We start from the raw sequence: 54,244 nt of genomic DNA, 5'->3' as shown, positions 1-54,244 counted from the left end.
GAGCCCGAAGAGGAATTCGAAGGCGAGTACGAGGAAGAAGTGCCCGAACCGCGGCGTGAGCGCGAACCCGCCCAAGCCGGGGCCAGGGAAGGAGAAAGCCGATGACCACCGCGATCCAGCCGGCCGGCGGTGGCGCGCTGGGCAGGCCGAGCGCGAGCGGCCTGGCCGACGTGATCGACACCATCCTGGACAAGGGCCTCGTGATCGACGCCTATGTCCGCGTTTCACTGGTCGGCATCGAGTTGCTGACGATCGACGCCCGCGTGGTGGTCGCCAGCGTCGACACCTACCTGCGGTTCGCCGAGGCCGCGAACCGGCTCGAAATCTCGCAGACCGAGCCCAAGGGGCTGCCCGGCCTGATCGAGGACGTGCAGCGGGGTGGCGCCCGGCACAAGGCCAAGGGCGCGCTGGAGGCCGCCGGCGACAAGCTGCGCGACTTCCTCGGCGAGACCCTGACCGAGGGCGAGCAGGCCCGGCGCCGGCGACAGGGAGGCGACTGAAGATGCCGGAGACCGCTGTCTACGTGTACGGCATTGTGCCCGCCGACGTGGAAACCGACCCCGATGCGCGTGGCGTACGGGACGCCGGGGTGCACGTCGTCCGGCAGGGCGAGATCGCCGCGCTCGTCAGCCCCCTCACGGGCGAGGGGCCGCTGGGCAGGCCCGAGGACCTCACCGCGCACGCGGCACTGCTGGACGGGGCCGCGGCCGAGGTACCGGTGCTGCCCCTGCGATTCGGCGCGGCGCTGGCCGACGAGCAGGCCGTGGTCGACGAACTGCTGTCCGCGCACCACGACGAGTTCGCCGCCGCGATCGCCGAACTGGAGGGCAAGGCGCAATACGTGATCAAAGGCCGGTATGACGAAGCCGCGATCCTGAGCGAAATCCTCGCCGAGAACGAGCAGGTGGTCCAACTGCGGCAGGCGATCCAGGGCAAGCCCGATGACGCCACCCGCAACGAGCGGATCGCGCTGGGCGAGCAGATCAACAACGCGATCGAGGCGAAACGGCAGGCCGACACCCAGGCCGTGGCCGACGTGCTCACCCGCCACGGCGTGCTGCTGAATGTGCGGGAACCCACGCACGAGGAGGACGCCGTGCACATCGCGTGCCTGTCCGAGACCGCGAAGCAGGCCGACCTCGAGAGCTCGGTCGGTGAGCTGGCGCGGGCCTGGGAAGGCCGGGTGAAGCTGCGGCTGCTCGGCCCGCTGGCGCCCTACGACTTCGTCGTCGGTCAGAGCGGGGAGCAATGAAATGGGACTGGTCACCGCCGTACTCGGGCTTCCGTTCGCGCCCGTGAAGCTGGTCGTCTCGCTCGGCGAACTGATCCAGCGGCGGGTGGAGGAGGAACTGCACGACCCGGCCTCCGCCCGGCGCCGGCTGGAGGCGATCGAGCGGGCACGGGAGGCCGGGGAGATCACCGCCGAGGAGGAAGCCGAAGCACAGCAACAGGTTCTTGACCGCATGATCGGGTCCACGGCGGGCCTGTGAGCACCAAGGAAGGATGATCGCCTGTGGCCGCGGCCAAATCCCGGCGCGACGTCGAGCCGTCGGCACCGGACGGCGAGGAGGAGCTTTCGGCGGTCTCCATCGCGTCCAAGGCGCTGGACGTCCTGTCCGGGCTGACCACGAAGCCGCTCAACGGTGTCACCTCGGTGGAACCGATCGAGGACGGCTGGCTGGTCGAAATCGAAGTGCTCGAAGAACGGCGGATCCCGTCCTCATCGGACATGCTGGCGCTGTACGAGGTGGAGTTGGGTTTCGACGGCACCTTGCTCGCCTATCGCCGGACACGACGGTACGGACGTGGAGCGCGGTGAGATGACCAGCTCTTCACGCCCCGTCGTGGTCGGGCAGGGCAGCTCGTTGAACACCGGCGGCGACCACCAGCCGGCCAACCTCGGCGACATCCTCGAGCGCGTGCTGGACAAGGGCATCGTGATCGCCGGGGACATCAGGGTGAATCTGCTCGACATCGAACTGCTGACCATCAAGCTGCGTCTGGTCATCGCCTCGCTGGAGACCGCGCGGGAGGTCGGGATCGACTGGTGGACCCGCGATCCCTGGCTGACCGGCCGCGATATCGAGGGCGACAACCAGTTGGAGATCGAGAACCGGGAGCTGCGGGCTCGCGTCGCCGAGCTGGAAGGGCGCGGCGCGGCGCAGCGCGAACTCGGGGAAGGCCCCCATGACTGAGCACTACGGCAGCTGGCTCTACGCCGTCACCCGCCAAGCGGGTGCGACCTTTTCCGAGCGCCTGACGGGAGTCGCCGGCGAGCCACTGCATGCGATCGAGGAGTCCGGGCTGGTCGCCGTCGCCGGTTCGGTGCCGCTGAGCTCGTTCGGCGACGAGGCGCTGCGCCGGAATTTCGAAGACCTCGACTGGCTCGGCGCGGTGGCGCGGGCCCACGACGCGGTGGTGGACGCCGTGTCACGGGCAGGACCCGCCGTGCCGCTGCGCCTGGCCACGGTCTACCTCGACGACGAGCGCGTCCGGCTCGTCCTCCAACACCGGAAAGACGACTTCGCGCGGGTGCTGGACCGGGTGGCCGGGCGGACGGAGTGGGGGGTCAAGGTGGTTTTCGATCCCGCGCGCCTGCGCGAACCGGAAGTCGCCGCGGCCGGCGGTGGCACCCGGCCGGGTGCGGCCTACCTGCAACGGCGGCGGACCGAACTCGCCGCCCGCGACCGGGAAGAACGGTTCGCCGTCGAACAGGCCGAAAAGATCCACTCGGCGCTGTCCGCGCTCGCCGTCGAGGCGCGGCGGCACCGGCCGCAGAGCCCGCGGCTGTCCGGGAACGCCAAGCCGATGATCCTCAACGCCGCCTACCTGGTCGACGACGAGGCGACCCGCGAATTCACCCGCGCGGTCGCGGAACAGGACGGCGGGCACGCGGCCATCCAGCTGCAACTCACCGGCCCGTGGCCGCCGTATTCGTTCTCCTCACTGGAGGAACCGGCACCATGAGCGAACCGGTGCCACTGTCCGAACCGGTGCCACTATCCGAACCGGACCGGCCGATCGCGCTGGTCGACCTGCTCGACCGGGTGCTCGGCGGCGGGGTCGTGATCACCGGTGAGATCACGCTGTCGATCGCCGACGTCGACCTGGTGCGTATCTCCCTGCGCTCGCTGCTGGCCTCGGTCACCGCGCTGGAGCCAAGATCATGACAGAGAACCCGCGTATCAACGCCGACCCGGAAACCGCGGAACGCAGCCTGGTGAGCCTGGTGCTGACCATTGTGGAACTGCTGCGCCAGCTCATGGAGAAACAGGCACTGCGCCGGGTGGAGCACGGCGACCTCACCGACGAACAGATCGAGGCCATCGGCCTGACCCTCATGCGCCTCGAGGAGCGGATGCGGGAGCTGTGCGACCATTTCGGCCTGACGCCGGAGGATCTCAACATCGACCTCGGCCCGCTCGGCACCCTGCTCCCGGAGCGGTGACCGGCCACGGCTACAGATAGGGCCTGGTGATCATCTCGATCGCGTGACCGGACGGATCCTTGAAATAGACGCCACGGCCACCGTGTTCGGTGTTCGTCTCGCCGGGACGTTTCATCCGCGGGTCGGCCCAGTGCTCGATACCCGCTCCGCGGATCCGGGCATACGCGCGGTCGAAGAGCTCGTCGTCCACCAGGAACGCGTAGTGCTGCATCTGGATCTCGACCGGGGGCTCCGCGAACTGCAGGAGCACGCCGTCATCGAGCTGGAGGTTGGTGAACACTCCCCACGACGGCGCTTCGGCGAGCTCGAAAAGCTCACGGAAGAACTCCGCCGATTCGTGCCGGTTCTTCGACGCGATGATGGTGTGGTTGAACGTGACGGTCATGATTTTCTCCTTGGTCAGGGGAAAGAAGGCGCGACGGAAGGCCGCAGGTCCGGGGTGGAAGGAGGACGCGGGTCCATGACCCGCCCGAGAGCTCAACGCTCTACCGGGTGACCGATCCGTGCGTGGCTGTGCGCCGTCCCGGTAATCACGCGATCAATCTAGCCCATCACGCGGCGGTCAGCGGGCTCACCGTCCGCCGCCGCGAGCCGGGCCAGCTGCTGCTCGCCGATCTGCGCCGGTTACACCGCAGGGCCGCGGGGGTTTCGGTCGACTGGGAACTGCTCGCCCCGGGCGCCCAGGCCGCGAAAGACGCCGGTCTGGGCGCGCTCGCGCAACGCTGCCATCCGCGGACCCCGCGGCAGCCGAAATGGACCAACGCGGTGCTCAAGACGCTGTCGCCGCGGATACTGGTCTCCTGATCATCGCCGTGGAAGGGAGACCGAATGCCCGAGGCGACCTACGAGCTGCGTCCGGTCGGTTGGGTGACGTCGCCGCTGACCGACCGTGAGACCGCCCCGAAGCAGGGCGACGAAGGGGCGCCGCCCGCGCGCGTCGTCTTCCGGCCCGATCTCCGCGAGGCGGCGGCCGACCTGCGGACCGGGGACGAAGTGCTGGTGCTGACCTGGCTGCACCAGGGCCGCCGCGACGTGCTTTCGGTCCACCCGCGCGGGGACACGAACCGGCCGAGGCAGGGCGTGTTCTCGACCCGGTCGCCGGACCGCCCGAACCCGATCGGCCTGCACGCGGTCACCATCACGGCCGTCGAAGAGGGCGCGATCGTCGTCCGCGATCTCGAGGCGATCGACGGCACGCCCATCCTCGACGTGAAACCGGTCCTGGGCGCGGTCCACGAACGGTGACGGTTCCGGCAAGGCCGGCCTCACCCGGTGACCTCGCCCGCCACCGGGACGGGCAAAGCCTCGAGGTAGGCGGGAAACCGGTTGCGCCACAGCCACGAGACGTCGCGGCCGAAGGACCAGACGAGCGAACCCAGCGCCAGCACGGTCAATGCGGCCGCGGCCGGCCGCGGCACGGCGTCGAGTCCGGCGACGACCAGGACGATGCCCTGCAAGGCCGCGACGGTCTTCCTGGCGATGCTCGGCGGCAGCGGCGATCGCAGCCACGGCGCGAACCAGGCAGCGGCGACGAAGACGTACCGCATGGCGCCGATCATCAGCACCCACGGGCCGAGGGAGAACGAGACGTACGCGCTGAGCACCATGATCAGGAACGCGTCGACCTCCATGTCGAACCGCGCGCCCAGCGGCGAAGCCGTGCCGGTACGGCGGGCGACCAGGCCGTCGACGGCGTCCAGAGCCAGCGCCACGGCGGCGATCGAGACGAAGACCACGCCTTCCGGGGCCCGCTCGGCCACGAGGACCGTGACACCGCCGACGAGCACGGCTCTGGCGAGCGTCACGTGGTCCGCCGGCCGCAGCACGTGAGTTCCCCAGCGGCGCAGGGCGAAGGCGAGAACGGTCGCCAGCGCCACGGTGTAGCCGACGGCGGTCAGCCAACCCACGACACCGGGGTTGAGCAAGGACACCAACAACATCTGGGCACCTGCGGCGGCGGCCAGCTCGTGGTCGGCGGAAACGGTGTTCGTCTTCAAGATCGCGTACCCTTCCGGTGCGAAACGGAGGTTGTCCATGACACGTTCCGCTACCGCCTTTTGGTTCAAAGGCCCTGGTGAGGGCGAGATCCGCAGCGTGGAGCTGACGGCCCCCGGTCCCGGCGACGTGCTGGTCCGCACCCTTTTCTCGGGGGTCAGCCGCGGGACCGAGACGCTCGTTTTCCGTGGTGGAGTGCCGGAAAACCAGTACCGGGCGATGCGGGCGCCCTTCCAGGAAGGCGAGTTCCCGTGGCCGGTGAAGTACGGCTACCTCAACGTCGGCGTGGTCGAGCAGGGGTCACCCGGACTGCTCGGCCGCACCGTCTTCTGCCTCTATCCACACCAGACGCATTACGTCGTGCCCGCCGACGCGGTGACCGTGGTGCCGGACGGGGTACCCGCGTCCCGGGCGGTGCTGGCCGGGACGGTGGAGACCGCCGTCAACGCCCTGTGGGACGCGGCGCCGCTCGTCGGGGACCGGATCGCGGTCATCGGGGCGGGCATGGTCGGGTGCAGCGTCGCCGCCGTGCTTGGCGGGTTCCCGGGCGCCCAGGTCGAACTGGTCGACGTGGACCCCGCACGGGCGGCCGTCGCCGAGGCGTTCGGAGTCGGCTTCGCCACACCCGAGCGGGCCACCGAGGAGTGCGACCTGGTGATCCACGCCAGCGCCACCGAAGCCGGGCTCGTCCGCGCGCTGGAACTCCTCGCGCCCGAGGGCGAAGTGATCGAGCTCAGCTGGTACGGGGACCGCAAGGTCTGTCTGCCGCTGGGCGAGTCGTTCCATTCCCGGCGGCTCACCGTCCGAAGCAGCCAGGTAGGTTCGGTCTCCCCGGCCAGGCGGTCGCGGCGCACCTTCGGTGACCGGCTCGCGCTGGCCCTCGACCTGCTCGCGAACCCCGCGTTCGAAGCGTTGATCACCGGGGAGAGCCGGTTCGGGGAACTGCCGTCGGTGATGCCCGCGCTCGCCGAAGGCGAGATTCCGGCACTGTGTCACCGAATCGTCTACTGAATCTTTTCCAGAACCAGGATTTACCGAACAGGGAGGCCTTCTTTTGTTCAGCATCACCGTCCGGGACCACATGATGGTGGCGCACAGCTTCCGCGGCGAGGTCTTCGGCCCGGCGCAGCGGTTACACGGCGCCACGTTCGTCGTGGACGCGACCTTCCGCCGGGCCGAGCTCGACGAGGACAACATCGTCGTCGACATCGGGCTGGCCACCAAGGAACTTGGCGCGGTGCTCGCCCGGCTCAACTACCGCAACCTCGACGACGAGCCTGCTTTCGCGGGGGTCAACACCTCGACGGAGTTCCTGGCCAAGTTCATCGCCGACCAGCTGGCCGGGCGGGTGCACGCGGGTGCCCTCGGTGAGGGCGCCCGTGGGCTGGCCGGGATCGCGGTCACCCTGCACGAGTCGCACGTGGCGTGGGCGAGCTACGAACGTGATCTTCATCCTTCCCGGTGACGTCGACGACCTCACCGTGCCCAGCGGCGGCAACCTCTACGACCGCCGGGTGAGCCGCGGCCTGGCCGCCGCGGGCTTGCCGGTGCATGAGGTCGCCGTGCCCGGGGCGTGGCCGCAACCGGACGCAAACGCTTGCGCACGCCTGGCGGAAATTCTCGTGGCCGCGCCGGACGGCGAGACCGTACTGGTCGACGGGCTGGTGGCGTGCGGGGTGCCGGAGGTGATGGTCCCCGAGGCGCGCCGGGTGCGCCTGGTGGTACTGGTGCATCTGCCGCTGGCCGACGAAACGGGCCTCGAACCGGATGTCGCCGCCGATCTGGACGCCCGCGAACGCGAAACCCTGCACGCCGCGGCCGCGGTCGTCGCGACCAGCCCGTGGGCGGCGAACCGGCTGGCCGGGCAGCACGGGCTGCCCGGCGACCGGATCCACGTCGTCACGCCAGGTAGCGACCCCGCTCCGCTCGCGCCCGGCACGGACGGCGCGTCGCGGCTGCTTTGTGTCGCCTCCGTCACCCCACGCAAGGGCCAGGACCTCCTCGTGCAAGCGCTCGCCACGCTCGCCGGCCTGCCCTGGTCCTGCGAGTGCGTCGGGCCGGTGCGCCGTGATCCTCACTACGTCCAACGGTTGCGAGAACTGATCGCGCGCCACGGAATCGAGGGCAGGATCACACTTACCGGCCCACGGACCGGCCGGCCGCTGGAGGACTCCTATGCCGCGGCCGACCTCGTCGTGCTGCCGTCTCGCGCCGAGACCTACGGCATGGTCGTGACCGAGGCACTCGCACGGGGAATCCCTGTGCTCGCGACCGCGGTGCAGGCCTTGCCGGACACACTCGGCCAGGCACCCGACGGTTCACTACCCGGAATCCTGGTTCCACCAGATGACCCCGTGGCGCTCGCTGACGGCCTGCACCGCTGGTTGAGCGATCGGGAGCTGCGGAGCCGAGTACGGACTGCCGCCCGGTTCCGCCGTGGCATGCTGGCGGCGTGGGACGAGACGGCGCGACGCATGGCGAACATATTGGTACGGACAACCAGCTGAGCACCGGGGGATACGCGCCGGAATGGCTCGCCCTGCGCGAGCCGGTCGACGCCGCCGCCCGCGCCGAGGGCCTGATCGAGCCGCTGAACACCACCCTGCTGAAGGACCCGTTGAACCAAAACCCCGTGGTCATTCGTGACTTAGGTTGTGGCACGGGATCAATGGGGCGATGGCTTTCGAAACGGCTGCGGGTACCGCAGCACTGGGTTCTGTACGACCGGGACCCCGAACTGCTCGCGAGGGCAGCGATGATCGGGGTGGCGACCGGCGTAGCGGCTTCCGACGACACAAGCCGCGTGACTTTCGAGACACGGCAAGGCGACCTGACCGGGTTGACCACGGGGGATCTCGCCGGCACTTCGCTGGTGACCTGCTCCGCGCTGCTCGACCTGCTCACCGCCGAGGAGATGGACGCACTCGCGGTGGCCTGCGTCGAGGCGGGCTGCCCGGCCCTGTTCACGCTGTCGGTGGCGGGAAAGGTCGAGTTCAGCCCGGCCGAACCACTCGATGCCTCGTTCGCTGAGGCCTTCAACGAACACCAGCGGCGTGACGACCTGCTCGGCCCGGAGGCCGTTTCGGTCGCCGTCGAAGCGTTCGAGCGGCGAGGGGCGACCGTGCTGACCGGGCCGAGCCCGTGGCGGCTCGACGCGGACCACGCGATGCTGACCGCAGAATGGCTCAAGGGCTGGGTCGCGGCTGCCTGCGAGCAGGAGCCAGGCCTCGCCGAGCACGCCGACGCCTACCTCGGCCGCCGGCTGGATGACAGCGAACTGCGCGTTGTCGTCCACCACACCGACCTGCTCGCGATCGGGCCAGAGTCATGATGCGCAAGATCTGGCCGTGGCTGCGGTTGCTGGTCGCGGTGGTGATCCTGGCCGTGCTCGTCTGGCGGCTCGGCACCGGCGCGTTCGTCGCCGGCCTGCGCGTCATCGACACGCCGGCGATAGTCGCCGCCCTGGCGATCGGGCTGCTGACCACGGTACTCAGCGCCTGGCGATGGTGCCTGGTCGCGCGCAAGCTCGACCTTCCACTGGGCCTCGGCACCGCCGTATCGGACTACTACCAGGCCTTGCTGCTCAACGCGGTGCTGCCGGCCGGCGTGGTCGGCGACGTCAACCGCGCGGTCAGTCACGGGCGGGAATCCGGGAATGTTGGCCGCGGCGTTCGTGCCGTGTTGCTCGAACGGCTCGCCGGACAGGTGGTTTTGCTGGTAATCGGGGTCGTGGTGCTGCTGGCCGACCCCGGACTGGTGTCCGCGGTCGTGCCGGCCCGCGACATCCTGATCGCGGTCGGGATCGTGCTGGCCGCCGCCGTCGCGATCGCGGGGTGGAAGCGGTGGGGTCCGTCCGCGGGGCGCCGCGCCGTGGCGACCGCGCTCGCCGACGGGCGTCTCGGCCTGCTTTCCCGCGACACCTGGCCGGTGGTGGCGCTCCTGTCGGCGGCGACGATCGCGGGGCATGTCGCGATGTTCGTCGTCGCGGCCCGCGCCGCCGGTCTGACGGCACCGGTCGGGCAGCTGCTGCCCCTGATGGTGCTGGCACTGGTCGTGATGGGACTGCCGATCAACATCGGCGGCTGGGGACCGCGCGAGGGCTTCTCGGCGCTCGCGTTCGGTGCCGCCGGGCTGGGTGCGACGCCCGGCCTCACCACGGCTGTCGTGTACGGGGTGCTGACGCTGGTCGCGAGCCTGCCCGGCGCGCTGGTGCTGTTGCTGCGGCGCGTGCGCGTTCAGGACTCGAAACTGTCCAGGTACTGGGCGAAGGCCTCGACCAGGCTGGCCAGCAGGTCCTTGCCCTTCGCCGCCGTCGCCAGGGACGGGCGTCCGATCACGCCGGATTCGGTGTAGGCGGCCATGCCAAGGGTAAGGAGGTGACGACGATCGTCGGCAATCGTGTCGGCCGAGTCGTAGCCGGGCCGGACCAGGTCCGGATGGGCGTGCAGCAGGATGGACGTCTCCAGTTCACCGCCGTGCATGTCACTGTCGATCGAGGTCTCCAGCCTGGCGGCGGCTCGCGCATCCTGGACGTCCCGAAGGTCGGGGAACAGCGCCAGCGCGGCGCCGGACTCCTGGACCACGTTGGCCAGGACGTAGTTGCCGCCGTGGCCGTTGACCAGGACCAGTTTGCCGATCCCGGACCGGCGCAGCGAATCGGCGACGTCACGCACAATCGCGTACAACGTCGTCGCCGAGATGCTCACCGTCCCCGGCCAGGCGGCGTGCTCGTGGGAACACGAAATCGTCACCGGCGGGAGCAACTGCACCGGATAGGCGGCCGCGATCTCCCGCGCGATCGTGCAGGCGATCACGGTGTCAGTGGTCAGCGGGAGGAACGGACCGTGCTGTTCGAGACTGCCAACCGGCAGCAGGGCGACCTCCGCCGCGCGTTCCCTAACGTCGATCGTCGTGTCCATGGGCAGCAAGTTCATGGCCATCCGCCTTTCTCCACCGCCTCCTGTATACCGGGACGACTGGGAGGGGGCCCTCCGCGGGGATGTGAGGGTGGAGCACCCCCAAGGCTCGGTGGCCTGGGGAGTTTGCCCTCCTCGTACGGGGGCTGGGCGTTGCGCTCCTGGACGGCGCAGTGTGGTTCCAAAACGCCCGTAACCGGGTACCGTCGCCAATGCTCTTCCAACGACAAAGGGGAGGCGGATGCAAAACCAAAGCATCGACCAGGACATCGCCGAGTCCGAACTGACCACCCGGCGCGGCACCTTCCGCAGCGTCGCGTTCCGGGACCACGGGCATGAACACATGGCACTGGTCTACGGCCAACGGATACACGAAGACGTGCTGGTCAGGGTGCACTCCGAGTGCATGACCGGCGACATCTTCCGAGCGACACGCTGTGAGTGCGGTGACCAACTGGACTCGGCGCTGGACGCCATCGTGCGCGAGGGCAGCGGCATCCTGGTGTACCTGCGCGGGCACGAAGGCCGCGGAATCGGTCTGGTCGCGAAGGTGCGAACGCATATCCTGCAGGATGAGCAGGGGCTGGACACGGTCGATTCGGCCACCAGCCTGGGACTGCCGGTGGACGTGCGGGACTACGGGCCGGCGGTGCGGGTACTGCGCTACCTGGGAGTGCGGTCGGTGCGGTTGATGTCGAACAATCCGGACAAGATCCGCGCTCTGGAATCGAACGGGATCGCGGTCTCCTCGCGGGTTCCGCTTTTGGTGCCGGCCAGCCCGGACAACCTCGCGTATTTGACGGCCAAGCGTGACCGGCTAGGGCACGACCTGCCGCAGCTGGACGTCGTGCGAGGGGCCGATTCGTGATGGTGCGCTGATGGGCGGCTACCGCGAGCTGCTGCCGGTCGCTTGCGAGGCCGTCGCGCTGGCGCACCGGATCATCCGTTCCCGTGCACCCGTGTCGGTCACCGCGAAAGGCGAGCGCGACATGGTGACGGACGTCGACCTCGCTGTCGAGGACGCGGTGCGGGAATTCCTGGCCAGGGAGACCCCGGACATCGGGATCCTTGGGGAGGAACATGGCCGCACCGGTCCGGCGGACGGCGAGCTGTGGTGGGCGCTGGATCCGGTGGACGGCACGGCGAACTTCGCCCGTGGTATTCCGCTGTCCGCTGTATCGCTAGGTCTCGTGGCCGACCGGCGCGGCGTGCTCGCGGCTATTGACCTACCGTTCCTCGAAATCACCTATACCGCCGTAGACGGGTACGGCGCATACGCAGGGGACGAGCGCATCCACAGTTCCGGCGCGCAAGAGGTGTCCGACGCGGTGATCTCAATCGGGGATTTCGCGGTGGGCGAGGGCGCGGAGGCAAACAACCGGCTTCGGATCGCGCTGCTGCGTCGCCTCGGGGCCAGCGCCCAGCGCATCCGCATGATCGGCACCGCCGCTATCGACCTGGCGTGGGTTGCGCACGGAAAGCTGGAAGCGTCGATCATTTTGGCGAACCTGCCATGGGACACCATGGCCGGCGTGCTCCTTGTGCGCGAAGCGGGCGGGGTGGTGCTCGACCGCGACAACACCCAGCACACCGCCGATTCCTCGGCGACCATCGCTGTCTGCGCCGGCCTGCGCGAAGTGATCATGTCGGCACTGGTCGAGTAGCCGTCAGGTGTCCTTTCCCGCGCGGACGGTGGTCCGGTCATCGTTGCCGATCGGCTTCCCACCATTCGGCGCACAGCGTTTCCGGGTGGCACTCTGTTCCTCAGCTCTGCTTCCAGACCGCGGACGCCCAGTCAGGATTTTCGTGGTCGGAGCACGGGTTCGGGCCGGGTGTGGTGGCTGCGGTCGGTCGGGGTGGTGATGTCGAGTTGGCCCGTATCGGGATCGAGGGTGAAGGTCCAGCCGGGTACGTCCTTGAGATGATGGTGATTCTGGCAAAGGCAGCAGAGATTGCAGTGTGAGGTGTGGCCTTCCTTGCCGCGTCCGTAGTCGCGGTTGTGGTCGGCTTCGCATCGCTGGGCTGGGCGGTGACATCCGGGGAACCGGCATTCGCGATCCCTTACTCGCACGAAATCGTTTAGCGCGGCGGGAGGGCGGTAGCGGCTGCGTCCGACGTCCAGGACCGCCCCCGATACCGGGTCGCAGGTCACTTTTCGCCAGACGCTGGCTGGGTTCTGCATGATGTCGCGGGCGATGTCGGCGGGAATGGTGCCGTGCCCCGCGAGCTCGCAGCCCTCGTCGCTGACGTTCAGCGCCGCGCCGAGGGGCACGTGGATGAAGATTTGCGGGAGGATCCGGGCGAATCCGCCAAGTTTGCCGAGCAGCAGGTCCGCGAACACGTCCGCGCGTAGTTCGTCGAGCGTGCGTTGTTCGTCCTTGTTCTTGAGCTTGCGCGCGATCGTGTCGATGCGGGCGTAGACGGCGGTGGCGATTTCGGCGGGGAGATACGCCCAGAGCGAGGCCATAGTGTCGTTTTCGTGAATGAGGCGGACTTTGCGGTCCTTGCGGCGTTTCTTCGCACGTTCCGCGTAGCCTTCGGGATCGACGTCGTGGGTGGCCCTGCGTGCGATGGCGCGTACCGAGCCGGGATCTCTTCCGGCGATGCGGCCTGCGATTTTCTGGTCGACCTGGCGGCACTGGTCGTCCGTCAGGGGCGCGGTGACCTCGTGAACCTTCTTGGCGGTGAACAGGTCCGTCTCGCCGTTGGCCATCGCGGCGAGCAGCTTCGGCAGCCGCGTGGTCAGGGAAGTGGCCAACTCGACTCGCGCCTGAGCCATCTGCCTGGTCAGCGACAATTCGAGTGCTACTTCGTCGGCGACCCAGCGGGTATGGCCCCGGATCTGGTTGAGCCGGGCGATCGCTCTGGCCTGGATCGCGTCGGCCTGGCAGGCCGCTCGCCGAGCGGCGGCCATCGTTTCGACCGCTTCGTCGTCAGAGAGCACGTCGATGTCCTTGGCGGATAGGGAGAATACGTCGAGCATGGAAGCCTCCTTGTGGGGAACACCACCACGGTACCGAAACCCAAAGATTCGAACTAGTGATCGTCACCCGCAAGAATGAATTTTCAGCCGGGAAAAGTCAAATCGTCAGCGAAATGACGGCCAGGAGGTTGTGCGTTCTCGTCCACCTGGCTAGCCTGGTGCGACAGTGACTCTGTGAGGTGCCTCTGTGACAGTGACTCGGGGAAGTGACGACACCACCTGGCCGTTCTGCTGCGCGCTGCGCTCAATGACCCTGCGGAAAGGGATTCGCCCCATGCGTAACGTTCACCGGTTCCGGCTGGTCGGAGCGTGCCTGCTCGCCGTGGTCGTGGCCGTGGCCCCCGCCACAGCCGCCGCGACACAGAGTCACGGTGTGACCGCGAAGATCATCGCGCAGAGCACCGTCGATGGAAAGGACTACATCCTCCGTGAGATCACGGTGGCGCCCGGCGGCGGCACCGGCTGGCATTTCCATCAGGGAACTCTGTATGGGCTGGTGAGACAGGGCACGCTTACTCACAACGCCGCGGACTGTGCCGTGGACGGCATCTATCACGCGGGCGATGCGCTCACCGAGCCCAGCGGGCGCGAGCATGTCCACATCGGACGAAATCTTGGCGCCACTCCGCTGGTGCTGGACGTGCTCTACGTTGACCCGGCGGGCAGCCCGCTGTCGGACGACGCGCCGAATCCCGGTTGCCCGTTCCAGTAGGAGTGACCGCCGTGTCGGTGTCTTCTTTGGACAATCTGGCCTGGCCCTCACTGACCGGCCCGCAACCCGCGTTCGCCGAGTGGTGCGGGCGGGCGGTGCGCTACCGGGCCGACGTGTCGCCGTTCTGTGCGCTGCCGCAGGATCCGGATGAGCGGGACCGGCGCGACTCGCGGAACTCGTCAGCCCGGGCAAGCTGGTTCACCAGCTTCCGCCGCGACGTGCAACCGCCCGCGGGATGGGAAGTGATGAACTCGCCTGGCTGGACCGAGATCATCGCGGTCTGCATCGCGAATACCGGAACGAACGACAACGCGTGGTGGGACAGCGCTTCCGGCGCACTGCTGGCCAGCGATTCCGGAATCGTTTCGGCGCTACGGACCTCCAGTGGGTTCATCGCGCACGACAACGGTTACGCGGTCACGGCCAGCGACTGCAACGTGGACGTCACCGCGCAGAAGATGTTGACCACGCAGTACGATTCGTTGTCCGCGCCGGGAAACGCCGTGCAGTGCGGGCAGATCGCCGTCGGTGCCGACACGGTCTTCACGGTCGTGCTTGGCTACGGCAGCACGTCGACCACGGCGCTCGCCGCGGCCGGTGACTCACTGTCCGCGGGTTTCGGTGCCGTCGAGGCCTCCTACCGGACGAACTGGAACTCCTATGTGGACAGTTTGAAGGCGGCGCCGGCCAGCGTCTCCGGTGATACCCAGCGCCGTCGCGCCTACTACGTGGCGATCATGGCGCTGCATTCGGCGGAGGACAAGACCTATCGCGGCGCGAGCGTGGCAGGACTGTTGACGCCGTGGGGCAACTTCGTCAGCGCGGACGCCGCGGGTGAGGGCTATCACCGCGTATGGGGTCGTGACCTCTACCAGCAGGCCACCGGGCTGCTCGCGGCCGGCGACACCGCACAGGCGAGGCGGATGGCCCAGTTCATGTGGAACAGTCAGTTCATCGCCACCGCGAGTCCCGGTGACGGCACCACCTACCAGCCCGGTGCCTTTCCCCGGTACAGCCCGGTGAGCGGGGTCGCCGGGGCGACCGCCAAGGAGCTCGGCTGCTGCGAGCGGACCGTTGATGTGGGCCGAGGGGCAGTACATCCGGCTCGCCCAGTCCATCGATGTCGGCCGCAATCTCGACACTCCGTCGGTCGTCACAGCTCGCTACGGCATCTGACCTAGGGCTTTCGGGCGACAGCGCCGGCGATGCAATGCGCCGCCTTGCTCAACGGGACCACCTGCGGGCCGTCCGGCCACCACTGGTCACAGATGACGATCCCGGGCTCGGACAGTGCGTTGGGCTTGATGAGTTCGAGACCTGGCAGCATTGCCTCGAGTTCGGCACGGGTGCGGAACCGGCCCGCACCCAGTGGGCCCTGCACCATGACCTGCTCGATCCGTTTCGCGATCTCGGTCAGCTCAGGAATTTCAGGATCAAAGAAATGGGAGAACACAACATAGGAACCCGAGGGCAGCGCGTCGATGTACTGCCGCATGATCTCGGGTCCGCTGTCGCCCTCGACATGATGTAGCGTACCGACCTGCAACAACACCAGCGGCTTGCTGAAGTCGATGTGTTTGACGACGGTTTCGTGGTTCAGCACCGCGGGTGGGTCGAAGATGTCCGCGGCAACCATATGCGTAAAACCGTTCTCTTCCAGCATCGCCCGCCCGTGCGCCAGGACGACCGGGTCGTTGTCCACGTAGAGCACCGTGGCGTCGGGCTTGGATCGCTGCGCGATCTGGTGTGTGTTCTCCGCGCTCGGCAGCCCGGAGCCGCAGTCCAGGTACTGCTCGATGCCGGTCTGGGCGGAGAGAAAACGGCATGCCCGGTTGAGGAATCCACGGTTGCCCCGGGCGATGTGCAAAGCTTCCGGTACCGTTGCCGAAATCTTGTCCATGACCGCCCGGTCGACCTCGTAATGATCCTTGCCGCCCAGAAATCCGTCATAGATCCGGGCAATACTCGGTCTCGTCGGATCGACACCGACCGGGATCTGGCTGGGCGAAGTGAAGGGCATTGCGGCCTCGCAGGAAATTGTCGTATGAGTGGGTTCACACATTAGTGCGGCTGACCCAATCGAGCGAGGGGCTTCCTGTGAATGGCCCAGCTCAGTTGCCCAGGGCCTGGTTCAGATCCGGGTAGATCGCCAGCGCTTCGGCGAGGCCGGTCAGCTCCATCGGCCGGAAGGTGGCGCTGCCCGAGGCGACCAGCCGCATGTCGGTGTGCTCGCCGGCCCGGTTGTGGGCCGCCACGAGCACCGACATCCCGGCGGAGGCGAGGAAGCCCACCTCGGTGAGGTCGACGATGAGGATCTTCGGCCGTTCCGCCAGCGCGTGAGTCAGCGGCTCCTCCAGAGAGGGTGCGCTGACCAGGTCTATTTCGCCCGCGACCGACAAGACGACGACACCGCCCTCACGGTGTTCCACGTTCACCGTCACACTGGGTGCCGGGCCGGATCGGTCGCCGGGCGGCAGGGCGTCGGGCGAAGTCATGGTGACATCATGCCGTTCTCGCGCCGCAATGGCGACACGAGGCCAGCACTCCGCCGCAGAAGCAGAAGGTGATCGTCTGCCACCTGGGAGCTCCCAGGAACGGTGCTCCAGCAACGGAAGTAGTACGCCGTCGACCAGGTAGTCGGTGAAGGCATCGTCGAGCGGCCGGCCGGGGATGAACAATCCGGGAGTAGAGCAGCGCGGAGTTGATCGACGTGCACGCCAGCGTGCCGCTCGGTCAGGTGCCCCGTGCCCGGTGGGCGGCGACGCGTTTTCGCGTCGCGCATCTGGCCGAGCAGTACTTTCGCGGACCGCCATTGCCCGCGCCGAGGTACACGGCCTGGCAGGACCGCACGGCACCGATCCCGCCGGGGACGACCTGTCGTTCGGGCGAGCAGCATCGCCAGGGCCAGCGCCGAGGACGACACGAACCACTCGCCCCGCGGTCCGTTATCGCCGCCGTCGGCGTGCAGATGCCAAGGGTGCTCACCATTGTGGCTGGTCAGGCGGGCCCGGCCTGCTGAGGCCGGACGCACTCGTGTGGGCGGGCGCTGCCGCACTCGGTGCGCGGGCTTGCTGTTGGCTGCCTCAGCGAGTTCGTTCGGGCTGGCGGTCGCCGCCCTGTCGCGGGCATCGGCGAAGGTCCGCATCCCACCGGTCTGCGCGCGTTACGGCACCGGAGGCGCCGGAAGCGTCGCGCACGTAGATCTTCACCACGGGAGCGAGCTTGAAGGTCGCGGGCGTCGCGATCGGGTCCGCCCTGGCGGGCCCCTGGTCACCTGGTCGCTGCGAGGTTGCCTGGCCGTCGCGGCCGGGGTGCAGTTGCTGGCGACGCTGGCCTACGCATCGGCTCGGTGAGTGCGGTACGGACGGCCCGGTCATCGGCACAAACCGCCAGTGATGGAAAAAGTGTTGCCATGATGACAGTTCCAGGCGCGGAACTTGCCGATGCCGGAAACTGGGGCGGTGCTGACGCTGATCATGCTCGGGCTCGCGGGGGTGGGCGCCGGGCTGGCCGGGTCGACGGCGGGACTGGCCTCACTGGTGTCCTATCCCGCGTTGCTCGCCGCGGGACTGCCCCCGGTCACGGCGAACGTCACCAACACCGTCGCGATGGTGGGCACCACGATCGGCACGATGGCGGGCTCGGGGCCAGAGCTGGCCGGACAGCGGCACCGCGTGCTCTGGTTGTGCTCGATCTCGGCGGTGGGCGGCGCGTGCGGAGGGGCGTTGTTGCTGTTCACGCCGTCGAAGGCGTTCACTTTCGTGGTGCCGTGGCTGATCGCGGCCGGCTCGCTGGTGCTGCTCGCGGGACCGCGCCTGCGGGCGGTGGCTGAGCGGTCCGGGCTTTCCGGCGCGAGCCCCGCCACGGCGTCGGCGGCGTTCTGCGTCGCCGTCTACGGTGGCTATTTCGGTGCCGCGGCCGGGGTGTTGATGCTGGCGCTGGTGTCCACCGTCTGGACCCAGTCGCTGGCCCGGTCGAACGCGGCGAAGAACCTGGCGATCGGCGCGGCGAACCTGATCGCCGCGACCGTGTTCGCGTTCACCGGCAAGGTCCACTGGCCCGCCGCGCTGGCGGTGTGCGCGGGATCGGTGGCCGGCTCGTGGATCGGCCCGGCGATCGTGCGCAGAGTGCCCGCGACGCCACTACGCGTTGCGATCGGCATCGCCGGGCTTACTCTGGCGACCGTGCTGGCCTGGCAGGCGTTCCGGTGAACGGAAGGCAGCTGCTCCCGTGGGGCTTTGTCGCCCGAAAGAGGGCATGATCTTGGGTGTCCACTCCATCCAGGAGGCCAGATTGAGCATCGTCGGCACCAGAGTGGTCCGCATCGAGGACCAGAAGTTGATCACGCAGGGTGGCACCTACGTCGACGACCTTCGCGAGGAGGCGCTGACCGGAGCCGTCCACGCGATGTTCGTACGCAGTCCCATCGCACACGCCAGAATTTCGTCCATCGACACCTCAGCGGCGCTCGTGTCTCCCGGTGTCGTGGCCGTCTACACGCTCGCGGACGTCGACCTCACGCCGCCGGCGCCGACGGAAGCGCCGGTCGCGCAGCCGTGGCTGGCCGACGGGGTGGTGCGTTATGTCGGTGAACCGGTCGCGCTGGTCCTTGCCGAGGAGCGCTACCAGCTCCCGGACGCCGCCGAGTTGATCGACATCGATTACGACCCGCTCGATGCCGTCGCGAGTATCGACGCGGCGCTGACCGACGAGACGGTGCTTTTCCCCGAGGTCGGCGGCAACCTGCTTCAGACCCACGGCGGGCCCTTCGACGACAACGCGTTCGACGCCTGCGAGGTCGTCGTCACCCAGACCATCGTCAACCAGCGTGTGGCCCCGGCTCCGCTCGAAGTGCGTGGCGCCTCGTGCACATGGGGCGAGGACGGGCGGCTGACCGTCTGGCTGTCCACGCAGAACGCGCAGCTCGCACGCTCCGCGATCGCGGCGGGGCTTGGCGTCGGGAAGGAGAAGGTCCGCGTCATCACGCCGGACGTCGGCGGCGGCTTCGGCGCGAAGATCGGCGCCGACCTGGAAGTGGTGGTGCTGGGCTGGGCGGCGAAGCGGTCGGGCCGTTCGGTCCGCTGGACCGAAACGCGCAGTGAGAACCTCACCTCGATGACGCACGGCCGCGCCCAGCAGAACACCGTCACCATCGGCGGCAAGCGGGACGGCACCGTGCAGGCGTTCCGGCTGGACGTGATCCAGGATGCGGGTGCCTATCCGCGCGCATTGTTCCTGCCGACGCTGACCGAGCTGATGGCCACCGGTGTCTACCGCTTCCCGAAGATCGAGACGCGGAGCCGCGCGGTCGCGACCAACACGACCCCGATCGGGGCCTACCGGGGTGCCGGGCGGCCCGAGGCGACCGCGGCGATCGAGCGTGCGATGGACCTGTTCGCCGCGGAGATCGGCAAGGATCCGGCCGAGGTTCGCAAGGTCAACTTCATCGGCCCGGACGAGTTCCCGTACCAGTCGCCGACCGGCGCGAACTACGACACGGGCGAGTACGCCAAGGCGTTGGACAAGGCGCTCGAAGCCGGTGGGTACGCCGAACTCCGGGCTGAGCAGGCGCGTCGCCGCGAGGCGGGGGACCCGGTCGTGCTTGGCCTCGGTCTCGCCGCCTATGTGGAGATCACCGGTGGTGACGCCGGCGGTGAGAGCGGCCGTGTCGACATCAACCCGGACGGCACCGTCACCGCCTACACCGGCAGCTCGCCGCACGGCCAGGGTTTGGACACCACGCTGACCATGCTGCTGTCCGACCAGCTCGGCATCCCGATGGACAAGATCACCATCCGGCACGGCGACACCGACGAGGTCCCCAAGGCCGTCGGCACCTTCGGTTCGCGGTCACTGCAACTGGGCGGTTCGGCCGTGCGGGAAGCGGCCGGGCAGGTGATCGACCGGGCGCGCCGGCTCGCGGCGGACCTGTTGGAGGCCTCGCCGGACGACCTCGAGCTGAACGTTGAGCAGGGTGCGTGGCAGGTGCGTGGCGCGCCGTCGAGCGGCGTGCTCACCTGGAGCCAGCTCGCCGCACAGGTCAGCGAGGGTGAGCTGTCCGCCGACGTGTGGTTCGGCGATGGAACGCCAACCTTCCCGTTCGGCGCCCACCTCGCCGTGGTCGAGGTGGACACCGAGACCGGCAAGGTCGTGCTGAAGCGGATCATCGCGGTCGACGACGCCGGCCCGGTGGTCAACCCGCTCGCCTTCCAGGGCCAGCGGCACGGCGGGCTCGGGCAGGGTACGGCGCAGGCGCTGCTCGAGGTGATGAGCTACGACCCGGACGGCAACCCCACCACCGCGACGCTGGCCGACTACTCGTTCATCAGTGCCACCGAGCTGCCGGACTTCGAGCTGGTGGACATGGCGACACCCACGACGCGAAACCCGCTGGGTGTCAAGGGAATCGGTGAGGCGGCGACCATCGGGTCCACTCCCGCCGTGCAGAACGCCGTGGTGGACGCGCTGGCGCACCTCGGCGTCAAGCACCTGGACATGCCGACGACCCCGATCCGGGTCTGGCAGGCGTTGGAGGACGCAAGGAAATGAGAGTGACCATTCAGATCAACGGACAGCCGTTCTCCGACGAGGTCGAGGACCGCACCCTGCTGGTGCACTTCGTCCGGGAGAACGCCGGGCTGACCGGGACCAACATCGGCTGCGACACCACCTCGTGCGGCGCCTGCACGGTGCTGCTCGACGGTGAGTCGGTCAAGTCGTGCACGGTGCTGGCCGCGCAGGCGGATGGGCACGAGGTCACCACCATCGAGGGCATGGCGGGTGCGGACGGCGAGCTGCACCCGTTGCAGCGGGCGTTCCGCGAGCAGCACGGCCTGCAGTGCGGGTTCTGCACGCCCGGGATGATCATGGCGTCCGCCTCGCTGCTGGCGCACAACCCGAAGCCCACGCGGACCGAGGTTCGAGAGGGCCTGGAAGGCAACCTGTGCCGCTGCACGGGTTACCACAACATCGTCAACGCGGTGATGGAAGCGTCCGGGCAGGAGGTCGACCGGTGATCCCGGCTCAGTTCAGCTACCGCAGAGCGTCCACTGTGGACGAAGCACTCGGCCTGCTTGCCGAGCACGGCGAGGACGCCAAGCTGCTCGCCGGCGGGCAGTCCCTGTTGCCGCTGATGAAGCTGCGGCTGGCGGCACCCGAGGTGCTGGTGGATCTCGCGGCGATCGACGAACTCCGCTACGTCCGGCTCGACGGGGACGAGATCGCGATCGGGGCGCTGTCACGGCACCAGGACCTCAACGGCGACCTCGTGCTCGCCGAGCACGCGCCGCTGCTCGCGCACGTCGCGGGCTTCGTGGGCGACCTGCAGATCCGCCACCGGGGCACGATCGGTGGCTCGCTGGCGCACGCCGATTCCGCCGCCGACCTGCCGGCCGCGATCCTGGCCTCGGACGGCGTGCTGGTCGTCCGCGGCCCGTCGGGCGAGCGGCGGATCCCGGCGGTGGAGTTCTTCCTCGGCCCGTTCACCACGCCGCTGGAGCCGGACGAGTTGCTGACCGAGATCAGGGTGCCACGGCAGACCGGGCTGGGCTGGGGCTTCGAGAAGTTCACCCGCCGCGCCATCGACTGGGCGATCGTCGGTGTCGCGGTGGTGGGCAGGTCGGTCGGCCTGATCAACATGGGCGGCACCCCGGTCCGAGCCCGCGCCACTGAAGAGGCGCTGGCCTCCGGCGCCTCGCCGGCCGAGGCAGGCGCGCTCGCGGCCGAGGACACCTCGCCGGTCGACGAGCCCCACGCCACCGCCGAATACCGCCGCCATCTCGCCCGGGTGCTCACCACCCGCGCCCTCACCACCGCCGCCGCGTAGGAGCCGCGTGAGGGGGAGCGCCGTCCGCGCTTCCCCTCACACCGTTCCGCGCCCTTTTCCTCGGCTGGAACTTCAGCTTGCGAAACCACCGCCGGTTTGTCGCCCAGGCCGAACTTTCGCCGCCTTTGATCGTCTTCCGCTGACAACGCGCCGGGCGGCCGGTGGTTTCGCCGATGTTTGCCGGCCGTCGCCCGTCACAGACTCGCCGTGTTCTGCTGCCGAACCCGACGGAGACCGACGGGCATGCGCAAACTCTGGTCGATGATGGCGGTGCTCGCCATCGTCCTGGGCGGGGTGACAGCCATTTCCGGTAGCGCCTCGGCGGCGGTGCCGAGCCCCACGATCGCCCGATAGCCGACAACGCCGGGCGGGGCTGGCCGGTCAGCGGCGCCAAGGGAATCCTGGACCTGGCCGGCTACGGCTACGGCTACGGCGAACACGAATACCTGATGTCCGGCCAGGCGACCACCTATGAGCAGTCGGGCAGCCGGGGTTCCGACGGCGTCTGGAACACCAGGATGGCCGGCACCGGAAACGGCTATACCGCCAGAATTGTCGTGGTCCGGCCGAACGACCCCGAGAAGTTCAGCGGCACGGTCGTGGCCGAGTGGCTCAACGTGAGCTTCAATGTGGACGTTCCGGAGGACTTTTTCCAGTCCTGTCAGCATTTCGTGCGTTCGGGGTACGCCTACGTCGGCGTCACCGTGCAGAAGGCCGGCGCGGACAGGCTCAAGAGCGAGGTCTCGGCCCGCTACAGCGCGGTCAACTTCACCGATGACACAGTCCTACGACATCTTCTCGTAGGCGGCCCAGGCCGTGCGCACACGTCCAAAACTGCTCGGCGGGCGCACCCCGGCGGTCGTGCTGGCGACCGGTCATTCGCAGTCGGCCCTCCGGCTGACCACCTACGCCGACGCGATCCAGCCGAAGGACAACGTCTTCAACGGCATCATGATCCACGGCCGCGCCCCTCCGCGGCGCCGGTGGGCACCGAGCTGATCCCGCCGCTGACCGCCATGATTTGGCAGGATCTGGCCGTGCCGGTGTTCGAGATCCAGTCCGAAACCGAGATCGCGTTCGCCTCCTCGGTCCGGCAGAACACCGCGAAGGTCTGGGAGGTCGCGGGTACCGCGCACGCCGAGCAGTTCGGTCTCAACCTCCACAACATGGTCAACGCCAGGGACAAGAGCATCAACGACGGTGCTTCCGTCTCCTGCGACAAGCCCGTCAGCAGCATGGCCTTCCGCTACGCCCAGAACGCCGGGTTCTTCTACCTCGACCGGTGGGCCAGGGGCGGCGCCGCCCCGCCGGCCGCGCCGGACATCAGCACCCTGCTGGGCCCGGTCATTCTTTGGGGCGCCGACGGGAACGCCCTCGGCGGCATGCGGCTTCCCGATCTCGATGTCCCGGTCGCGGCCTACGCGCCGAACAACAGCGGGGGCAACGTGTTCGGGGCCTGCCTGCTGCTGGCCACCACGATGCCGTTCCCGGCCGACCGGATCCGCCAGCTCTATCCCGATCACGCCACCTACGTCGCGAAGTTCATGGTCGCGGCGAACGCGGCCCGGATGGCCGGGTACTTGCTCCCGGCCGACCACACCGAAGCGGTGTAACGAGCGGCCGCCGCTCCGATTCCGTAACGGACCGGCTTGCCGAGGTGGCGTTCGGTGCGCGGGGGCGCACCGAACGCCACCTTTTCGGAGGTTTTCGAACCGTTCCCTGCCGTTGGTCGTGTCTTTGAGGCAAAGTTGGTGTCGAGCGTGCTCGTCGACCCGGAGGATTCGCCGTGACGGACGAGGGTGAGTTGATCGCTGGGCGCTACCGCCTGTTGTCCCGGGTGGGCCGGGGCTCGATGGGCGTGGTGTGGCGGGCCCGCGACGAACGGCTGGATCGTGTGGTCGCGGTCAAACAGCTGCTGATCGACGCGGCCGCCGACGAGGCGGACGCCGAAGAGGCCGGACTACGCGCGATGCGCGAGGCACGAGTGGCCGCCCGACTACGGCACCCGCACGCCATCATGGTGCACGACGTGGTCGCGCATCAGGGGAAACCCTGCCTGATCATGGAGTTCCTGGCGGCGGAGAGCCTGGCGGCGCTGGTCACCAAGCGCGGCACGCTGCCACCTGATTTCGTGGCGAAGGCCGGCAGCCAGGTGGCGTCCGCGCTCGCCACCGCACACGAAGAAGGCATCGTGCACCGCGATGTCACCCCGGGCAACGTGCTGATCACCGAGGACGGCACCGCCAAGCTCGCCGACTTCGGCATTTCCCGCGCGGCCGGCGAAGGAACCGTGACCAGCAGTGGGTTCATCGTCGGCACCCCGGCCTACCTGGCCCCGGAAGTGGCGGGCGGCGCCGAGGCCGGGTTTCCGTCGGACGTGTTCGCGCTGGGCGCGACGCTGTATTTCGCGCTGGAAGGCAAACCGCCGTACGGCACCGACGAAAACCCGATCGCGCTGTTGCAACGGATCGCGCGGGAGGAGATCAACCCGCCCCAGCATGCCGGGCCGCTCACCGACGTGTTGCTGTGCCTGCTGCGGCGTGACCCCGAGGAGCGCCCGTCGATGCTCCTGGTGCGCGAGGGGCTGGCCGCGGTCGCCGAGGGACGGCCGGTGCCGTCGCTCCTGCGGTCGATGCCCCAGACCAGGTTCATGCCCTTGGGGCCGCGCCGGTCGCGCGTCGCGCGGCGGCTCACCCTCGTCGCCATGATCGGAGTGCTGGCCTCCGGCGGTGCAGCGCTGGCCGCGACGCTGGGCCAGACCGGGAAGCCGGCCGGGCAGGCCGAGGCTCAGCAGCTACCTCCGTCGCCGGCTCCCGCATCGACGACGTCGAGCCCGCCCGCCAGCGGCAACGAGAGCGACGACGACACGTCCGATCGCGGCGGCTGCGATGCGCGGTACCAGGTGGTCAACGCGTGGCCTGGCGGTTACCAGGTTGAGGTGACCGTCCGCAACGACGAGGGGGTCACCTTGAACGGGTGGCGGGTCACCTGGGCGTTGCCGGATGGCCACCGGATCAGCAATCTGTGGAACGGCACCCTGTCCCAGCGCGGTTCCGCGATCACGGTGACCAGTGCCGACTGGAACGCGACGGTCAAGGCCTACGAGTCCACGAGCTTCGGCCTGACCGCCATCGTGCACAGCAACCGCTCGGCCCGGCAGGTCAACCTGACCTGCCGTGAACTCTAGACGCGGGTAGGCAACGGTCCTCCGTGGTAGGTGACGGCGTCGCTGAACGCGGCGGGTAGGTCCAGTTCGCGGTTTTCCGCGTCGGCGTAAGCCCGGTGCAGGTTGAGCACGAGCCGCTCGCTGTCCGCCCACCCGGCGAACTCCCCGAGATCCGCGTGCTGTGCGGTTTCCAACGGGGAAAGGCCGGCCGCACGACCGGTTTTGGCGGCTTCCTGCACGAGCCGGTAGTACCGCTCATGCTGGGCGAGGACCGACGGCAGTTCGGTGGCATCGAGCACCGGGCCATGCCCCGGCACGATCCGCTCGGCGCCGAAGTTGTTCAGCCAATCGAGTGAGCGGAGCGCGCCCTCCAGCGAGCCCATGAAGATCAACGGGGTCAGGCCGTGGAAGAGCAGGTCGCCGCTGAACAGCACGCGCTCGCCGGGAAGCCAGGCCACCACGTCTCCCGTCGTGTGCGCCGGGTGACCCGGGTGGCGCAGCTCGACCCGCCGGTCGCCGGTGTGCAGCACCAGGTCCGACTGCAGGGACACCGATGGGACGCGCCGGTGCACCCGGCCCCAGTCCGGCACCGGTGACCAGAACGGCGGGCAGCCGTCGATGATCGGGTCGGTGCGCAGCCCCTCCCGCATGTTTTCGTGGCCGATGAGGATGGTCGAGTCCGGGAGCAGGCTGTTGCCGTAGGTGTGGTCGCCATGCTGGTGGGTGTTGACCGCCATGCGGATCGGCGCCCCGCCGCTCGCCTGCTCGGCGGCGGCGAGGAAACGTCGCGTCCGGGCCTCGGTGGCGCAGGTGTCGACCAGGATGAGGCCGTCCGTCCCGCCGATCACGCCCGCGTTGTTCACCCACCAGGTGCCGTCCTGCTGCTCCCAGGCCCAGACCCCGGGAGTGAGTTCGCGGAGTTCCGCGGCATCGTTCATGCCACGAAGTCTGCCAGCTCCGCATGCCGCGCCGGGTGAATGCCCCGCTCGACGCGCTGTGTTCGCCTACGCTTCCGCCATGGCCACGGCGGGCACGTCATCCGGGGTGCGCAGGGCGGCGGCCGCGAACACGGTGGCCAGTAGCGTGACCACCCCAGCCAGCACCAGCGCCTCGCGTGGGCCGAAGAACTCGCACAGCCAGCCCAGCAGCGGGGCACCGGTCGCCCCGGCCGCCGCGGCGATCGTGCCGTGGATCGCGAGCACCCGCCCGCGCATGCCCTCGGCGGAATCGAGCTGGAGCCGGGTGCTCTTCGCGGTGTCGATGAGCACCGCGCCGGCCGCGATCGGCACGATGACCGCCGCGAACGACAGCACGCCCGGCGCGAACCCGCTGACCGCCTGCAGAACGCTGGTCACCGCGGCCGCGCCGAGCAGCAGGGGAACGGTGAGCTCGGCGAACCGGGCCGCGATGATTCCGCCGACCACGGTGCCGACCGCGAACACCGCGGACAGCAGCCCATACGCCGCCGCGCCCCCGCCGAGCGGTCCCTGGGTCATCGCGGCCATCGTGACCTGGTAGTTCCGGCCGAGCCCGGACAGCACGAACCCCAGTGCGAAAAGGACCACCAATGCCCGGCGGCCACGGAGGTACCTGAGCCCGGCGCGGACTCCGGTCTCCTCCGGTGGGCTGATCGCGAGGGGGTGGAACTCGCCCGGCCGCATCACCAGGATCGCCGCGATCACCACGACGAAGGTGGCCGCGTTGATCAGGAAGAGCAGCGGGTCGCCGACCACCGCCGCGAGGACACCCGCCAGGCTCATGCCCAGCACACGCCCGACCGAGTTGGTGACCGAGTTCCAGGCCAGCGCGTTGCCGAGCTCGGCGGGCGGCACCACCTGGCCCGCGAACCGGCCGAGCGCCGGTCCCTCCAGCGCACCGATCAGCCCGCCTACGGCGGTGAGCGCGTAGATGCCGGCCAAGGGCAGGCCCGCCCACACCATCAGGGCGAGCGAGACAGCCGTGACCAGATGCAGCGATTCTCCGGCCAGGATGATCCTCCTGGGCGGCAACCGGTCCGCGAGCGCGCCCGCCCACGGCCCGAGTATCAGCGCGGGCAAGGTGCTCAGCAGCACCGAGAAGCCGACCGAGGTGGCCGATCCGGTGCGGGCAAGCACGACCCAGTTGAGGCCGAGTACCTGCATCCAGCCACCGCTGACCGACACGAGGTCGGCGGCGGCCCAAAGCCGATAGTTGCGGTTCGCGAGCGCGGCAAGCATCGGCGGCAGATTTCGCCGCACGGTGTTCCTTTCCTGGGGGACACTTCAGACAGGCGCGCCCACGACGGCGGCAGCCCGGGGAACCCGGCGTCGCTTTGCCGGGCCTCAGCCAAGTTACCGTCCGCCAAACCCTTTGCCGATGTGTCGATTGCGACAGATGAGTTTCGCCGCTTCCGCTAACGCTTCTCGCCGCGAGCGCAGGTGTGACGATCGACACCACTCGATACCGCCGCCATGAATGCCGAGGCGTCTTCGGTGTCGTGCGGATCGGCGCGACGCTGCTGCGCCAGGGCATGACCACTCCGGAGGCGCCGCAACGGTGACCTATTTGTTGGCATCGACCAGTTGTTTCGCCTCCCGCTCGGTGGTGACGTCGGCGGGGATCCAGTGAGGAATTTTTGTGCCGTTTGCCGCATCAGTTAGCCGCGTACCACGCCGGCCAGTCCGGCCGCCATCAGGTAGGAGCCGGGTCAGTTCCGGCCGCCAGTCGCCGCGACCAGTGCGCTCATCACGGTGGAGGTCGTGCCGCCGAACGGTGATACCGAGAGCCATCAGCACGGGCAGCATCCCGATCTGCAGGGCCTGGGCCGCGGTCTCGCCGATGCCACGCTCGCCGTGCCCGGGAAGGGTTCCCGTGAGGTAGGCCGGCAGGTAGCTGGTGACCAGGTGGTTGACTTTCCAGGCCGGCACGAGCCCACCGCAGAGCAGCACGACCGCCCAGCAGCCGGCGAAAATCGCGCGGAAGTTCGCGCGCACCGGGCGGTGTCGCTCGGTTTCGAGCAGCTTCTCGAACGCCGGGTTCTCGTCGAGCCGCAGCCGGAGGTAGAGGCCGATGGCCACCGCGGCGACAGCCTGCCGCACCATGCCCGGCTCGGCGATCGCCACCTTTTCGGCCTGCACGTACGGCTCTCGTCGGACGGATTCCTGGTCGTTCCGTCCTGGATCGGAACGGTACGGCCTTCCCGCTGGTGGTCCGGCCCGGCTCTTGACCCGGCTCACACCTGTCCCGCCCGGACTGTCCGATGAGGACGCTGGTTATGCTCGGCCTCGTGCGCGAGGGGATTCCCGTCATCGTCGTCGCCGGGTACCTCGGGTCCGGGAAGACCACGATGCTCAACCACTGGCTGACCAGCACCCGTGGCACCCGGATCGGGGTGGTGGTCAACGATTTCGGCTCCGTGAACATCGATGCCCTGACGGTGGCGGGGCAGGTGGACGCGGGTCTTTCGCTGAGCAACGGCTGCCTGTGTTGTGCCGTCGACGCGCGCGGTCTGGACGACCTGCTCGAGAGGCTGGCGGACGCGGACCTCGATGTGATCGTCATCGAGGCGAGCGGTCTGGCCGAACCGCGTGAACTGGTGCGGCTGGTGCTGGCGAGTTCCACTGGGGTCTCCTACGGTGGGTTGATCGAGGTTGTCGACGCTGTTGAGTTCGAGCCGAGCCGTGCCCGGCATCCCGAGCTCGACCGGCATCTGGCGTTCGCGGATCTGGTGGTGCTGAACAAGACGGACCGGCTGGAGCCGTCCTCCCTCCCGCGTGTGCTGACGCTGGTGGAAGAGGTGAGCGAGGGCCGTCCGGTGGTGCCGGCCGTGCGCGGCAGGGTGCCGCTGGATCTGCTGTTCGACCGGGTCGAACGTCCGGCGAGCGCGCAACTGTCGTTCGACGATCTGCTGCACGACCACGACGACCATCCGCACGCGACCTACCAGAGCATGACGTTCTCCTCGGACGATCCGCTGCACCCGCGCAGGTTCATGCGGTTCTTGGACGGGCGGCCGCCCGGGCTCTACCGGGCCAAGGGCTTCCTCCATTTCGGACTGACCGATGACCGCTTCGCCCTGCACACGGTGGGCCGTTACCTGAGCTTCGAGCGCTCACGCTGGCCGTCCGGGACGGCGCCCCGGAGTAGTCTGGTGCTGATCGGGGTGGGTTTCGACGCCGACGATCTCCAATCGCGGCTGGAGGAGTGCGTCGAGCCGGACCCGTCGGCCATCGACGGAAACGCGCTCCTGCGCGTGCTCCGGCACACCGCGGAGCTGTAGTCGCGTCAGGTGAGCCGGCCGCTCCCGTGCAGGTGATCGAAGATCAGCTGATCGAGAGGTGACGCACGGTCACGATCGGCGTAGGACGACGAGACCACTTCTTCGACCTCGTTGCTGGGACTCGGTGTTCCCGTGTGGCCCGCCGTGTGGCACCTCATGCGCACCAGGGTTCCGGGCGTGGCCGTGTGCCTGGGCCTCGAAGGTGCCCACCTGTCCGGCGGTGGCGGGGTCGATGGCGACAGAGAGTTCCTCATGGATTTCTCGCACGAGGGCCTGGACATCGGCTCTCGCCGGGTTCGCGCTTCCCACCCGGGATGTCGCAGACGTCCTTGCCTCGTGATCGGGTGCTGAGGATCTTCCCGGCTTCCAGCCGGATCCGAACGATCTTGTCGATGGTCATGGATGCCTCTCTCTGCTCGTTCGTGGGGGAGTGGGGTGTGAGCGAGGGCCGTCTTGGCGCCCCTGCTCGGTCGCTGTGTGCGATCCGATCATATCGAACCTGTGAGCGCTTCGCGGCATGGTGCTCGCCCTGGTGTTTCGTCGACGTGTTGCGGTGCGGCCAGCGCCGGGATGTGCGCGGATGAGGAAAGCGTCCCATGTGGATAATAAGCGCCGAATGTGGGACTCGCCCGCGCCGAATGCGGAACTCGGGCGTCGCGATGCGGGACTCGGGCGCCATGAAAGGTGGACTCGCGCGGGGGCCGGTCTCCGGCCGGCACTGCTGACGCCCCCGTCCTCGTCGCGATGGACCACAGCATCGTCTGGCGCCTTGCTACCTCGCGTGGACGAGTTGGAAGCGGGTGGTCGGTGAAAGCGTGTCGCGGCGCTCCCACAGTGCCGGGTCGACCGCCTCGCGCTGGGCGGCGTGCTCGATTCGCCTGAAGCCGGCTTCCTCGAGCAACGCCGACATCTTTTCGGGTGTGAACAGACTGTGCATGGGTTCCCCCCGCTCGGCCACCACTCGCGCCAACGCTTCGAAATGGGTCTTTCCGGCCTCGTCCTGCAAGTGCGCGGGAAGGAGGTAGTCGGCGACCAGTTCGGCGCCTGGCGGCAGTTCCGCCAGCGTCCTTATCAGGGATTCACGGGTGAGGTACATGGTCACGCCGAGCCAGCTCACGAACGACGGTAGTGCGAAATCGAACCCCGACCGGGCCAGGCGGTCGCGCAGCGAGTCGTTTTCGAAGTCCACCCCGACGAAGGCCACGGTTTCCGGGATCGCGATTCCCGCGCTTTCCAGGCGGCGTCGCTTCCATCCCTGGGTGGCGGGATGGTCGACTTCGAAGACCCGCACGGGGAGCCGGCTGCGGTAGGCGAAGGAGTCGAGCCCCGCGCCGAGGATCACGTACTGCGTCACGCCCCGCTCGACGGCCTCGACCAGCCGGTCTTCGGTGTACCGGCTGCGGACGGCGACCTGGCCCCTCGCCCCCGACAGAATGGGGTGCGCACCGTGCGCGCGGTGGTAGGCGAGGAGTTCTTCGGCTCGTTCGCCGAGAATCGCCACGGCCAGGGTGTCCGCGAAAATGTGAGGTTCGGCGTCGACGAGCAGATGAGCGGCACGGGCGGCGGCCGCGACGAACGCGGTCCGACTGGGTTCCTCATTCACGCCGCCACCGTACCCGACGTTTTTCCCATCATATCACAAAACGGAAAATTCCGAAAGGGTCAGCGCGTCACAATTTCGCAGGCCGAGCCGGCTTTCGAAACGCCGCGGCTCACCGGTCACCGGGTCGGTGAATTCCAGGGTCTTCGCCAGCAACTGCAGCGGCCGGCTGAAATCGTCCAGCGCGGTTTCGGTGACCACCGGGTAGAAGCGGTCGCCCAGGATAGGTACGCCGAGACCGCTCATGTGCACCCGGAGCTGATGCGTCCGCCCGGTCGCCGGGACCAGCCGGTACCGGCCGAGTCCGCAGGCGCGCTCGATCAATTCGATCCTGGTCTCGGCGTTCGGCTCACCGTCGACCTCCTGCGCGACGATGGTCCCGCGCTCCTTGACGATCCGGCTGCGCACCGTGCGCGGCAGCGTCAGCCCGGGATCGTGGCGCGCGACCGCTTCGTAGGTCTTGCGCACCTTCCGGTCCCGGAAGAGGGTCTGGTACGCGCCGCGATGGACCCGCCTGGTGACGAACATCAGCAACCCCGCGGTGACCCGGTCCAGCCGGTGTGCCGGGCTGAGCTCGGGCAGGTCCAGGTCGCGACGCAGCCGCACCAGCGCGGTCTCCAGCACATGCCGGCCGCGCGGGATGGTCGCCAGGAAATGCGGCTTGTCCACGACCACGATGTTCTCGTCGGCGTGCACGATCCCGATCTCGAACGGCACCTCGACCTCGTCCGGCAGGTCGCGGTGGAACCAGATGAAGGCGCCCGGCCGGAACGGGGTGTCCAAGCTCACCGGCCCGTCCACCCCGACGATCCGCCGCTCGGCCAGCATCTCGTCGAGCCGCTCCGGGGGCAGTTTCGGGATGCGCTCGACCAGGTGATCGCGGATGGTCGCCCAGTGCCCCTCGGCGGGCAGCTTCATCCGGGCGGGGTTCAGCCCGTTGCGGGGCGGCAGCGGGGCCGGGGGCGGGGGTCTCACCTCGCCGACTCTAGCCTGGGGATGCTGGCGGAGACCGCCTGAAGTGACGCCGCGTCCGTGATATCACGGGGTTGTCGGGGTGTTCCGATACTCTGTCCTACCGTGGCTCGCTGGCTGACGCCACATCAGGTTTCACGACCCGGGAGAACGGCCCTGTGACTGCTTCTGCTGAGCCCCTCTACGGGGCCGACGACCTCACCCACCTCGAGGGACTCGAAGCGGTGCGGAAACGGCCCGGCATGTACATCGGGTCCACCGACAGCCGCGGGATCAACCACCTGTTCACCGAGATCGTGGACAACTCGACCGACGAGGGCGTGGCCGGGCACGCGAGCCGGATCGTGGTGACCCTGCACGCCGACGGCAGCGTCCAGGTCGACGACGACGGCCGCGGCATCCCCACCGACAAGCACGCGAAGTCCGGTCTGTCCGGCGTCGAGCTCGTGCTGACGAAGCTGCACGCGGGCGGCAAGTTCGGCGGCTCGGGGTACAAGACGTCCGGCGGCCTGCACGGCGTGGGCGCCTCGGCGGTCAACGCGCTGTCCCACCGGTTCGACGTCATCGTCAAGCGCGCCGGCAAGGTGCACGAGATGTCGTTCAAGCACGGCGTGCCCGGCGTGTTCGACGGTCCCGGCCCGAAGGCCAAGTTCGTGCCACAGCCCGGCCTGCGCATCACCGGCCGGATGAAGCGCGGCGAGAAGACCGGCACCTCGATCCGGTACTGGCACGACGCCCGCTACTTCGAGACCGGTGCCTCACTCGACACCGAGGCCGTGCGCGCGAAACTGCGCAACACCGCGTTCCTGGTACCCGGCGTGACCTACGTGCTGCGCACCGCGAGCGACGACACGATCGGCGAGGAGACCTTCCACTTCCCGAACGGGCTGAGGGACATGGTCGATTTCCTCGCCCCCGCCGGGGACAAGCCGGTTTCCGGCATCGTGCTGATCACCGGTGAGGGCACCTACAAGGAGAACGCGGCCGACGCCAACGGCGTGATGAAGTCCAATGTGGAGCGTCACGCGGAGATCGAGGTGGCGCTGCGCTGGGGAACCGGCTACGAGCGCACCATCGAATGCTTCACCAACACCATCCGCAACATGCACGGCGGCACCCACCGCCGCGGCTTCGACCGGGGCGTGACCAAGGCGCTGCAGGACGCCATCACCAAGACCCGCGGCCTGCTCAAGCCCAAGGAGGACCTGCCCGTCCTCGACGACGTCCTGGAGGGCATGACGGCGGTGATCCACGTGCGCCTGCCGGAGCCGCAGTTCACTTCGCAGACCAAGGACGAGCTGTCCACCGCGGGCATCACGCGGGTGCTCCAGGGCATCGTGGAGAAGCAGGTCCGGGCCTGGACCGAGGACCGGAAGACGAAGTCCGAGGCCAAGGTCGTGCTGCAGAAGATCGTGGACGCCGGCCGGGTCCGCATCGCGCAGAAGCAGCAGAAGGACGCCGCCCGCCGCAAGACGGCGCTGGAAGGCGCCGCGATGCCGGCGAAGCTGGTGGACTGCCGCACCACCGGTGTCTCACGTAGCGAGCTGTTCCTGGTCGAGGGCGACAGCGCGCTCGGGTCGGCGCGGATGGCGCGGGTCTCGGAGTACCAGGCGCTGCTTCCCTTGCGCGGCAAGGTGTTGAACGTCCAGAAGGCCAGCCTGGCCGACACGCTCAAGAACGCCGAGATCGCTTCCATCGTGCAGGTGCTGGGCGCGGGCAGCGGGCGCACCTTCGACCTGTCCACCATGCGCTATGGCCGCGTGATCATCATGGCGGACGCCGACGTGGACGGTTCGCACATCCGGACCCTGCTGATCACGCTGTTCGCCAAGTACATGCGGCCGGTCATCGAGGACGGCAGGCTGTACGCGGCGATGCCGCCGCTGCACAAGATCCTCACCAGGGGGCGCAACGCGGAGACCCACTTCACCTTCACCCAGCGGGAGATGGAGCAGAAGGTCGCCGAGTTGGAGAAGGCGGGCAAGCAGGTCGTCAAGCCGGTCCCGCGGTTCAAGGGTCTCGGCGAAATGGACGCCGACGAACTGTGGGAGACCACGATGAACCCGACCACCCGGTCGGTCCGCCGCATCACACTCGACGACGTGGATGCCGCCGAGGCCGCCCTCGAACTGCTGATGGGCGAGAAGGTCGAGCCCCGGCGCAACTGGCTGATCGAGTCCTCCGACCGGGTGGACGAAGCCGCGATCGACATTTAGGAAAGCAGGAGCAACCAGCGATGGCACGCCGCAAGACGCCGACCACCCGGGTCGATCCGAGCGCCTTCGACCAGGCCGGCGCCCAGGTCTTCGAAAACCCGGTGAAGACCGAGATCGAGGACTCCTACCTGGAGTACGCCTACTCGGTCATCCATTCCCGCGCGTTGCCCGACGCCAGGGACGGCCTCAAGCCGGTGCACCGCAGGATCCTGTTCTCGATGAGCGAGAACGGTTACCGGCCCAACCACGCGTACGTGAAGTCGTCCCGTGTGGTCGGTGACGTGATGGGCCGCTACCACCCGCACGGCGACACCGCGATCTACGACGCGATGGTCCGCCTGGCGCAGGACTTCTCGATGAACGCGCCGCTCATCGACGGGCATGGAAACTTCGGCAGCCCGGACGACGGTCCGGCGGCGAGCCGGTACACCGAGGCGAGGATGTCGCCCGAGGCGATGCTGCTGGTCGGCGAACTGGGCGAGGAGACCGTCGATTTCCGGCCCAACTACGACGGTTCGCTGCAGGAGCCGTGCGTGCTGCCCGCGGCGTATCCGAACCTGCTGGTCAACGGCACGTCCGGGATCGCGGTCGGGATGGCCACCAACATGATCCCGCACAACATGGGCGAGGTCATCGGCGCCGCCCGCTGGCTGATCAACCACCCGAACGCCTCGCTGGACAAGCTGATGGAGTTCGTGCCCGGGCCCGACCTGCCCACCGGCGGGCTGCTGCTCGGGCTCGACGAGGTGCGCAAGGCCTACGAGACCGGCCGCGGCGTGGTGCGGATGCGGGCGAAGGTGGAGATCGGGCCGCTGGAAGGCAGCCGGGGCCGGCAGGCCGTCACCGTCACCGAACTGCCCTACGGGGTCGGGCCGGAGAAGGTGATCGAAAAGATCACCGACGAGGTCAACAAGTCCAAGCGGCTGACCGGAATCGCGGACGTCAAGGACCTGACCGACCGCGAGAACGGCACCAGGCTGGTCATCGAGTGCAAGGTCGGGGTGAACCCGCAGCCGTTGCTGGCCGACCTCTACCGGCTCACGCCGCTGGAGCAGTCCTTCGGCATCAACAACCTGGTGCTGATCGACGGCCAGCCGCGGACGCTCGGCCTCAAGCAGTTGCTCGAGGTGTTCCTCGCCCACCGGTACGAAGTGGTCACCCGGCGCACCCGCTACCGCCGGCGTAAGCGCGAGGAGCGGCTGCACCTGGTCGAGGGCCTGCTCGTCGCGCTGCTGGACATCGACAAGGTGATCCGCCTGATCCGCAACAGCGACAACGCCGCCGAGGCCAAGGAAGGCCTGATGAAGCGGTTCAAGCTGTCGGAGATCCAGGCCACCTACATTCTGGACACCCCGCTGCGCAGGCTGACCAAGTACGACAAGCTGGAGCTGGAACAGGAGCAGGAGCAGCTGCGCGAGGAGATCGCCGAGCTGTCGAAGATCCTCGACGACGATTCGGTGCTCAAGCGCGTGGTGTCCAACGAGCTGGCCAAGATCGCCAAGGAGTTCCGCAGCGAGCGGCGCACCGCCTTGATCGACGGCGACCTCAAGGAGGTGCTGGCCGCGTCGCAGCCGGCCGGGCCGAGGGAGGTGGCCGACGACCCGTGCCAGGTCATCCTGTCCGCCACCGGCCTGGTCGCCAGGACCGCCGCCGAGTCGGAGGAGGCACCGGAAGGCCGCCGTCGCAACGGCCGCGCCAAGCATGACGCCGTCGCCGCGGTCGTGCACACCACCGCGCGCGGCCAGGTTCTGCTGATCACCAGCCGGGGCCGGGCGTTCAAGACGGACGTGCTGCCGCTGCCGGTGCTGCCGGAGCAGGCGGGCACGGTGTCCTTGCGCGGCGGGATGGCCGCCCGGGAGCTGCTCCCGCTGGAGAAGGGCGAACGGGTCGTCGGTATCGCGCCGCTGGGCGAGCAGGCGGCGGATTCGCCGGGGCTGGCCCTGGGCACACGGCACGGTGTGGTCAAGGTCTGCGCGCCGGAATGGCCGGTGCGCGCCGACGAGTTCGAGGTGATCAGCCTCAAGAACGGCGACGAGGTGGTCGGCGCGACCTGGCTGACCGACGGCCGCGAGACGCTGGCGTTCGTCGGCTCCGACGCCTCGCTGTTGCGGCTTTCGGTGTCGCTGGTGCGGCCGCAGGGGATCAAGAGCGGCGGTATGGCCGGGATCAAGCTCGTGGACGACGCCGACGCGATCTTCTTCGGCGCCATCCGCACGGACGATCCGGAGCACGGCGAGCCGATGGTGGTGACCGCGACCGGGGCAAGCGTGAAGATGACGCCGTTCGCGCAGTACCCGGCGAAGGGCCGCGCGACCGGCGGGGTCCGCGCGCACCGGTTCCTCAAGGGCGAGACGCGGCTCACGGTGGCCTGGATCGGTTCGCGCCCGGCGGGCGCGGCGAAGAACGGCGATCCCGTCGAGCTTCCGGAGCCGAACCCGCGCCGGGACTCCTCCGGCGCCGCCCACCCGGGTCCCGATGTCGTGGGGCACCTGGTCGAACGCGGATGATCCAGGTAGCGTACCGCAGCGGACACAGTGCCTTCCGTGCCTTCCGTTGCCCGATTGGTTAACCTCGGAGCATGTCGATGGTGGCCAGCGCGGAAGATCGACTACGGCGGATCGGATTCGTCAGCGACAACCCGCTCGCCCATCTCGAAGGCCAGGACATGCTGGACGAGGTGCTGGACCGGGTCCGGCGGGTTCTGCACGCCGACACCGCGGCGGTGCTGCTGCTCGAGCACGACTCGCGCGAGCTGGTCGCCACCGCCGCGCTCGGCATCGAGGTCGAGGTCCGGCAGGGCGTGCGCATCCCGTTCGGCCGGGGCTTCGCCGGCACGGTCGCGGCGACCAAGAAGCCGAAGTTGCTGGAACGCATCGACTCGACCACGGTGCTGAACCAGCTGCTGTGGGAGAAGGGCATCCAGACCCTGCTCGGCGTGCCGCTGCTGGTCGGCGGCGAGGTGCTGGGCGTGCTGCACGTCGGCACGTTCCGGCAGCACAAGTTCACCGATGACGACATCGAGTTGCTCCAGTTGGCCGCGGACCGGATAGCGCTGTCCGTGCAGGCGCAGCGTTCGCAGGCCGCGCGCGCCGCGGCGGCCGAGTTGCAGCGCAGCCTGCTGCCGCCACGCCTGCCGTCCGTGCCGTTCCTGGATCTGGCGGCCCGCTACGTGCCGGGCGGGCGGGCGAGCGTGGCGGGCGACTGGTACGACGTGTTCGCACTTCCGTCCGGCTGGCTGGGGGTCGTGATCGGTGACGTGGTCGGGCACGACCTGCCGGCCGCGGTGGTGATGGGCAGGCTCCGCAGCGCGCTGCGCGCCTACGCCCTGGACTGCGGCGATCCCGCCGAAGTGCTGAGCAAACTGGACCGGAAGGCGCAGCATTTCGAGCCCGGCATCATGGCGACGGTGCTCTACGGCATGGTCGAACCGGGTTTCGAGCGCATCCACCTGTCGTCGGCGGGGCATCTCCCGCCGGTGCTGGTCCGCCCAGGCCAGCCCGCCGTGCTGACCGGGCTGCAGATCGATCCGCCGATCGGCGCGCTGCGCGACATCCGCCGGCACAGTGCGGTGATCGAGATGTCGCCGGGCGGGCTCGTCTGCTTGTACACCGACGGCCTGGTCGAGCGGCGGGACCGTCCGATCGACATCGGCCTGGAGCGGTTGCGGAAAGTGGTCGCGCCGGGTCCCGCCGACAGCGTGTGCGCGAAGGCCATGGCCGCGTTGATCGGGGACGACATCCCCGAGGACGACGTGGCACTGCTGGTGGTCCGGCGGCATGACGCGGCCGAGGTCGGCCCGCTGGATCTGGATCTGCCCGCGGTGCCGGAGGCGCTCAAGGACGTCCGCGCCGCGATGAGACGCTGGCTGTCGGCCGCGGGGGTCTCGCCCGACGCCACCGCCGACCTGCTGCTCGCGGTCGGCGAAGCCTGTACGAACGTGGTGGAGCACGCGTACGGGCCGGGTGGCGGCACGGTGACGGTCCACCTGCACCTGGAGGGGCCGGACGTCGTGGCGACCGTGGCCGATCGAGGCCGTTGGCGGGCCCCACGGGGTTCCAACCGGGGACGTGGCATCCTGCTCATGCAACGCTGCTGCGACGATGTGTTCCTCGCGCGGACCGGGGACGGTACGACCGTCACGATCCGCCGTGCGATCGTCGAGGGCAACGCAGGGAGGCGATGAAGACGGCGACCGTCGAGGTCCGGACGCATGACGACGAAGTGAGCATCCGCTTGACCGGCGATGTCGATCTCGCCAATGCCGCGTCCGTGCAGACCGAGATCAACGAAGCCATCGGCAATCACGTGAACTCCGTCGTGCTCGACCTCAGCGAAGTCACCTATCTGGACAGTGCCGGGCTGCGGATCCTGTTCACCCTGGCAGGCCGGCTGCGCACCCTGCAGACCACCCTGGAACTGCTGGTGCCGGCGACTTCGCCGGTCCGCCGGATCCTGGAGCTGTCGGGCCTGCCGCCGTTCGCGCGGTTACGTGGCATCTGAGCCGGGTCGCAGCAGCTCAGCGGTACCCGTCGGCCAGGGCGGCGAGTTCTTTGCGGCCATCGGCGCGGATCCCGATCACCACCAGCGGACAGAGTTCGTGTGCTTCCAACCGGATGTTGACGTGCACCCCGTCCGCCCACCGATGCTGGAGCCGGAATCGGGGCATCGACACCGTCTTGATCACCGGCACGGTCACCACCGTGTGCGGCGAGTCCTCTGCCCGCGACGCAGCCACCCAGGGCTACCGGGGTCATCATGGCGGCCGATGCCAACGCCGTACGCCGCGACGAGGACCACAACGCCACGATCTACCGGATCTTCGGCGACGTACGGCCCACTGCCGACGTGCTCGAACTCATTCGCAAGTCTTGACAGTTGCTCGGATGCGGGTTGGCGTGGTGCGTACCCGGCTGTCCGGCGTGGATGGTGGGAAGCTTTCGGGCGGGTGCCACCGGTCTGGCCGGGGAGTACGCGCGCCGCCTGGCGCACCGGCATCTCCACCCCGAACAACTCCAATTGGCCCGATAATCGATCCCGATAATGTGTCCGGTAACCGGTTGTCGCGTTGACAACAGTGGACGGACGCGGGGAACCTGACTGGCCGGCGCCGATGATTTCGTGTCGAACAGTGAGGTCCGACCATGTCGAAGATCACTGTTGCCTGTCTGGTGGAAGCGGGTAAGCCGCTTGGGGTAGGTGTGGCCGACAAGCCGGTTCCGGGTCCGAAGGCGTTCTGGTGAAGGTCGCGGCGTGAGGTAGGCGTGTGTTTCCGCGAAAAGGGTCGTGTTGTGTGACGGACGCTACGAGCAGGCGCCGCGTATCGGGACGGGTTGATACGCAATTCCGTTATCCGGCACAAGACGTGCCAAGCAGCGGGCCCTGAATCTCGGCCGCTGACGGTCTCGCCGAGCAGGTCGCACAGGCGCTTCATGGGGCGCCTGTGCGTGACGCCGGATATCGGCCTTGCGGAGCGCGGTCGCGCCGATCTCCGGCAGCGCCGGTCTCACGATGAACTCGGTGTTGTGCGCGGGTGTGCGCTGGAGGAAGTGCTGCGCCGTCAGTGGTCGTCACCAGGCGGTGCGCGGTGGACTTACCCACGCCCAGATGTTCGCTGATCGACGGCGACGTGACCTTGCCTCCTTGTGCGTCAGGGCGAGCACCCGCAAGGCGTTCGCCACCGAATTCAGGCTCTGTGCCGCTTCTCGGGATCTCTTGTGCCGCATAGCGGAATTGTGCATCGCGCCGTTCCGATCCGCGGGCCCGTACTCGTAACGTCGACGGCACACCACAACCGCTCTTCGCGGAACAACATCCTTACCTGCGGAAAGGACGAAGGTGCCTGATTCCACTGTTCTGGGGGAGGCCGCCGACTACGACGTGATCGTCGTCGGCGCCGGCCCGGTCGGTTTGACCGCGGCCCTGGTGCTGGGACGAACCGGTCATCGCGTGCTGGTGCTGGAGTCGGAGCCGGAACCGGCCACCCAGTGGCGGGCGTCGACCTTCCACCCGCCGACCCTGGAGCTCGCCGAGGGCCTTGGGTTCATCGACGACATGCTGGCGCAGGGGCTGGTGGCGCCCACCTACCAGCTCCGTGACCGCACCGGCGGGCTGATCGCCGAATTCGACTTCTCCGCCCTGTCGGACGTGACCCGGTACCCGTACCGCTTGCAGCTCGAGCAGTACAAATACGTACGGATCCTGCTCGACAAGCTCGCCGGCGAGAACACGGTCGAGGTACGTTTCGCGCACCGCGTGACCGGTCACCAGGTGACCGACCCACGTTCCGTGGACGTCCTGGTGTTCGGCCCGGAGGGTGAGTACACCGTCACCGGCCACCACCTCTTGGGCGCCGACGGTGCGCGCAGCACGGTGCGCGAGGTTCTCGACATCGAGTTCGAGGGCATGACCTACGAGCACCGGTACCTGTTGCTCGGGATCGAGGCGCCGCTGGAGAAGTACTTCCCGGGCATCTCCTCCGTCAACTATGTGTCGGATCCGGCCGAGCACCTGATGCTGTTGCGGATCCCGGACTGCTGGCGCGTGATGTTCGAGGTCACCGGGGGACGGGCGGACGAGGAGGTGGTCACGGACGAGTTCGTCCAGGGGCGCCTGGGGGGCCTGCTCGGCTCGCATCCGATGCCGCAGGTGCTCTCGCGCCAGGTGTACCGGGTGCATCAGCGGGTGGCCAAGGAGTTCTGTCGCGGACCGGTGGCGCTCATCGGCGACGCGGCCCACGTGAACTCGCCGATCGGTGGGATGGGCTTGAACTCCGGTATTCACGACGCCTACACCGTGGGTCGGACACTCACCGATCCCGAGCAGTTGGGCCTGGACTCCTGGGCTGAGCAGCGGAGGATGGTGGCCTTGTCCGAGATCCAGTGGATCACTCACCGCAACACCCAGGACCTGTCCTTGAGCGGGGGAGAGGCTCGCGACGCGAGAATCGAAGAACTGCGCGAGATCTCCCGCGATCCGCGGCGGTCCCGGGAGTGGATGCTCGAAGCGTCGATGATCGCGAGCGCCCGTAGGCAAAAACTCGTATCCGAAGAGCTGATCAAGGCAGGCGGCGGATCCGTCAGCGCCTGACCGGCCCGACCAGGCCGAGGCTATCCTGGCCAGGCACACCATGCCTGCGCTCGCGGAATCATGACCGGCGTAGTGGAAGGCCCCGTCGCGAACGCGTCCACGGGTATCGATCCCGTGGTGATGCGTTCCGCGATGGGGTGCTTCGCCACCGGTGTCACGGTGATCACCAACGCCACGGGCGAAGATGTGCACGCCATGACGGCGAACGCGTTCATGTCGGTCTCGCTCGAACCGCCGCTGGTGCTGATCTCCTTGGGAACAAGGCCCGGATGGCTGCGTGACTATTCGAACCGGAGCATTACGGGGTGAGCGTCCTGGCTCTTTCCCAGGAGCCGGTCGCGCCGGTTCGCCGGTCAAGCACCCGATGCCGCCGCCGCAGTTCGAATGGCTCGGCGGGGTGCCGGTGATCGCCGGTTCCTTGGTGCGGTTGGCGACCCGCATCGTCGACCGGCACCTGGTCGGGGACCACACCTTGGTCTGGCGGAGGACGGGTGAGTAGGCGCGCCGGTCGAGGCGGACGACGATCTCGGTGCGCCGGTGCGCCGGTGCGCCGGTGCGCCGGTGCGCCGGTGTCTCGGTGCCGCTGGTGGTGACGAATCGGCGTTGCGGGGTGTCGGGTGTTGCGGTGGCGTCGCCGGGGAGGCGTCGGCGTGGCGCGGCGCAGGTGGTGTGGGCGAGTACGGAGAGCACGACGTGAGGTCGACGTCGAGCGGGACCGTGCCGGCGAAGGTGTCCAGTTCGCTGCCTGCCCGGGCCAATGGTCCGGACCAGGAGGCCTTCTTCGAGAACTGTTCCACACGCTCGGCTGAGTTCCCCCTAGGGTGGGGGAGTGAGCGAACTGCTGCCGGTCGACCGCGAGCGGGCCGCCCTGGTGGGGCGGGTGTTCGATCCGGACGGTGACGGTCCCTGTGTGGTGGCCGTGCGCAATGGCACCGTCGTCGATCTGACGCCGGTCGAGCCGACGATGTCGGGCCTGCTGGAACGCGAGGACCTTCTCGACATCGTGAGGAATGCGGGCGGCCGGGAGTGGCCGCTGGCCGGCCTGGAACTTCTGGCGCCGTGCGATCTTCAGGTGATCAAGGCCTGCGGCGTCACCTTCGTGCGCAGCATGATCGAGAGGGTCATCGAGGAGCGCGCGCAGGGCGACCCGGCGCTGGCGGCGGACATCCGGCGGCGGATCGAGGGCGTGCTCGGCGGGATGATCGGCGGTCTGCGGCCGGGTTCGCCGGAGGCCGCGCGGGTGAAGGACCTGCTGGTCGCCGAGGGTCTGTGGTCGCAGTACCTGGAGGTCGGCATCGGCCCGGACGCCGAGGTGTTCACCAAGGCGCCGGTGCTGTCCGCGGTCGGCAGCGGCGCCGAGATCGGCGTTCCCGCGTATTCGCGGTGGAACAACCCGGAGCCCGAACTGGTGCTGGCGGTCGGTTCGGACGGCCGCCCGGTCGGCGCGACGCTGGGCAACGACGTCAATCTGCGGGACGTCGAGGGCCGCAGCGCGTTGCTGTTGAGCAAGGCCAAGGACAACAACGCTTCCTGCGCCATCGGCCCGTTCATCCGGCTCTTCGACGACTCCTTCGGGCTGGAGGACGTGCGTGGCCTGGACATCGAGCTCACCGTCACCGGGACCGGCGGGTTCGTTCTCGAAGGCAAGAGTTCACTCAGTGAAATCAGCCGGGACGTGCTGGACCTGGTGGGCCAGACCATCGGGCCGCGGCACCAGTACCCGGACGGTTTCGTGCTGTTCACCGGCACGCTGTTCGCGCCGGTCCAGGACCGGGACGCGCCGGGGGAGGGGTTCACGCACAAGCTCGGCGACGAGGTTCGAATTTCCTCGCCACTGCTGGGCACGCTGACCAACGTCGTCACCCATGCCGAAAAGGCCCCGCCGTGGACCTTCGGCATTCGTGCCCTGATGGCGAACCTGGCCTCCCGCGGCCTGCTTTAGGGACTTGTTTCGAAGTGGTTCGCGTGGCCGCGGCGGTGCGGGTCGCGAGCCTCACCGCAAGCGGCTCCGCTTCGAAAGACTCTAATGCGAATCCCGGGGCACGGCGTGCCCGCGGGAACCCCGCAGGAAGTCGAAGTCCGCGCCCTGATCGGCCTGCAGGACGTGCTGGGTGTAGAGCCAGGCGTAGCCGCTGGTGCAGGGCGACTCCGGCCGCTTCCATCCGGCGCGGCGGCGATCCAGTTCGGCGTCGTCGACCTCCAGCGTGAGGGTTCGTGACGGGACGTCGAGGGTGATCTCGTCGCCGGTGCGCACCAGCGCGAGCGGTCCGCCCAGCGCCGACTCCGGCGTGACGTGCAGGACCACGGTGCCGTAGCCGGTGCCGCTCATCCGGCCGTCGCAGATCCGGACCATGTCGGTGACCCCGGCCTTGAGCATCTTCGCCGGCAACGCCACGTTCGACACTTCGGGCATGCCCGGATACCCCCTCGGCCCGGCACCCTTGATCACCAGCACGGTGCCGGCGTCGACATCGAGATCGGGGTCGTCGCAGACCTCGTGGTAGGCCTCGACCGAGTCGAACACGAGTGCGCGGCCGCGATGGGTGAGCAGGTGCTCCGAGGCGGCCGACTGCTTGATCACCGCGCCCCCGGGGCAGAGGTTTCCGCGCAGCACGGCCGTTCCCGTGCCCGCCGGCTGGAACGGCGCCTCGAGCGTGGTGATCACCTCGTCGTTCCAGCACTGCGCGCCGCCGACGTTGGCGGCCACGCTCTTGCCGGTCACCGTGATGCTCGTGGCGTTCAGCAGGTCCGCGTCCGCGAGCCGCTTCATCACGACGGGCAGCCCGCCCGCGTAGCAGAAGTCCTCCATCAGGAACTTCCCGTTGGGCATCAGGTTGACCAGCGTCGGTACCGCACGCGCCAGTTCGTCGAAGTCGCCCAGTTCCAGTTCGACGCCGACCCGCCCGGCGATCGCCAGCAGGTGGATGATCGCGTTGGTCGAGCCGCCGATCGCCGCGTTGACACGTATCGCGTTCTCGAACGTTTCGCGGGTCAGGATGCGCGAGGGCCGCAGTCCCTCGTTCACCATCGCCACGGCCCGCTGCCCGGCGGCGTGGCCGATTTCGAACCGGCGCGCGTCCACCGCGGGCCAGGCGGCCGAACCGGGCAGCTGCATACCCAGCGCTTCGGCCATGCACGCCATGGTCGACGCGGTGCCCATCGTCATGCAGTGCCCGTTGGACCGCGCCATGCAGCCCTCGGCGAAGAAGCACTCCTCCTGGGTCATCCGACCGGCTTTGAGCTCTTCCTCGAACTTCCACACATGCGTGCCGGAGCCGACGTCGGTGCCGCGGTACTTGCCGTTGAGCATCGGTCCGCCGGTCACCATGATCGCGGGCACGTCCACGCTCGCGGCCGCCATCAGCATCGCGGGGGTGGTCTTGTCGCAGCCGGAGAGCAGGACCACGCCGTCGAGCGGGTTGGCGCGGATCAGCTCCTCGACCTCCATCGCCATGAGGTTGCGGTAGAGCATGGCCGTCGGGCGCATGAGTGTCTCGCCGGTGGCCATGGTCGGGAACTCGAGCGGGAACCCGCCCGCCTGCCACACCCCGCGCCTGACGGCCTCGGCGACCCGGTGCAGGTGCGCGTTGCACGGGGCGAGTTCGGAGGCGCTGGTGGCGATGCCGATCACGGGGCGGCCGTCGAAGACCTCCGAGCCGAAACCCTGGCTCCGCATCCAGGACCGGTAGATCATGCCTGCCCGGCCGGTCGCGCCGAACCACGCCTTGCTCCGAAGTTCGCCCGTCACGAGGACTCCTCTCCGTTGAGAACTGCCCGTGACAAACATTAAATCATTAGATGATTAGCTGTCTACTGGAAAAATGTTGTAGAGTTATAACAGTTATAGGTCTACAACGATTGGGGTAAGCTTGCCGGCACTCAGCTACCGGCGCAGGTTGCTCGTGCTGACGATCTGCGGCCTCAGCCTGTTCGTCGTCTCCCTGGACATCACGATCGTGAACGTGGCCCTGCCGTCCATCCAGCGTGAGTTCGGCGCGACCATGTCCAATCTCCAGTGGACAATCGACGCCTACACCGTGGTGATGGCGAGCCTGCTGATGCTGTCCGGCTCGATGGGGGACCGGCTGGGCAGGCGGCGCGTCTTCCAGGCCGGGCTCGTGCTGTTCACGCTCGCCTCACTGCTGTGCGGTATCGCGCCGGACATCGAGGTGCTGGTGGTGTTCCGGATGGTGCAGGCTGTCGGCGGGTCGATGCTCACTCCTGTCGCCATGTCGATCGTGACGAACACCTTCACCGATCCGGCGGAGCGGGCCCGCGCGATCGGTGTCTGGGCCGCGGTGTTCGGGGTGAGCATGGCGCTCGGCCCGGTGGCGGGCGGGGCGCTGGTGGACGCGGCCGGCTGGCGGTCGGTCTTCTGGGCCAACGTGCCGATCGGCGCCGTGGCGGTGGTGCTCGCCGCGCTGCTCGTGCCGGAGTCGAAGGCGCCCAAGCCACGCCGGGTGGACCCCGTCGGGCAGGTGCTGATGATCGTCGCGCTGGGCAGCCTGATCTATGGGGTCATCGAGGCGCCGCACGCCCGCCCGGCGCTGACCATCGGGTGTTTCGCGCTCTCCGCGCTCGCCATCGGCTGTCTGGTGCCCTACGAGCGACAGTGCGAGGAACCGCTGATCGATCCGAAGTTCTTCACCAGCGTCCCGTTTTCCGGCGCGATCCTCACCGCGGTCTGCGCCATTGCCGCGTTGGGCGGTTTTCTCTTCCTGAACGCGATCTACCTGCAGAACGTGCGCGGGTTCTCCCCGCTCCAGGCCGGGCTGCTCACCCTGCCTGCGGCGGTCGCGCTGATCGCGACACCCCCGGTGTCGGGCCGCATCGTCGGCTCCCGCGGCCCACGGCTGCCGCTGATGGTCGGAGGCGGCGCGATGGCGCTCAGCGGCCTGCTGTTCGCCCGGCTGACCGCGGATTCGCCGATCCTCCTGCCGCTGGCGGCCTACCTGGTGTTCGGCTTCGGGCTCGGCCTGATCAACCCGCCGATCACGAGCTCGGCGGTGTCCGGGATGCCGCGGGACCAGGCGGGTGTGGCGGCCGCCGTGGCCTCGACAAGCCGCCAGGTCGGCTCCTCGCTCGGGGTGGCCGTGCTGGGTACCGTGGTGACATCGCATCTGGATGGCCCGCTGGCGACCGCGTTCGCGCCCGCGAGCCGGCCCGCGTGGTGGATCATGGCCGGATGCGGGGTCGTGGTGCTCGCGCTCGGTTTCCTCATCACGACGAAGTGGGCGCAGCGTACGAAATTCGAGGAGAAGGTCCAGGTCCTGGTTTCATGACGGACGCGGGAGTGGTTTGGGAGCGTCTCCGGGAGTTGGTTCACGAGACCTACGACCGGCGCAAGGAGGTCTCGGACGCGCTGGGCATGAGCTTCGCCAAGGCCAAGGCGCTGCGGCGGATCGCGGCCGGCCCGCTGACCATGCGGGAGCTGGCCGAGCAACTGGTCACCGACCCGCCCTACGCCACGCTCCTGGTCGACGACCTCGAGCGGCGCGGGCTCGTCGAGCGCAACGTGCATCCGCGCGACCGGCGGCGCAAGATCGTGGAAATCACCGAGGCGGGCCGCGAAGCCGTCAAGACCGCGGACCGCATTCTCGGTGAGCCTCCGCCCGCGCTGCAAGCTCTGCCGGAGTCCGATCTCGCCGCCCTCGCCGCCATTCTGGCCAAGATCGGCGGCGCGCGATGAAGCCCGCGGAGGCGCGAGCGGCCTTCCGCGGCGGCAAGGTGTGCCCGACGGCGGGCTGGGTGCCCGGCTACACCCAGACGAACCTGATCGCCATCGAGCGGGACTGGGCGTACGACGTGCTGCTGTTCTGCCAGCGCAACCCGAAGCCGTGCCCGGTGCTCGACGTGAGCGACCCGGGCAGCACGGCCACCGTGCTGGCGCCGGGGGCGGATTTGAGCACCGACCTGCCGCGTTACCGGGTTTGGCGCGACGGTGTGCTCGCGGGTGAACATCCGGACGTGAAGTCGTTGTGGCGCGAGGATCTCGTGGCGTTCCAGATCGGCTGCAGCTTCACCTTCGAAACGGCGCTCGCGGAGGCGGGCGTGCCACTGCGGCACGTCGAGCAGGGCCGGAACGTGTCGATGTACGTGACCGGCCGGCAGTGCCGCCCGGCCGGCCGGATGCGCGGGCCGATGGTCGTGTCGATGCGGCCGATCCCGGCGGAGTTGGTCGACCTGGCGATCCGGATCAGCGGCGCGATGCCGGCGGTGCACGGTGCTCCCGTTCATGTCGGCGACCCGGCGGAGCTGGGCATCGAGGACCTGGCGAAGCCGGATTTCGGTGACCCGGTGCGCGCGGCGCCGGGTGACGTGCCGGTGTTCTGGGCCTGCGGGGTGACTCCGCAGGCCGCGCTGATGGCCTCCCGCCCGCCGTTCGCGATCACGCACGCGCCGGGACACATGTTCGTCACCGACGTCCGGGACGAGGAATACCGGGTTCAGGCGGGAGGGTGGGCGAAGGTCCTGCGGTAGTCGGCGGGTGAGACGCCCACGATCTTGTGGAAGTGGTGCCGGAGCAGGGCGGCCGTGCCGAATCCGCACCGGTGCGCGATCTTTTCGATGCCGAGCTGGGTGTCCTCCAGCAGCGCCCGCGCGTGCAGCACCCGCTGGATCGTCAGCCAGCGGTGCGGGGTGGTGCCGGTTTCGGCGGCGAACCGCCGGGCGAAGGTGCGTTCCGACATCGAGGCCCGCCGCGCCAGCGCGGTGACGGTGTGCTCCTCGGTGAGGTGATCCATCACCCAGGTGAGCATCGGCTGCAGGCTGTCCGCCGTGCATTCGGGGATCGGCAGCTCGATGAACTGCTGCTGCCCGCCCTCACGCTGCGGCGGCACGACCATGCGCCGGGCGATCGCGTTGGCGGCGGCGGAGCCGAGCTCGCGGCGCACGAAGTGCAGGCAGGCGTCGATCCCGGCGGCCGTGCCCGCGCTGGTGATCAGATCGCCTTCGTCGACGAACAGGACGTCCCGGTCCACCTTCGCCTTGGGGAAGCGCTGACGGAATTCGTCGACGTGGCGCCAGTGCGTGGTGCAACGGCGGCCGTCCAGCAGCCCGGCCGCGCCGAGCAGGAACGCGCCGCTGCACACCGTCAGCACGGTCGCGCCTCGAGCCGAGGCGTCCCAGATCGCTTGGAGCACCGCGGGTGGGTAGTCGTCGCGGATTTTGGCGGCGGGCAGCGTGACGAGGTCCGCGTCATCCAGTGCGTCGAGCCCGTACTCGGGCGTGATCAGCACCCCGACCCCCGACCGCAATGGCTCGCCGGCCCGCTCGCCGCAGACGAGGAACTCGATCGGCGGTACGCCGTCGTCGGTACGGTCGACGCCGAAGACCTCGCAGACCACGCCGAACTCGAAGGGTTCAACGCCGTCGATCAACAGAGCGGCCGCCGTTTTGAGCATGGCAGAATTTTAGCGCAGCACGTCAGGTCTGCCACTGTTTGGCGGGAAGTAGTGCAGCGCAAACTTCACGCCATGACTGGTTTGCTTCTCTTCCTGACCCTCATCCTCCTGGCCGGTATCGCTGCCGCGCTGGAGCGCAACCACCGCCGGCAATGGCCGACCGGCCCGGCGGGCAGCGTGAACTTCGAAGACCGTGACGAGGTCCGGGTGTGGCAGGAACTTCACACGCGGCACTGAAGGCTCGGCTGGCTCGGCGGGGACCACCACCTCCGGGAGCAGGTCATGCGGGACTCCGGAGGCTGCTCGAGTTCACCTTCCACATCAAAGAGGGTCACTCGACGATCGGGTAGGCGACCCCCTTCGCCCGCAGTTGCTCGATGTGCTCCCGAAGCATTTTCTGCTCCGTGAACCGCTCGACGACAACCAGTCCTTTCGCCACCCTGTCGCGATAGTCGGCGAAGTCGATGTCCTCGAACAGTTCGGCCGGCCCCTCACGGTGCTGGAGGCCGGGTTCGAAGGACGCGAGGACTTCGCCGCGCTCGGCGCAAGCGAGCCACGATCCCGGTCTCCGAAAGCGCTTTCACCAAGGTCGAAACGAGTTCGGTCGCCCCTGGCCGGACCTGATGGAAAAGGTTCGTCGCCCGCGATACCTCGCTTCCCGGTCGGTCGACACGAAGGCCAGTTGTCCCGTGACACCGGGGGCAGTTCGGCGGTCAGCCCAGGGGGTGCGTCGATGTCCAGTTCGGGAATGGTCAGTTCGAGTGCACCCAGCGGGCGTTCGGCGAGCAGGTCACCGAGTAGGCGCAGGTCGGCGAGTGCCGGTGGCTCGCCTCGGACCCCGGCCGGTCGCGCGTAGGCCGGCCTGGGCGGTCCCGGGCCGGCTCGGGCGCGCCGAGCCGGCCGAGTTCGGCGGCCGGAGCGGGCGGGATACGGGCGACGACGGCGGGCATCGCCGCCGCGACGGCAGTCGCGCGAGATCCATCGGTGCCCCCCTGTACGCAGTTCAGGAGTCGAAGGTTACCGCCCCTGACAGATGTCACGGCGAACGCAGGATGATCGACCTCCTTCCCACGCCCCGAATCCCGAGAAGCTTTGGATCAAAGCGAACGAGGACCTGGAGGGAAGAAATGACCATCACCGCGACCGCCACCCGGACCACCGCCCCGAACGCGCTGCGCCGGCACCTGATGCCCCTGGTGGTGGACGTGGCCGTGCCGATCGGCTCCTACTACCTGCTCAGCAAAAGTTTCGGCGTCAGCGAGACGGCCGCGCTCGGCTGGAGCGGCGTCGTCCCGATGGTGCGCACGGTGTGGGGCCTGGTGAAGGAGCGCAGGCTCAACGGACTGGCCCTGCTGATGTTCGTGGTCAACGTCGCCGGTCTGCTGCTGAGCCTGGTCACCGGTGACCCGCGCCTGATGCTCGCCAAGGACAGCGGCGTGAGCAGCATCATCGGCATCTCGATCCTGGTGTCGGTCTTCCTCGGACGGCCGCTGATGACCACCGCGATGCGGCCGTTCGTCACCAAGGGCGACCCGGTCAGGATCGCGGCCTGGGACCGGCTGTCGGCGACTTCCGCGAAGTTCCGGCGCGCCGAGCGGATGTTCTCCATTGTGTGGGGGACGGCCCTGCTGGCGGAGTGCGTCGCGAGGATCGTCGGCGCCTACACGCTGCCGGTCGACACGATGGTCTGGCTCGGCACGGTCGTCCTGGTGGCCGCCATTGTCGTCGGCAGCATCGTCGGCGGCGCCCTGGCGGTCGGTCCCATCAAGGACATGATGGCCGCCGAACTCGAGCGGCGCTGACCTGCGGAAGGAACACTCGAAATGCGCACCTACGGGATCAACTACGACACCGGTTTCAGCCCGATGGGGGAGATTTCCCGGCCGGACTGGGACTTCAGGGCGGTCCGGGACGAAATGCGGGTCATCGCGAACGAACTGCACTGCGACGCGGTCCGGATCTCCGGGGGAGAGGTGGAACGGCTGTCGGCCGCCGCGGAGGCGGCGGCCGAGGCCGGTCTCGCGGTGTGGTTCGCACCGTTCCCCTGTGACCTGACCGAAGGCGGGTTACTCGAGTTCTTCGCCGAATGCGCCGGGCGAGCGGAGGACGTGCGGAGCGCCGGAACGGAGGTCGTGTTCGTCGCCGGGTGCGAGATCAGCCTGTTCAATCCGGGATTCTTTGCCGGGCAAGGGTTTCCCGAACGGCTGGCCGGCTTCGGCGCGGAGTCGTTCCGGGAGCACTACCCGGAGGCGATGGCGAAGCTCAACGGGTTCCTGCACAAGGCGGCGAACACGGTGCGGTCCCGTTTCGGTGGGCGGCTTACCTACGCGTCCGGCCCCTGGGAACGGATCGACTGGACCCCGTTCGACATCGTCGGCGTCGACGCCTACCGGGCGGCCTACAACGCCGGCAATTACCGTGAAGAGCTCCGCGCGCACTTGACGTGCGGAAAGCCCGTCGCCGCCACGGAGTTCGGCTGCTGCACCTACCGGGGCGCGGCCCAGCGCGGCGGCGAGGGCTGGATGATCGTCGACGAGGCCGCGAGACCCCCGCGGATCGACGGCGACTACCAGCGCGACGAGCACGAGCAGGCCCAGTACCTGGACGAGTTGCTCACCGTGTTCGAGGAGGAGGGACTGGACGCGGCGTTCTGGTTCACCTTCGCCGGATACGGCCTGACTCACCGGCCGGACGACCCTCAGCACGACCTCGACCTGGCGTCCTACGGGGTGGTGAAGATCGTTCCGGGCGGCTGGGAGCCGAAGGAGTCCTTCCGGGTGATGGCCGCCCGTTACGCGAACCGCCCGGCGGCCTGATGTCCGTTTTCCGCCAGCCCATGTCCCCGCCGCCGGTAAGACTGGGAACCATGCGATACACCACCATGCGATACACCACCATGCGATACACCACTGTGGAGAGCCCGCTCGGGCCGCTGACGCTCGTCGGCTCCGACGGCGTCCTCACCGGCCTGTACATGGAGCGGCAGCGGCACCGGCCCGGCGAGGAGTCCTTCGGCGAGCGCGACGAAGCGCCGTTCGCCGAAGCGATCAGGCAGTTGGAAGAGTACTTCGCCGGAACCCGCGAGGAGTTCGACATCCCGCTGGCGCTGCACGGCACGCCGTTCCAGCGTCGCGTGTGGGCGGAGCTGCGCGAAATCCCGTTCGGGGAAACGATCTCCTACCGGGAGCTGGCGGAGCGGATCGGGCGGCCGACCGCGTCGCGGGCGGTGGGGCTGGCCAACGGCCGGAACCCGGTCAGCATCATCGTGCCCTGCCACCGGGTCGTCGGCGCCGGCGGTGACCTCACCGGCTACGGCGGCGGCGTGGAGCGCAAGCGGCACCTGCTCGACTTCGAACGCGACCGCCAGTGGAACCGCGCGGAGCCGACACTGCCATTACTCTGATCCACATGGCCACGGTCGCCGACCTACTGTCCCGGTACCACCCCCGGGAAGCCGCCGAGGACGCCGACGTGTCACGTGTGCGTGAACTCGTGGCCACGGCGGAAGACCCCTGGCACCGCTCGATCCCGCTCCACGTCACGGCGTCGGCGGTGGTCGTGCACCCGGAAAGCAGGCGGGTGCTGCTGCGCTGGCACCGGCGGCAGCGGGCGTGGTTGCAGGTCGGCGGGCACGGGGACCCGGGTGAAACCGATCCGCTCGAAGTCGCGCTGCGCGAGGGCCGGGAGGAGACCGGCCTGGCCGACCTGGTCCCGTGGCCAGACGCGGCCTTGGTGCACGTGGCGATCGTGCCGGTGCGCGCGAGCGGGAAGGAGCCCGCGCACGAACACGCGGATGTGCGGTTCGTGCTGGCCACCGCCGGCCCGGACGCCGCACGCCCCGAGAAGCCGGGCGCGCCGCTGCGGTGGCTCACCCTGCCCGAAGCCCACGAACTGGCCGCGGTGCCCAACCTCCGGGAAACGCTGGCCCGGACCGGAAACCTGCTCACCCGCCACGGGAGGTGAGCCGGGTGCCGGAGAAGCGGATCACCGTGCAGGCCGGCGGGCGCAGGCTGACTCTGTCCAACTTGGACAAGGTGCTCTACCCGGACGGGTTCACCAAGGGTGAGGTGATCAACTACTACACCCGGGTCGCCCCGGTCCTGCTGCCGCAGCTCAAGGGCCGCCCGGTCACCTTCATCCGGTTTCCCGACGGCGTCGGTGCCCCCGGCAAGTTCTTCGAAAAGGACGTCTCCCGGCACGCCCCGGAATGGGTTCCCACGGCCCGGCTGACCGGCAGCGGTTCCCGGGGCCGGTCAGGCCCGGTCGACTACCCCCTGATCGACGACCTGCCCACCCTGGTGTGGGCGGCCAACCTCGCCGCACTGGAACTGCACGTTCCACAATGGACTGTCGGGCCGGGGGACACCCGGCGGCCGCCGGACCGGCTGGTGTTCGACCTCGACCCCGGTCCCGGGACCACCATCGTGGAATGCGGCCGTGTCGCCGAGCGGTTGCACGACGCGCTCGTCGGCGACGGCCTCACGCCGTTCGCGAAGACGTCGGGCGCCAAGGGCATGCAACTGTACTGCGGGGTCCGGACCCGCAGCACCGACCGCCCCTCGGCGTACGCCAAGGGGCTGGCCGAACGGCTGGCGGGCCAGACCCCGGACCTCGTGGTGGCGAAGATGGCGAAGGCGTTGCGCCCGGGCAAGGTGTTCATCGACTGGAGCCAGAACAACCCGGCCAAGACCACGGTCGCCCCCTACTCGCTGCGTGGCCGCGACCGGCCGACCGTCTCCACCCCGATCACCTGGGACGAGGTGCGTGCCTGCCGCCGTCCCGAGGACCTGGTGTTCACCGCCGACGACGTGCTCGACCGCGTCGCCGAGTTCGGCGATCTCTTCGCCGGACTGGCCCGCACGAGAACCGCGATACCGGTACCGTGACCGGTGCCTTCACCGCGTTTCCGCGGCCAGTCCGGCGTAGACGATGATGTTGTCGCGGTAGCTGTGCGCCGCCCGGTCGAAATCACCGCCGCAGGTGATCAGCCTCAGCTGAGGGGTGTCTGTGTTGCCGTAGACCGCCTCGGTCGGGAACTGGTTCTTCGGCACCTGCGAAAGATGGTCCACCCGGAACCGCGCGGTCGTGCCGTCGGCCCGGTCGACCTCGATCTCGTCGCCGGGGGCCAGGCTCTTCAGGTCGTAGAAGATGCCCTTGTGCCCGGTGCCGTCGACATGGCCGAGCAGCACGGCGGGGCCGACCGCACCCGGGGGCGGGCTGAACCGGTACCAACCGGCCTGCATGGGCTCGGTGGTCGGCGGCACCTGGATCGTGCCGTCGTCGTTGACGCCGAGTTGGACCAGTGTGGAGTCCGCGCTGATCTTCGGAATCCGGACCCTGATCGGGGGAGCGGCGCCGGTCGCGCCGGGACCCGGCTCGACGGTCGATGCCGTCCCGGGCGCCGGTTGCGGCGCTGGGGCCACGTCGGTGCCAGTGCATCCGGTCAGGACGGCGAGTCCGAGACAGACACCGAGCAGGAAGGTGCGAAGGTATCCGGCCGGAGGCGGCGTGTGCACCGCCGCACTCCGGCGGATACGACGAGTCGGGGTCATCACGCGGAAGCCAGGGACCCATCTCCGGCGGGAACCGGCCCGGCGGGGACCACGGGCACCTGGGGTGCGGGCACCTGAGGCGCGGGTGCCTGGGGCGCGGGTGCCTGGGGCG

General features: G+C 68.9%; 61 protein-coding genes and 1 pseudogene (1 of these 62 cut by a window edge). 45 read left to right on the top strand and 17 right to left on the bottom strand.

Going from position 1 to position 54,244, the window contains the following annotated elements; genetic code table 11:
• The 9 genes in view from VJT49_RS32535 to VJT49_RS32495 are tightly spaced (at most 23 nt apart) and all read left to right on the top strand, a layout consistent with a single transcriptional unit that may run on beyond the window.
• A protein-coding gene (locus VJT49_RS32535) for an SRPBCC family protein (protein ID WP_324168806.1) crosses the window boundary here: on the top strand, positions 1-105 show its 3' portion. Its footprint begins 897 nt before the window's first position; only the last 105 of its 1,002 coding nucleotides appear in the window; its start codon lies off the left edge, out of view; the stop codon is at positions 103-105.
• Positions 102-500 carry a gas vesicle protein GvpJ gene (gvpJ, locus tag VJT49_RS32530; protein WP_324168805.1) on the top strand — a complete coding sequence of 133 codons (399 nt, stop codon included), beginning with the start codon at positions 102-104 and terminating at the stop codon, positions 498-500. The genes VJT49_RS32535 and gvpJ overlap by 4 nt, the downstream gene beginning before the upstream one ends.
• Before the next feature lie 2 nt (positions 501-502).
• Entirely contained in the window at positions 503-1,252 is a 750-nt protein-coding gene (locus tag VJT49_RS32525) for a GvpL/GvpF family gas vesicle protein (RefSeq protein ID WP_324168804.1), read from the top strand.
• Between the two features lies 1 nt (position 1,253).
• Positions 1,254-1,490, top strand: a complete 237-nt coding sequence (locus VJT49_RS32520; RefSeq protein ID WP_324168803.1) for a gas vesicle protein GvpG — start codon at positions 1,254-1,256, stop codon at positions 1,488-1,490.
• 23 nt (positions 1,491-1,513) lie between these two features.
• A complete protein-coding gene (gene gvpO, locus VJT49_RS32515; protein WP_324168802.1) occupies positions 1,514-1,819 on the top strand; it encodes a gas vesicle protein GvpO in 306 nt (101 codons plus the stop codon).
• A 1-nt stretch (position 1,820) separates the two neighbouring features.
• The gene (locus VJT49_RS32510) at positions 1,821-2,195 is read left to right on the top strand and encodes a gas vesicle protein (RefSeq protein WP_324168801.1); all 375 of its coding nucleotides are present in this window, start codon (positions 1,821-1,823) and stop codon (positions 2,193-2,195) included.
• The gene (locus VJT49_RS32505; protein ID WP_324168800.1) at positions 2,188-2,967 is read left to right on the top strand and encodes a GvpL/GvpF family gas vesicle protein; all 780 of its coding nucleotides are present in this window, start codon (positions 2,188-2,190) and stop codon (positions 2,965-2,967) included. The genes VJT49_RS32510 and VJT49_RS32505 overlap by 8 nt, the downstream gene beginning before the upstream one ends.
• On the top strand, positions 2,964-3,170 hold the full coding sequence (locus VJT49_RS32500; RefSeq protein WP_324168799.1) for a gas vesicle protein: 207 nt from the start codon (positions 2,964-2,966) through the stop codon (positions 3,168-3,170). Before VJT49_RS32505 ends, VJT49_RS32500 begins: the two co-directional genes overlap by 4 nt.
• Positions 3,167-3,448, top strand: a complete 282-nt coding sequence (locus tag VJT49_RS32495) for a gas vesicle protein K (RefSeq protein WP_324168798.1) — start codon at positions 3,167-3,169, stop codon at positions 3,446-3,448. Before VJT49_RS32500 ends, VJT49_RS32495 begins: the two co-directional genes overlap by 4 nt.
• A 10-nt stretch (positions 3,449-3,458) precedes the next feature.
• Here the strand turns inward: VJT49_RS32495 and VJT49_RS32490 are convergent, their stop codons facing one another.
• On the bottom strand, positions 3,459-3,833 hold the full coding sequence (locus VJT49_RS32490) for a VOC family protein (protein WP_324168797.1): 375 nt from the start codon (positions 3,831-3,833) through the stop codon (positions 3,459-3,461).
• A gap of 107 nt (positions 3,834-3,940) precedes the next feature.
• On the opposite strand from VJT49_RS32490, the gene VJT49_RS32485 reads away from it, so the two are divergent.
• Together VJT49_RS32485 and tsaA are read left to right on the top strand one after the other, a co-directional pair.
• The gene (locus VJT49_RS32485; RefSeq protein ID WP_324168796.1) at positions 3,941-4,252 is read left to right on the top strand and encodes a hypothetical protein; all 312 of its coding nucleotides are present in this window, start codon (positions 3,941-3,943) and stop codon (positions 4,250-4,252) included.
• Positions 4,253-4,276: 24 nt separating this feature from the next.
• Positions 4,277-4,693 (top strand): tRNA (N6-threonylcarbamoyladenosine(37)-N6)-methyltransferase TrmO, encoded by a 417-nt coding sequence (tsaA, locus tag VJT49_RS32480; RefSeq protein ID WP_324168795.1) that lies wholly within the window; start codon positions 4,277-4,279, stop codon positions 4,691-4,693.
• 20 nt (positions 4,694-4,713) lie between these two features.
• On the opposite strand, the gene VJT49_RS32475 is transcribed toward tsaA, so the two are convergent.
• On the bottom strand, positions 4,714-5,484 hold the full coding sequence (locus tag VJT49_RS32475; RefSeq protein WP_324168794.1) for a CDP-alcohol phosphatidyltransferase family protein: 771 nt from the start codon (positions 5,482-5,484) through the stop codon (positions 4,714-4,716).
• On the opposite strand from VJT49_RS32475, the gene VJT49_RS32470 reads away from it, so the two are divergent.
• From VJT49_RS32470 to VJT49_RS32450, 5 genes are read left to right on the top strand one after another with little or no spacing between them, the layout of a single operon-like run.
• On the top strand, positions 5,483-6,454 hold the full coding sequence (locus VJT49_RS32470; RefSeq protein ID WP_324168793.1) for a zinc-binding alcohol dehydrogenase: 972 nt from the start codon (positions 5,483-5,485) through the stop codon (positions 6,452-6,454). The two genes, VJT49_RS32475 and VJT49_RS32470, sit on opposite strands and share 2 nt — an antisense overlap.
• Positions 6,455-6,497: 43 nt before the next feature.
• Positions 6,498-6,908 carry a 6-carboxytetrahydropterin synthase gene (locus tag VJT49_RS32465; protein WP_324168792.1) on the top strand — a complete coding sequence of 137 codons (411 nt, stop codon included), beginning with the start codon at positions 6,498-6,500 and terminating at the stop codon, positions 6,906-6,908.
• Positions 6,886-7,950: a glycosyltransferase family 4 protein gene (locus tag VJT49_RS32460; protein ID WP_324168791.1), complete on the top strand. Its 1,065-nt coding sequence runs from the start codon at positions 6,886-6,888 to the stop codon at positions 7,948-7,950. Before VJT49_RS32465 ends, VJT49_RS32460 begins: the two co-directional genes overlap by 23 nt.
• The gene (locus VJT49_RS32455) at positions 7,947-8,774 is read left to right on the top strand and encodes a class I SAM-dependent methyltransferase (protein WP_324168895.1); all 828 of its coding nucleotides are present in this window, start codon (positions 7,947-7,949) and stop codon (positions 8,772-8,774) included. The genes VJT49_RS32460 and VJT49_RS32455 overlap by 4 nt, the downstream gene beginning before the upstream one ends.
• The gene (locus tag VJT49_RS32450; RefSeq protein ID WP_324168790.1) at positions 8,771-9,796 is read left to right on the top strand and encodes a lysylphosphatidylglycerol synthase transmembrane domain-containing protein; all 1,026 of its coding nucleotides are present in this window, start codon (positions 8,771-8,773) and stop codon (positions 9,794-9,796) included. The genes VJT49_RS32455 and VJT49_RS32450 overlap by 4 nt, the downstream gene beginning before the upstream one ends.
• Here the strand turns inward: VJT49_RS32450 and VJT49_RS32445 are convergent.
• The gene (locus tag VJT49_RS32445; protein ID WP_324168894.1) at positions 9,679-10,377 is read right to left on the bottom strand and encodes a creatininase family protein; all 699 of its coding nucleotides are present in this window, start codon (positions 10,375-10,377) and stop codon (positions 9,679-9,681) included. The genes VJT49_RS32450 and VJT49_RS32445 overlap by 118 nt on opposite strands.
• A 223-nt stretch (positions 10,378-10,600) precedes the next feature.
• Here VJT49_RS32445 and VJT49_RS32440 point away from each other — a divergent pair, with 223 nt between their 5' ends.
• On the top strand, positions 10,601-11,227 hold the full coding sequence (locus VJT49_RS32440) for a GTP cyclohydrolase II (protein ID WP_324168789.1): 627 nt from the start codon (positions 10,601-10,603) through the stop codon (positions 11,225-11,227).
• A 10-nt stretch (positions 11,228-11,237) separates the two neighbouring features.
• On the top strand, positions 11,238-12,023 hold the full coding sequence (locus VJT49_RS32435; RefSeq protein ID WP_324168788.1) for an inositol monophosphatase family protein: 786 nt from the start codon (positions 11,238-11,240) through the stop codon (positions 12,021-12,023).
• Positions 12,024-12,154: 131 nt separating this feature from the next.
• Here the strand turns inward: VJT49_RS32435 and VJT49_RS32430 are convergent, their stop codons facing one another.
• Positions 12,155-13,273, bottom strand: a complete 1,119-nt coding sequence (locus tag VJT49_RS32430; protein ID WP_324168893.1) for an HNH endonuclease — start codon at positions 13,271-13,273, stop codon at positions 12,155-12,157.
• Positions 13,274-13,616: 343 nt separating this feature from the next.
• On the opposite strand from VJT49_RS32430, the gene VJT49_RS32425 reads away from it, so the two are divergent.
• Together VJT49_RS32425 and VJT49_RS32420 are read left to right on the top strand one after the other, a co-directional pair.
• Positions 13,617-14,054 (top strand): cupin domain-containing protein, encoded by a 438-nt coding sequence (locus tag VJT49_RS32425; protein ID WP_324168787.1) that lies wholly within the window; start codon positions 13,617-13,619, stop codon positions 14,052-14,054.
• A gap of 11 nt (positions 14,055-14,065) precedes the next feature.
• Positions 14,066-15,235, top strand: a complete 1,170-nt coding sequence (locus VJT49_RS32420; RefSeq protein ID WP_324168786.1) for a hypothetical protein — start codon at positions 14,066-14,068, stop codon at positions 15,233-15,235.
• Here VJT49_RS32420 and VJT49_RS32415 read toward each other — a convergent pair.
• On the bottom strand, positions 15,232-16,074 hold the full coding sequence (locus VJT49_RS32415; protein ID WP_324168785.1) for an SAM-dependent methyltransferase: 843 nt from the start codon (positions 16,072-16,074) through the stop codon (positions 15,232-15,234). The genes VJT49_RS32420 and VJT49_RS32415 overlap by 4 nt on opposite strands.
• A gap of 91 nt (positions 16,075-16,165) precedes the next feature.
• The gene (locus VJT49_RS32410) at positions 16,166-16,549 is read right to left on the bottom strand and encodes an STAS domain-containing protein (RefSeq protein WP_324168784.1); all 384 of its coding nucleotides are present in this window, start codon (positions 16,547-16,549) and stop codon (positions 16,166-16,168) included.
• Positions 16,550-16,755: 206 nt separating this feature from the next.
• Here VJT49_RS32410 and VJT49_RS35630 point away from each other — a divergent pair, with 206 nt between their 5' ends.
• The 7 genes from VJT49_RS35630 to VJT49_RS32375 all read left to right on the top strand — a co-directional run bounded on the left by VJT49_RS35630 (position 16,756) and on the right by VJT49_RS32375 (position 25,066).
• On the top strand, positions 16,756-17,073 hold the full coding sequence (locus VJT49_RS35630; protein ID WP_422652942.1) for a hypothetical protein: 318 nt from the start codon (positions 16,756-16,758) through the stop codon (positions 17,071-17,073).
• A gap of 424 nt (positions 17,074-17,497) precedes the next feature.
• Positions 17,498-18,265 (top strand): sulfite exporter TauE/SafE family protein, encoded by a 768-nt coding sequence (locus VJT49_RS32400; protein WP_324168782.1) that lies wholly within the window; start codon positions 17,498-17,500, stop codon positions 18,263-18,265.
• 82 nt (positions 18,266-18,347) lie between these two features.
• Positions 18,348-20,603, top strand: coding sequence for a xanthine dehydrogenase family protein molybdopterin-binding subunit (locus VJT49_RS32395; RefSeq protein ID WP_324168781.1), 2,256 nt, complete (start codon positions 18,348-18,350; stop codon positions 20,601-20,603).
• The gene (locus VJT49_RS32390; RefSeq protein WP_324168780.1) at positions 20,600-21,070 is read left to right on the top strand and encodes a (2Fe-2S)-binding protein; all 471 of its coding nucleotides are present in this window, start codon (positions 20,600-20,602) and stop codon (positions 21,068-21,070) included. The genes VJT49_RS32395 and VJT49_RS32390 overlap by 4 nt, the downstream gene beginning before the upstream one ends.
• Positions 21,067-21,879: a xanthine dehydrogenase family protein subunit M gene (locus tag VJT49_RS32385; protein WP_324168779.1), complete on the top strand. Its 813-nt coding sequence runs from the start codon at positions 21,067-21,069 to the stop codon at positions 21,877-21,879. Before VJT49_RS32390 ends, VJT49_RS32385 begins: the two co-directional genes overlap by 4 nt.
• A gap of 350 nt (positions 21,880-22,229) precedes the next feature.
• Complete coding sequence (locus tag VJT49_RS35625; protein WP_422652944.1) at positions 22,230-23,492, top strand: alpha/beta hydrolase domain-containing protein; 1,263 nt, start codon at positions 22,230-22,232, stop codon at positions 23,490-23,492.
• A gap of 173 nt (positions 23,493-23,665) precedes the next feature.
• The gene (locus tag VJT49_RS32375; protein ID WP_324168777.1) at positions 23,666-25,066 is read left to right on the top strand and encodes a protein kinase domain-containing protein; all 1,401 of its coding nucleotides are present in this window, start codon (positions 23,666-23,668) and stop codon (positions 25,064-25,066) included.
• Here the strand turns inward: VJT49_RS32375 and VJT49_RS32370 are convergent.
• From VJT49_RS32370 to VJT49_RS32360, 3 genes are all read right to left on the bottom strand, one after another.
• Positions 25,063-25,983: an MBL fold metallo-hydrolase gene (locus tag VJT49_RS32370; RefSeq protein ID WP_324168776.1), complete on the bottom strand. Its 921-nt coding sequence runs from the start codon at positions 25,981-25,983 to the stop codon at positions 25,063-25,065. The two genes, VJT49_RS32375 and VJT49_RS32370, sit on opposite strands and share 4 nt — an antisense overlap.
• A gap of 66 nt (positions 25,984-26,049) precedes the next feature.
• On the bottom strand, positions 26,050-27,282 hold the full coding sequence (locus tag VJT49_RS32365) for an MFS transporter (RefSeq protein ID WP_414636135.1): 1,233 nt from the start codon (positions 27,280-27,282) through the stop codon (positions 26,050-26,052).
• A gap of 303 nt (positions 27,283-27,585) precedes the next feature.
• Positions 27,586-28,161 carry a hypothetical protein gene (locus tag VJT49_RS32360; protein WP_324168775.1) on the bottom strand — a complete coding sequence of 192 codons (576 nt, stop codon included), beginning with the start codon at positions 28,159-28,161 and terminating at the stop codon, positions 27,586-27,588.
• A 122-nt stretch (positions 28,162-28,283) separates the two neighbouring features.
• Here VJT49_RS32360 and VJT49_RS32355 point away from each other — a divergent pair, with 122 nt between their 5' ends.
• Complete coding sequence (locus VJT49_RS32355; protein ID WP_324168773.1) at positions 28,284-29,303, top strand: GTP-binding protein; 1,020 nt, start codon at positions 28,284-28,286, stop codon at positions 29,301-29,303.
• Between the two features lie 5 nt (positions 29,304-29,308).
• Here the strand turns inward: VJT49_RS32355 and VJT49_RS32350 are convergent.
• From VJT49_RS32350 to VJT49_RS32340, 3 genes and pseudogenes are all read right to left on the bottom strand, one after another.
• Positions 29,309-29,703, bottom strand: a pseudogene (locus tag VJT49_RS32350) (NUDIX hydrolase).
• 372 nt (positions 29,704-30,075) lie between these two features.
• A complete protein-coding gene (locus VJT49_RS32345) occupies positions 30,076-30,906 on the bottom strand; it encodes a class I SAM-dependent methyltransferase (protein ID WP_324168772.1) in 831 nt (276 codons plus the stop codon).
• A 33-nt stretch (positions 30,907-30,939) separates the two neighbouring features.
• Positions 30,940-31,821 (bottom strand): RluA family pseudouridine synthase, encoded by an 882-nt coding sequence (locus VJT49_RS32340; protein ID WP_324168891.1) that lies wholly within the window; start codon positions 31,819-31,821, stop codon positions 30,940-30,942.
• A 212-nt stretch (positions 31,822-32,033) separates the two neighbouring features.
• On the opposite strand from VJT49_RS32340, the gene VJT49_RS32335 reads away from it, so the two are divergent.
• The 4 genes from VJT49_RS32335 to VJT49_RS32320 all read left to right on the top strand — a co-directional run bounded on the left by VJT49_RS32335 (position 32,034) and on the right by VJT49_RS32320 (position 38,591).
• A complete protein-coding gene (locus tag VJT49_RS32335) occupies positions 32,034-34,091 on the top strand; it encodes a DNA topoisomerase IV subunit B (protein WP_324168770.1) in 2,058 nt (685 codons plus the stop codon).
• A gap of 20 nt (positions 34,092-34,111) precedes the next feature.
• Positions 34,112-36,598, top strand: coding sequence for a DNA topoisomerase IV subunit A (locus VJT49_RS32330; protein ID WP_324168769.1), 2,487 nt, complete (start codon positions 34,112-34,114; stop codon positions 36,596-36,598).
• Positions 36,599-36,669: 71 nt separating this feature from the next.
• Entirely contained in the window at positions 36,670-38,274 is a 1,605-nt protein-coding gene (locus VJT49_RS32325; RefSeq protein WP_324168768.1) for an ATP-binding SpoIIE family protein phosphatase, read from the top strand.
• The gene (locus VJT49_RS32320) at positions 38,271-38,591 is read left to right on the top strand and encodes an STAS domain-containing protein (protein ID WP_324168767.1); all 321 of its coding nucleotides are present in this window, start codon (positions 38,271-38,273) and stop codon (positions 38,589-38,591) included. Before VJT49_RS32325 ends, VJT49_RS32320 begins: the two co-directional genes overlap by 4 nt.
• 16 nt (positions 38,592-38,607) lie before the next feature.
• On the opposite strand, the gene VJT49_RS32315 is transcribed toward VJT49_RS32320, so the two are convergent.
• A complete protein-coding gene (locus VJT49_RS32315) occupies positions 38,608-38,826 on the bottom strand; it encodes a hypothetical protein (RefSeq protein ID WP_324168899.1) in 219 nt (72 codons plus the stop codon).
• Positions 38,827-39,926: 1,100 nt separating this feature from the next.
• Here VJT49_RS32315 and VJT49_RS32310 point away from each other — a divergent pair.
• The 4 genes from VJT49_RS32310 (at position 39,927) to VJT49_RS32295 (ending at position 43,119) form a co-directional block, all read left to right on the top strand.
• Positions 39,927-41,177, top strand: a complete 1,251-nt coding sequence (locus VJT49_RS32310) for an NAD(P)/FAD-dependent oxidoreductase (protein ID WP_324168766.1) — start codon at positions 39,927-39,929, stop codon at positions 41,175-41,177.
• Between the two features lie 60 nt (positions 41,178-41,237).
• Positions 41,238-41,486, top strand: coding sequence for a flavin reductase family protein (locus tag VJT49_RS32305; protein WP_324168765.1), 249 nt, complete (start codon positions 41,238-41,240; stop codon positions 41,484-41,486).
• Between the two features lie 55 nt (positions 41,487-41,541).
• Positions 41,542-41,676, top strand: a complete 135-nt coding sequence (locus VJT49_RS32300) for a flavin reductase family protein (RefSeq protein WP_324168764.1) — start codon at positions 41,542-41,544, stop codon at positions 41,674-41,676.
• A 330-nt stretch (positions 41,677-42,006) separates the two neighbouring features.
• Positions 42,007-43,119 (top strand): fumarylacetoacetate hydrolase family protein, encoded by a 1,113-nt coding sequence (locus tag VJT49_RS32295; RefSeq protein WP_324168763.1) that lies wholly within the window; start codon positions 42,007-42,009, stop codon positions 43,117-43,119.
• 81 nt (positions 43,120-43,200) lie between these two features.
• Here VJT49_RS32295 and VJT49_RS32290 read toward each other — a convergent pair whose 3' ends face one another.
• On the bottom strand, positions 43,201-44,925 hold the full coding sequence (locus tag VJT49_RS32290; protein ID WP_324168762.1) for an IlvD/Edd family dehydratase: 1,725 nt from the start codon (positions 44,923-44,925) through the stop codon (positions 43,201-43,203).
• A gap of 121 nt (positions 44,926-45,046) precedes the next feature.
• Between VJT49_RS32290 and VJT49_RS32285 the strand changes: the two genes are divergently transcribed.
• The 3 genes from VJT49_RS32285 to VJT49_RS32275 are packed head-to-tail and all read left to right on the top strand — an operon-like array spanning position 45,047 to position 47,657.
• Complete coding sequence (locus VJT49_RS32285; RefSeq protein WP_324168761.1) at positions 45,047-46,459, top strand: MFS transporter; 1,413 nt, start codon at positions 45,047-45,049, stop codon at positions 46,457-46,459.
• Positions 46,456-46,866, top strand: a complete 411-nt coding sequence (locus VJT49_RS32280; RefSeq protein ID WP_324168760.1) for a MarR family winged helix-turn-helix transcriptional regulator — start codon at positions 46,456-46,458, stop codon at positions 46,864-46,866. The genes VJT49_RS32285 and VJT49_RS32280 overlap by 4 nt, the downstream gene beginning before the upstream one ends.
• Entirely contained in the window at positions 46,863-47,657 is a 795-nt protein-coding gene (locus tag VJT49_RS32275) for a putative hydro-lyase (protein ID WP_324168759.1), read from the top strand. Before VJT49_RS32280 ends, VJT49_RS32275 begins: the two co-directional genes overlap by 4 nt.
• On the opposite strand, the gene VJT49_RS32270 is transcribed toward VJT49_RS32275, so the two are convergent.
• Complete coding sequence (locus VJT49_RS32270) at positions 47,624-48,580, bottom strand: helix-turn-helix domain-containing protein (RefSeq protein ID WP_324168758.1); 957 nt, start codon at positions 48,578-48,580, stop codon at positions 47,624-47,626. The genes VJT49_RS32275 and VJT49_RS32270 overlap by 34 nt on opposite strands.
• 72 nt (positions 48,581-48,652) lie before the next feature.
• Here VJT49_RS32270 and VJT49_RS32265 point away from each other — a divergent pair, with 72 nt between their 5' ends.
• Entirely contained in the window at positions 48,653-48,817 is a 165-nt protein-coding gene (locus VJT49_RS32265) for a hypothetical protein (RefSeq protein ID WP_324168757.1), read from the top strand.
• Between the two features lie 515 nt (positions 48,818-49,332).
• Here VJT49_RS32265 and VJT49_RS32260 read toward each other — a convergent pair.
• Positions 49,333-49,530 (bottom strand): hypothetical protein, encoded by a 198-nt coding sequence (locus VJT49_RS32260; protein WP_324168756.1) that lies wholly within the window; start codon positions 49,528-49,530, stop codon positions 49,333-49,335.
• Positions 49,531-49,707: 177 nt separating this feature from the next.
• Between VJT49_RS32260 and VJT49_RS32255 the strand changes: the two genes are divergently transcribed.
• Genes VJT49_RS32255 through ligD form a run of 5 tightly spaced genes read left to right on the top strand, consistent with a single transcriptional unit; the run spans position 49,708 to position 53,466 of the window.
• Complete coding sequence (locus tag VJT49_RS32255; protein WP_324168755.1) at positions 49,708-50,382, top strand: VC0807 family protein; 675 nt, start codon at positions 49,708-49,710, stop codon at positions 50,380-50,382.
• A gap of 21 nt (positions 50,383-50,403) precedes the next feature.
• Complete coding sequence (locus VJT49_RS32250; protein ID WP_324168754.1) at positions 50,404-51,396, top strand: hypothetical protein; 993 nt, start codon at positions 50,404-50,406, stop codon at positions 51,394-51,396.
• A 50-nt stretch (positions 51,397-51,446) separates the two neighbouring features.
• On the top strand, positions 51,447-51,983 hold the full coding sequence (locus VJT49_RS32245) for a methylated-DNA--[protein]-cysteine S-methyltransferase (RefSeq protein ID WP_414636134.1): 537 nt from the start codon (positions 51,447-51,449) through the stop codon (positions 51,981-51,983).
• Between the two features lie 5 nt (positions 51,984-51,988).
• The gene (locus VJT49_RS32240; RefSeq protein ID WP_324168752.1) at positions 51,989-52,543 is read left to right on the top strand and encodes an NUDIX hydrolase; all 555 of its coding nucleotides are present in this window, start codon (positions 51,989-51,991) and stop codon (positions 52,541-52,543) included.
• Positions 52,544-52,548: 5 nt separating this feature from the next.
• Positions 52,549-53,466 carry a non-homologous end-joining DNA ligase gene (ligD, locus tag VJT49_RS32235; RefSeq protein ID WP_324168751.1) on the top strand — a complete coding sequence of 306 codons (918 nt, stop codon included), beginning with the start codon at positions 52,549-52,551 and terminating at the stop codon, positions 53,464-53,466.
• Positions 53,467-53,475: 9 nt separating this feature from the next.
• On the opposite strand, the gene VJT49_RS32230 is transcribed toward ligD, so the two are convergent.
• Entirely contained in the window at positions 53,476-54,096 is a 621-nt protein-coding gene (locus VJT49_RS32230; protein ID WP_324168750.1) for a class F sortase, read from the bottom strand.
• Positions 54,097-54,244 lie beyond the last annotated feature (148 nt).

Origin of the sequence: Amycolatopsis sp. (assembly GCF_035276945.1) — a bacterium.
In the GTDB taxonomy this organism is placed as follows: Bacteria; Actinomycetota; Actinomycetes; order Mycobacteriales; family Pseudonocardiaceae; genus Amycolatopsis_E.
Note: the sequence above shows the minus strand (reverse complement) of the source record. Positions and strands in the feature narration are given on the sequence as shown.

Excerpts from the sequence above, each read along its gene's own strand:
- VJT49_RS32280 (WP_324168760.1), top strand. The coding sequence starts at position 46,456 with ATGACGGACGCGGGAGTGGTTTGGGAGCGTCTCCGGGAGTTGGTTCAC.
- VJT49_RS32325 (WP_324168768.1), top strand. The coding sequence starts at position 36,670 with ATGTCGATGGTGGCCAGCGCGGAAGATCGACTACGGCGGATCGGATTC.
- VJT49_RS32490 (WP_324168797.1), bottom strand. The coding sequence starts at position 3,833 with ATGACCGTCACGTTCAACCACACCATCATCGCGTCGAAGAACCGGCAC.
- VJT49_RS32470 (WP_324168793.1), top strand. The coding sequence starts at position 5,483 with ATGACACGTTCCGCTACCGCCTTTTGGTTCAAAGGCCCTGGTGAGGGC.
- VJT49_RS32505 (WP_324168800.1), top strand. The coding sequence starts at position 2,188 with ATGACTGAGCACTACGGCAGCTGGCTCTACGCCGTCACCCGCCAAGCG.
- VJT49_RS32430 (WP_324168893.1), bottom strand. The coding sequence starts at position 13,273 with ATGGCCGCCGCTCGGCGAGCGGCCTGCCAGGCCGACGCGATCCAGGCC.
- VJT49_RS32445 (WP_324168894.1), bottom strand. The coding sequence starts at position 10,377 with ATGAACTTGCTGCCCATGGACACGACGATCGACGTTAGGGAACGCGCG.
- VJT49_RS32525 (WP_324168804.1), top strand. The coding sequence starts at position 503 with ATGCCGGAGACCGCTGTCTACGTGTACGGCATTGTGCCCGCCGACGTG.
- VJT49_RS32260 (WP_324168756.1), bottom strand. The coding sequence starts at position 49,530 with ATGCCCGCCGTCGTCGCCCGTATCCCGCCCGCTCCGGCCGCCGAACTC.
- gvpJ (WP_324168805.1), top strand. The coding sequence starts at position 102 with ATGACCACCGCGATCCAGCCGGCCGGCGGTGGCGCGCTGGGCAGGCCG.
- VJT49_RS32440 (WP_324168789.1), top strand. The coding sequence starts at position 10,601 with ATGCAAAACCAAAGCATCGACCAGGACATCGCCGAGTCCGAACTGACC.
- tsaA (WP_324168795.1), top strand. The coding sequence starts at position 4,277 with ATGCCCGAGGCGACCTACGAGCTGCGTCCGGTCGGTTGGGTGACGTCG.
- VJT49_RS32245 (WP_414636134.1), top strand. The coding sequence starts at position 51,447 with ATGCGATACACCACCATGCGATACACCACCATGCGATACACCACTGTG.
- VJT49_RS32275 (WP_324168759.1), top strand. The coding sequence starts at position 46,863 with ATGAAGCCCGCGGAGGCGCGAGCGGCCTTCCGCGGCGGCAAGGTGTGC.
- VJT49_RS32300 (WP_324168764.1), top strand. The coding sequence starts at position 41,542 with ATGCCGCCGCCGCAGTTCGAATGGCTCGGCGGGGTGCCGGTGATCGCC.
- VJT49_RS32475 (WP_324168794.1), bottom strand. The coding sequence starts at position 5,484 with ATGGACAACCTCCGTTTCGCACCGGAAGGGTACGCGATCTTGAAGACG.
- VJT49_RS32520 (WP_324168803.1), top strand. The coding sequence starts at position 1,254 with ATGGGACTGGTCACCGCCGTACTCGGGCTTCCGTTCGCGCCCGTGAAG.
- VJT49_RS32240 (WP_324168752.1), top strand. The coding sequence starts at position 51,989 with ATGGCCACGGTCGCCGACCTACTGTCCCGGTACCACCCCCGGGAAGCC.
- VJT49_RS32410 (WP_324168784.1), bottom strand. The coding sequence starts at position 16,549 with ATGACTTCGCCCGACGCCCTGCCGCCCGGCGACCGATCCGGCCCGGCA.
- VJT49_RS32305 (WP_324168765.1), top strand. The coding sequence starts at position 41,238 with ATGACCGGCGTAGTGGAAGGCCCCGTCGCGAACGCGTCCACGGGTATC.
- VJT49_RS32495 (WP_324168798.1), top strand. The coding sequence starts at position 3,167 with ATGACAGAGAACCCGCGTATCAACGCCGACCCGGAAACCGCGGAACGC.
- VJT49_RS32400 (WP_324168782.1), top strand. The coding sequence starts at position 17,498 with ATGCCGGAAACTGGGGCGGTGCTGACGCTGATCATGCTCGGGCTCGCG.
- VJT49_RS32265 (WP_324168757.1), top strand. The coding sequence starts at position 48,653 with ATGACTGGTTTGCTTCTCTTCCTGACCCTCATCCTCCTGGCCGGTATC.
- VJT49_RS32340 (WP_324168891.1), bottom strand. The coding sequence starts at position 31,821 with ATGAAGCTGCCCGCCGAGGGGCACTGGGCGACCATCCGCGATCACCTG.
- VJT49_RS32415 (WP_324168785.1), bottom strand. The coding sequence starts at position 16,074 with ATGCCCTTCACTTCGCCCAGCCAGATCCCGGTCGGTGTCGATCCGACG.
- VJT49_RS32330 (WP_324168769.1), top strand. The coding sequence starts at position 34,112 with ATGGCACGCCGCAAGACGCCGACCACCCGGGTCGATCCGAGCGCCTTC.
- VJT49_RS32270 (WP_324168758.1), bottom strand. The coding sequence starts at position 48,580 with ATGCTCAAAACGGCGGCCGCTCTGTTGATCGACGGCGTTGAACCCTTC.
- VJT49_RS32435 (WP_324168788.1), top strand. The coding sequence starts at position 11,238 with ATGGGCGGCTACCGCGAGCTGCTGCCGGTCGCTTGCGAGGCCGTCGCG.
- VJT49_RS32510 (WP_324168801.1), top strand. The coding sequence starts at position 1,821 with ATGACCAGCTCTTCACGCCCCGTCGTGGTCGGGCAGGGCAGCTCGTTG.
- VJT49_RS32370 (WP_324168776.1), bottom strand. The coding sequence starts at position 25,983 with ATGAACGATGCCGCGGAACTCCGCGAACTCACTCCCGGGGTCTGGGCC.
- VJT49_RS32390 (WP_324168780.1), top strand. The coding sequence starts at position 20,600 with ATGAGAGTGACCATTCAGATCAACGGACAGCCGTTCTCCGACGAGGTC.
- VJT49_RS32255 (WP_324168755.1), top strand. The coding sequence starts at position 49,708 with ATGACCATCACCGCGACCGCCACCCGGACCACCGCCCCGAACGCGCTG.
- VJT49_RS32355 (WP_324168773.1), top strand. The coding sequence starts at position 28,284 with ATGAGGACGCTGGTTATGCTCGGCCTCGTGCGCGAGGGGATTCCCGTC.
- VJT49_RS32500 (WP_324168799.1), top strand. The coding sequence starts at position 2,964 with ATGAGCGAACCGGTGCCACTGTCCGAACCGGTGCCACTATCCGAACCG.
- VJT49_RS32320 (WP_324168767.1), top strand. The coding sequence starts at position 38,271 with ATGAAGACGGCGACCGTCGAGGTCCGGACGCATGACGACGAAGTGAGC.
- VJT49_RS32425 (WP_324168787.1), top strand. The coding sequence starts at position 13,617 with ATGCGTAACGTTCACCGGTTCCGGCTGGTCGGAGCGTGCCTGCTCGCC.
- VJT49_RS32450 (WP_324168790.1), top strand. The coding sequence starts at position 8,771 with ATGATGCGCAAGATCTGGCCGTGGCTGCGGTTGCTGGTCGCGGTGGTG.
- VJT49_RS32250 (WP_324168754.1), top strand. The coding sequence starts at position 50,404 with ATGCGCACCTACGGGATCAACTACGACACCGGTTTCAGCCCGATGGGG.